Below are 55,275 nucleotides of genomic sequence, written 5' to 3'. Positions count from 1 at the left end.
GTCGACATGCTGCGCCGGGACGGTCTCGAGCCGGTGGTCTGGGTCTGCTACCACGCCGACGCGGCGTCGTCGCTTGCGCCTGAGGCGTCGGCGGCGCTGCAGGCCGGCGCCATCGGCTGGGTGATGCACTATTCGCCGCGCAGCGCCGCCCTGTTTCTGGAGCTGGCGGCGGCGGCCGGATTGCGCGCCGCGGCGCAGCAGGCCGGCCATGTCTGCATTTCCGAAGACACCGCGGTGGCGCTGGAGCGGGCCGGCGTGACCCGGGTGGTCACCGCCGAACGGCCGGATGACGACGCCATGATCGCCGCCGTGGCGGCGCTTGTCGCCGGCGCCGCGTGATCGCGGCGGATCGTCCGGGCTGGCTTGCCTGCCGGCGACCGGCGTGGGACCGTCAGCTGCGCGGGCGGGAGAAGCCGTCGCGGAACCCGCGCGGGGCGCCGCGCGGTTTTACTGGAGGGGGCGGCTGCGGGCGGACCGCGGCGTGAGGGACGAAGCGGGGGAACGATTGGCGATGAAAGACAGCTCTTCTACAGGCGCAGGCTCCCCGGAGGACAGGAACGACGCCGGCGCGCCGCACAGGGACGCGGCTGCGGCCGGCCAGCCCGCGGCGCCGCAGTCCGGCGGCTCGCCGCTGCGCCGCCCCGTGACCATCGATCTCACGCCCGAACCCGCCGGAACCGGCGCCGGGCCGGGCGGCGCGAAGGCGTCCGCGGCAGATGCGGCCAGATCCACGTCCGCGTCGCGGCCGGAGACGGAGAAGCCCGCCCGCGTGGGAGAAGAAAAGGCGGGGGAGGCCGCGGAGAAACGGTCCGCGGCTCCGTCGTCCTCCGGCTCCGCGCCGCCGTCCGGCGGGGGCGGCGGTTCTGGCCTTGTGGGCGGGCTGCTGGCGGCGGTGATTGGCGCGGCCGCAGGCGTGGCCGGCGCGTGGCTCGTGTTTGTCGTCAGCCCGCCAGGCATCGCCACCATCCAGGACGACGGCGCGCTGGAGCAGCGGTTCAGCGCCCTCGAGCAGCAACTCGCGGCCAATGTGAACGCGCTGGCGCCGCGGGCCGAGGTCGTCGCCCTTGGCGAGCGCGTCGCCGCCCTCGACAGGCGCCTCAACGCCGTCGCCGCCGAGGCGAAGCAGCTCGCCAGCCAGGCCGCGCCCGCGGCTGCGCCGCCGGCTCCGCCGGACGGGGCCGGCGCGCAGCAGGTCGCCGCGCGTCTCGCCGTCCTGGCGGATGAGCTCGCCGCTTTGCGCAAGGCGGAGCAGGAGACCGCCGCCGTCGCTGGCGACGCCCGCCAGAAAATTGACGCGCTCGCCGCGACGGTGCGCGACGTCGACCCGCAGCGGGCGGCGAGCGCGGAGCAGGCCGCCGCAAAGGCGGAGCAGGCGGCGGCCGGTCTCGCCCGCCGCGTGGACGATGTGGACGCCCGGCTTGCGGCTCTTGGCCAGCGCCTCGACGCCCGCGGCGGCGACGCGCTGATGCAGGATCTGGCCCGCGCCCTCGCCGCGGCCGAGGCGCGCGCGGCGATCGTGGCCGGCCGGCCGTTCAGCCCTGACGTCGCCCGTCTGGCGGCGGGCGGCGACGCGGCGCTGGCGGCGCCTCTGGAGCGGGGGGCGGCCGGCGTCGCCCCGCTTGCGCGCCTGCAGCGGGATTTCGCCGCCCTCGCCGGGCGCCTCTCTGTGCTGCAGCACCGGGACGAGAGCGTCCTTGACCGGCTCGGCGCCAGCGCCGCGCGCCTGGTGCGCGTCCGCCCGGTGGACGCGGACGGCGCGCCGGTGACGGCGCAGGAAGGCACGGTGGAGCGGGTCAGCGACCTGCTGGAGCGCGGCGATCTCGCCGGCGCGCTGCAGGCGTGGCGGGCGCTGCCGCAGCCGTTGCAGACGGAGTCGGAGGCCTTTGGCGCGGCCCTGGCGGCGCGGACCCAGGCGGAGGCCGCGGCCCGCGCCGCGCTCGACCAGGCGCTGGCGGCGATCGCCCGCCAGACCGCCCCGGCCGGGAGTGACACGCAGGGTCGCCGCCAATGACGAGAGTCCTGAGCTTTATCGTTCTCATCGCACTGCTCGCGGCCGGCGTCGCCTGGCTGGCGGACCGTCCCGGCGACGTGGCGGTGGTCTGGAGCGGCTATCGCATCGAAACCTCGGTCGGGGTCGCAGTGGCGGCGTTTTTCGCCGCCCTCGTGCTCGCGGTGATCGCCTGGACGGTCATCCGCCTCGCGCTGAGCCTGCCGGACATCGTCAGCGTGGCGACGCGCGGCCGCCGGCGCCAGCGCGGCATGGACGCGCTCTCGCGCGGACTGGTGGCTGTGGGGACGGGCGACCCCGCCCTGGCGCGGCGTTACGCGCTGGAGGCGGAGAAGCTGCTGGGCCGCGCGCCGCTCACGCTGCTGCTGCGCGCCCAGGCGGCGCAGCTCGCCGGCGACCGCAAGACGGCCGAGGCGGCGTTCCGCGCCATGCTGGAGCAGCCGGAAAGCCGCGTGCTCGGCCTTCGCGGCCTTTACGTGGAGGCGCGGCGCCGGGGCGACCTTGAGGAAGCCTGGGGCTACGCCGGCGAGGCGGCCCGGATCGATCCTGGCGTCGGCTGGGCCAATGAGGGCATGCTGGAGTTTTACGGCGCGTCGCGGCGCTGGCGCGACGCCCTCGCCATGCTGGAGCGGCGGCTATCCACCGGCCGCATGAACCGCGACGAAGCCCGCCGCCAGCGGGCGGTGCTGCTTACCGCCGACGCCATCGACCGGCAGGATTCCGATCCGGACGGCGCCGTCAGCGCCCTGCGCCAGGCGGTGAAACTGGCGCCGGATCTCGTGCCGGCGGTGGCGCTGCTGGGGCGGCTGCTGTCGCGGCAGGGGGCGTTGCGCAAGGCGGCGAAAGTGCTGGAGGCGGGCTGGCGGCTGCAGCCGCACCCGGACATCGCCGCCGCTTATGTAGACCTGCGTCCGGGCGATTCCGCCCTCGACAGGCTGGAGCGCGCCCGCGCCCTGCAGCGACTGGCGCCGGGCCACGAGGAATCGCGCCTGGTTGTGGCGCGCGCCGCCATCGACGCCCGTGAATATGACCGGGCCCGCGCGGCGCTGGAGCCGCTGCTGAAAGGGCGGCCGCAGGCGCGCGTATGCCTGCTGATGGCCGGGATCGCCGCCGCCAGCCCGGCGGGCGCAGGGGAGGCGCGCGAGTGGCTGGCCCGCGCCTCGCGCGCGCCGCGTGATCCGGCGTGGATCGCCGACGGCGTCGTTTCCGATCACTGGGAGCCGGTCTCCCCGGTCACCGGCAGGCTGGACGCCTTTGTCTGGACCACGCCGGCCGAACTGCTGACCCGCGAGGACAGCGACTGGTCCGGATCCGAGACCGCCGGCCCCGCCGGGGCCGGGTCCGCCGGGCCGCTGCCGTCGCCGGAGGCCGCCGCTGTGGCCCCTGTCCGTCCGGACGCGCCGGCGGCGACGTCGCAGGCGCAACAGGCGGACGCCGCGCCGGCGCCGTCTTCCGGCGCTCCGGAGGCGAAGCCTGCCCCACGCCGGCCGTCTCCGCCGGTCGAGGTGGTGTTCCCGGCGCCGCGCCCGCCGGATGATCCCGGGCCCGAGGGCGCCCATCACGACGGCGTGGAGCCGGCGCTGCGGCGCATCAACCTGTAACGGCCAGACGCCGTCGGGCGCAGGCTCCGCGGCGCAGGCGGGCGGGGGCGCTCACGATGCGGCGGCGGCCGTCCGCGCGCCCGGTCGCGCGCCTCCGGAAGGCAGATGCGCCGGGGCGAAACTGTCCGGGCGGGCCACGCGCCAGGTGTCGGCGTAGAAGGCGTGGGCGCTGTAGCCGCGCAGCAGCTCGCCGGGCTCAAGGAAGGGAAACAGCCGCGAGAACAGCCGGATCTCCGTGGAGCCCACGCGCCGGGCGATGTGATGCGGGGTGATCTCCGACGGATGCTGCAGCCCCGCCGCGGCCAGCAGCTCGGCGAGCGCGTGCAGGGTGTTGCGGTGGAAGTTGGCCACGCGCCGCGCCTTGTCCTCCACGACGATGGCGCGCTGGCGCAGCCGGTCCTGGGTGGCGACGCCGGTAGGGCAGCGGTTGGTGTGGCAGGCGCGCGCTTGGATGCACCCCACCGCGAACATGAAGCCGCGGGCGCTGTTCACCCAGTCGGCGCCGAGGGCGAAGGCGCAGGCCATGTCGAAGGCGGAGATGATCTTGCCGGCCGCCGCCACCCGGATCTGGTCGCGCAGCCCCGCGCCCACCAGCGTGTTGTGCACGAACAGCAGGGCTTCGCGCATGGGCGCGCCCATGTTGTCGGCGAACTCCACCGGCGCCGCGCCGGTGCCGCCTTCGGCCCCGTCCACCACGATGAAGTCCGGCCGCACGCCGCTCTCCAGCATCGCCTTGACGATGGCCATGAATTCCCACGGCTGGCCGATGGCGGTCTTGAAGCCCACCGGCTTGCCGCCGCAGAGCGCGCGCAGCTCGGTGATGAAGTCCATCAGCTCAAGCGGCGTCTGGAAGCGGCTGTGCGAAGGCGGCGACACGCAGTCATGCCCCATGGGAATGCCGCGGGTGGCGGCGATCTCCGGGGTGATCTTGCTGGCCGGCAGGATGCCGCCGTGGCCAGGCTTCGCCCCCTGGCTCAGCTTGATTTCGATCATGCGGATGCGCGGATCCCGGGCCCGTTCGGCGAATTTTTCCGGCGAGAAGGTCCCGTCGGGATTGCGGCAGCCGAAATAGCCGCTGGCGATCTGCCAGACGAGATCGCCGCCATGCTCCAGGTGATAGGGGCTGACGCCGCCTTCGCCGGTGTCCTGGCAGAACCCGCCCAGCCGCGCGCCCAGATTGAGCGCCTGGATGGCGTTGGCGCTGAGCGCGCCGAAGCTCATGGCGGAGATGTTGAGGACCGAGGCGGAATAGGGCTGGCGGCACTGGTCGCCCCCCACGCTGACGCGGAAAGTCGCCGGATCGGCCAGCGGCGCCGGGGTGAGCGAGTGGCCCATGAATTCGTAACGGTCGGCGTAAGCGTCCAGCGTGGTGCCGAACGGCCGCTGGTCCGGCTCCGCCTTGGCGCGCTGGTAGACAAGCGAGCGCTGCGCCCGCGAGAACGGGACGGTTTCCGTGTCCGTTTCCAGCAGATACTGCCGCACCTCCGGCCGCACCGCCTCGAACAGGAAGCGCAGGTGGCCGATCACCGGATAGTTGCGCGTGATGGCGTGCCGCTTCTGCAGCAGGTCATGGACGCCGAGCAGGGTGAGGCCGGCGAAAACCAGCGACATCACCCGGCCGAGATACAGCTGGTCGGCCAGCAGCCCGGTGACGATCATCATCGCCACGCAGATCGCCAGGGCGGCGTAACGTTGCATGAAACGGGCGGTTTGCAGCGCCTTCATGGCTGGTGGGCCTCCTGGAGCGATGGCCGGCCTGCGCCCGCCGCGCCGCCGGAAGACGTCGTGCGCGCGCGGCTGCGGTGGCGGCCGGCGGTTAGTGCGGCGGCGGGCGCCGCCGCGGGCGTCCGCGTGGCCTTGCGGCCCTCCGGGGCCGTCATGCCGGCGCCCCGGCGCGGATGATCACGTTCACCCCTGCCGGATCCGTCAGCGCCACGACGCCGTCTGCGCCGGGCGACGCGCCGGTGCGGGCGGCGATGGCGGCGACGCGCGCCGGCCCGTCCGCCAGCAGCTCGAAGGCGGCGAGGCCCGTGCAGGGACGCGCCGGCGCCGGTGCGCCGCGGCTGTTCCATACATTGGCGGCGACTTGGTGGTGGTAGCCGCCGGAGGCGAGGAAGACGGCGCCAGGATAACGGCAGGTCACGTCCAGCCCGGCGACGCCGGCGTAAAAGGCTTCCGCCGCCCGCAGGTCGCCGGTCTGCAGGTGGACGTGGCCGACGCGCGTTCCGGCCGGCGCGCCGCTCCAGTAGCCGGGCGCGCGCAACAGGGGGGCGAGGTCGAGCCGCAGCGTGTCCATCTGCACGAGGCCGTCGCGCCAGGTCCATTGCGCGGCCGGCTGGTCGGCGTAAACTTCGACGCCATTGCCCTCCGGATCCGCCAGGTAGATCGCCTCGCTCACCAGATGGTAGGCGGCGCCGCCGAGCGGCGCGCCCGCGCGCGCCGCCCACGCCAGCCAGCGGCCGAGATCTTCGCGTGAGGGCAGCAGGAAAGCGGTGTGGAACAGGCCGGGCTCCTCCGGGTCACGCCGGCGCGCCTGCGGGTCGTGGCGCAACGTCAGGAGCGGAACGCCGCCGGCGCCCAACGTCAGGGCGTCGCCAGCCTCCGCCAGGCGTTGCAGCCCGATGATGCGCTCATAGAACTGCGAGACCGTCGCCAGGTCATGCACGACCAGCTCCACCCTGCCGATGCGAAGCGGATATGTCGCGCTGGCGCCGGCGTGTTGCGTCATGGGCCTGTCCTCCAGCTGGCGCCCGGGCGGGCGATTCGGGCCGTTCTGGCGAACGTCCGGCGTGACTATAGCCGCATTTTCCCGGGGCGCGCCCATTCGCTGGCGCGCCGGACGTCGCGGCCTGTGACTTGCGGACGGAAGGGTCTTGCAATGCGCCCGGACTTGGGGCACAGAGGCTGCCGACGCCGCTTTAGCTCAGTTGGTAGAGCACATCATTCGTAATGATGGGGTCGCGTGTTCGAGTCACGCAAGCGGCACCACCTTCAGAAAACCGGTTCCAAACGCCAGCCTTTCGCCGCCGGGCAACCCGGTTGCGGTGCAAGGGCCATGGCGCTCATGGATTCCTGCCCAGGATGAACCGGCGCCGAACTGCGGGAGATTGGCGTTATTTACGCGCCTGCCGTCCGCGCAAGGAACCCCGCGAGGCTCGTCGGCAGAAGTCGCTCAATAATGGTCCACCCATGGCCGGCCAGTTCGTAACTGACCGCGGTTCATCCCGTTCCCCTCAGTCGGGAGCCCTGGATCACCTGCCGGCCGGAAAGCCGGTCATTTATGTGTGTGCGCCGTAATATCCCGTTGCCGTCGCGCTCCAGCCGGGAGGCGCGTCCGGAAACGGCGTCCCACAGGACGGATAGAGGCCGCCCCCCGTCCGCTTCCGGCCCCTGTCGCTACCTTCCAACTGTGCCGAGCCGAACCACGGGCGCGTGCGGATTGATCGAAAAGCAGACCATCACGCTGTCCTCGACCGCTGTCACCACCGTTCGACCCGGCTGGCGGATCAATCCCGTTTCGGCTTCGAGAAACGGCGCGCCATTCACCAGCACGTGACCCGTGAACACATAGAAGTAGCTGTCCCACCCGGGCGGGGGGGCGGTAACGCGGTCTCCGCTCCGCCGGACAGGCGGATGTCATGGAACTTCACGTCGTTGCGAACGAAGAACGGCGCGCCCGAGTTCTCGGGACCGAAAAGGTAGCGCCACTCATCCTGCCGCGACGGCGGCATTTCCCCGAACTGGACCAGGGGCTCAAGATCCGCGGCGCGCGGCCGCACGAAAATCTGCAGCATGCGCAGATACGGATCCGATGATAACACCCGTTCCTCATGCCAGAAGCCGGAACCGGCGTTCATGACCAACAGGCGCCTGTCATCGACGACGAGCTGACCGGCTGTCAGGTCGTTGTGCCGCATCACGCCGCCTGGCGTCCATGAGATGATCTCGTCATTGGCGTGCTTGTGAAGACGGATGTGCGCGCCAGGCTCCAGAGTGGATTCGACGATGAGCGCCAGCGGACCATGCCCGTGATCGGCGGGGGCCGGCAGGTTAAACCCGGGCGGATTGACATGCATCGTGAACTTTCCCTGGCGCCGTATGATCCGCGTCCTCGGCGCCTTGAAAATACCGTTGCTGGCGAGGTCTGTGGTCGACATGTGCGCCTCCGGGCGTACCTGCTTTGAGCCAAAGCCTTCCCCTGACGCAGGGCATTCCGCCAGTGCGCCGGTGCGTCCGGCCATTGGCCCAAGACTTTGCGCGGTTGATGCGAAGAACATATAAATTGAGCCGGTCACCGCGTAGCGACCTGTACCGGACCATCGCGTCCCATGGATGGAACGCGCAATGCAGGACCTGAACGACCTCTTCTACTTCGCCAAGGTGATCGAACACCGGGGCTTCGCCGCCGCGAGCCGGGCGCTTGGCGTGCCGAAATCTACTCTCAGCCGGAGGATCGCTGCGCTTGAGGAGCGGCTGGGCGTGAGGCTGCTGCAGAGAAATGCGACAAGGTTCTCGCTGACCCATATCGGCGACCAGTATTTCCGCCAGTGTCAGGCGATGATCGCCGAAGCCGAAGCTGCGCAGGAGGTGATCGACCGCACCACGGCGGAGCCGCGTGGGGTCATCTCCGTCACCTGCCCTGTGTCCCTGCTGCAGGCGCTTGTGTCGCCGATGGTGGCGCGGTTCCTGGCCGCCTATCCGCTGGTCACGGTCAATCTCGCGGCGACGAACCGGCGCGTCGATGTCATCGAGGAGGGCGTGGACGTCGCCTTCCGGGTTCGCTTTCCGCCGCTCGGAAACAGCAATCTGGTGATGAAAAATCTCGGCGACAGCGAACAGTTGCTGGTCGCGCACCCCGCCTTCCTGGATGAACATGGCCGTCCGGCCCATCCGCGTCAGGCGGCCGCCCTCCCGGCCATGGACCTCACGCGGATTACGCAGCGGCATGTTTGGGAGCTGACCGGCGAAAATGGCGACGTGATCTCCGTCCCCTTCCAGCCGCGCTATGTCACCGATGACATGGCGGCGCTACGCGACGCCGCCCTCAACAGGATAGGCATCGTTCAGCTGCCCGAGTACATGGTTCGCAACCATGTCAGCGCGGGAGAACTGGAGATCGTGCTTCCCCGGTGGAAGCCGAAGGCGGGCGTCATGCATCTCGTCTTCGCCTCACGCCGGGGCCTGGCTCCCGCCGTGAGACATTTCATCGATTTCATGGGAAAGGAATTCGCTCTGGCGTCTCGCGGCGCTCCAGCCGGGATCCCCTCCTGATATGGCCTGGCGAATTTGGGCCGGGACTCCGGGACTGATGATCACGTCATCGCCCCGGCGGCAGGTTCGCCCGCGGCGTCATCGTCCATTGGCCAGGGCGGCGTCCCTCCGGGCGCGCCCCGGGGGGCTGGAAGGCGAGCTTTCGTCGCCGGGCCTGCCATGGGCGGAAGGCGCGTGTCTGGCGGCCGCCAGGCGACGCTTATCTGGTTCCTTCCTTGAGACCCAGCAGCTGCCATTCCCAGCGAAGACCCTGGCCGAAGCCGCCGCCATGCTCCTCGAACAGCCTTGTGACGTCTCCAGCCGTCTCCTCGCGCGCCCAGTCCCGCTGCAACTCGCTGACATAGGACCAGGTGGTGGTCGGGATCGCACCGGCCTGGATCATGCGTTGCACGGCCATGTCGTGCGCCTCACGACTGGCTCCGCCGGAAGCATCCGTGATGAAATAGACGTCGTAACCGTCTCCCAGAGCGGACAGCACAGGCATCTGCAGGCAGACTTCCGTCCACAGGCCAGCCATGACCAGCTTCTTCTTCCCGCTCTTCCTGACCCAGTCAGTGACACGGGGGTCTTCCCAACTGTTAAGCGTGGTGCGGTCAACCGGCGCCTGTTCGGGGAACACGTCCTGGATTTCTTTCAGCAGCTCCTGTCGTTCAGCGAACGCTGTGGTCAGCAGCGTTGGCACGTTGAAAATCTTCGCCGCCTTGGCGACCGCCTGGGCATTGTTAATGACCTGAGACGCTTCATGCGAGCGAAGCGTCAGAAGTTGAAGATACTGATGGTCGATCAGAAGAAGCGCATGATTGTGAGGGGAAAGAAGCTCGGTCGACATTGTCTCTCTCCGTCGTCAGGGGTGAGTTTTTCTGGATGGGACGAAGGTAGGGCCGCTTCATTTTCCCGAGTAGGCGTCGATATCGGATCGTCGCGTCCCATGAGCGCAACGTATGGCGGATGCAGCCCCGTTAACGGACTGCGGCGGCGTCGCCTCTGGTGAGGTTGCGCTCATCGCGCCTGCGCCGTTCAGGCATGAGACGCGCATGTACGGTAACTGGCGCAGTCCGCAGCGTTCCTCACGGGAGATTTCCGGACGGGCCGTCTCGCGCCGGCCGCGCATCTGGGCCGGCGGTCATCAGGCGGGCGCTGGCTGTCGCCGGCGCAAGGCGCGCCCCCCGGCGTCGCCCAGGCGACCTTCCGTAATGGTCACGGTTCTCCCGGCTGAACTGACGCGCGCCTCAGCGAACGGGGCCCGGCAGGCGCAGGGGCGAAGCAGTCCAGCGCCAGCCCGCGCCGCCGATTGTTGAACCGTCGCCCCGCAGGGACGCCTGGCGCTGGTCGCCGACCCGCCGTCGCCGGATGTCATGCCTTCAGGCGCAAGAGCCTCTCCGTCCGCCGGAAGCTGATGTTCGCGCGCGTCAGTTTGGGATGACAGGCATCCGGAAGCAGGGCCAGCTGCTCCAGGCGGTCCCGGCGCTCGAGGACAAGGGGGGAGATACGCACGACCCGGGCGGAGCCTTTCGGGCGGATCAGTGCAGGAAACTTCAGGCGGGCTCATGCCCTGACCGAATCCGGACGCGCGCGGCAGGATCAGGCTCGAGGGCTTCCGGCAGGTCGTCTCCCGCCATCCGGTCAGCGAGCGGAAAGGACGGGGCGGCGGGAGGCATGCCGCAGCGGTCAGCCGCCCCTGATCCTGTCCGCCATGAAGTCGATGAACAGCCGCATGCGCGGCGGCAGGTGCGCGCGGGAGGAATAGACGACATAAAGGTTGATGTCGTCATGCTCATATGGCTCCAGCAGCCGGACCAGCCTGCCCGCCCTGATGTCTTCTTCGACATCCCAGAACGCCTTGTAGGCGACCGCGTGTCCGTCAACGGCCCATTGATGGATCAGCTCCGCGTTGTTTGACAGAAGCCGCCCGGTCACCCGTATTTCCGTCGGCCGGCCGTTCTCCCTGTACTTCCAGCGATCGAAAATGCGCCTGCCGCGGATCAGCCTCGCGCAGTCGTGACTGAGGAGATCTGCGGGACGCAGGACCGGCGGACGCTGCGCAAGATAGGAAGGCGACGCCACCGTCACGCGTCTGCTGCGCAGCAGGATGCGCCTGATCAGGCTTCCGTCTGCTGGTTCGTCCAGGAACAGGCCGATGTCGATCTCTTCCTCAAGGATGTCGACGTGGGCGTCGTTCAGGATGAGTTCGATGCTGATGTCTGGATAGCGGGCGGTGAACTCGGCGACCAGCGGCGCGATGCGCCTCCGGCCGATCTCGAGCGGTGCCCCGATCCGCATGTGACCGCGTGGCCGCCGCGAGCGCGCCATCACTTCAGCCTCGGCGGCGTCGATATCCCGGAGAATCGCCTCCGCGCGCTCAAGGAACGTGCTGCCCTCCTCCGTGAGGGTGAAGCGTCGGGAGCCTCGTTCGATCAGCCGTACGCCGAGTCTTTCCTCCAGCGCGGCGAGGCGCCTGCTGATGGCTGCAAGCGAGCCGTTGTTGCGGCGCGCAGCCTCCGAAAGGCTCCCCGCCGCCACGATCCGGACGAACAGGCGCAGGTCACTGATCTCGTGCGTCACGCGTCACCTTTCCACCTGGCGCAAGGATGCCTTCCGGTTCCGGCGCCTGCAAGCCATCGAGACCGCCGGCCACATAGCGACAGGCCAAGGGACTGAAAATGACTTGACCAGACATGACAGACACGGTTTCACGCCCCTCTCTCACGCCCGAGCAACGCTTCCGTCGAAGCGTGTTCACGTCGGCGGCGGCCGCGGCGCTCCTGCTGCTGTATGCGGTGATTGCGGACCGTTACATGCCGGTCACCCCGGAGGCGCGGGCGCTCTACGACACGGTGAGGGTGGCGCCGGAGGTGTCCGGCGCCGTCGTCAGGGTGAACGTCGCGAATAACCAGCCGGTTGAGGCCGGCCAGGTCCTGTTCGAGATCGATCCCTCCCGTTACGCGCTGGCGGTCAGGGCCGCCCAGCTTGCGATTGAACATGCTGGTCAGGCCAACCGGCAGCTGGACGCAGAGATTGCCGAGGCGGAGGCGGCTGTCGCCAGCGCCAGGGCGGCGGCGGCCGACCAGGTGCGCCAGGCCCGGCGCAAGACGGAGCTGAGCGAACGCATGGTCGTTCCGGTCAGTATGGCTGAAACGGCCGCCGCCAGGCGCGATGAAGCCCTGGCGGCCCTGCAGGCTGCGCAGGCGCGGCTCTCGTCAAGTCTCGTGCGGCGCGGCGACAGGGGGCCCGACAACCTTGCGATGCGAGAGGCCCGTAACAGGCTGGCCATTGCGCAACGTGAGCTGGCGTCGACCACCGTCGTCGCCGCTCAAGACGGCGTCGTAGCCAACATGTGGCTGCGTCCGGGCCACTATGTCGCCGCCGGCGCCCCCGTGCTGACGGTGGTCGGCCGGACGCCGACGATCGTCGCGGACTTCCGTGAGAAGGCCCTGACCCGGGTGCGCCCGGGCGATCGCGCGCTCGTCAGTTTCGACGCATTGCCGGGCCAGGTGTTCGCTGGCCGCGTCATCTCCATCGAAGCCGGCGTCGCCCAGGGTCAGGTCGACCCCGACGGTATGCTCGCCCGGACTGTAGAGACCGACCGCTGGATCCGCCGCGCCCAGCGCGTGCGCGTGAACGTGCGGCTGGACGCGCCGCCACGCCTCGTGAGCGGCGCCCGCGCCACGGTCCAGCTGGTTCCCCGTGGTTCTGCTGTTTTCCGTTTTCTGGCCAGGATCCAGATCGTCCTTTTCGCGCAGGCCCGCCATGTCTACTGACTTCGGTTCCCCCCTGGGCGCCAATGACTGGCGCCTCGCTTGCCGGATGACCTTCGGCGCCATCGCCGGCTGGGCGCTGGCCAGCCTTCTCTCCCTGCCGTACGCAGCCTTCCATGCAGTGTACCCGCTTGTGCTGATCGGTCTGTCGCCAGGGTTCGACCGGCATGTGGCGCTGCAGTTTCTGGCCGCTGCGCCCACCGGGATGATCGCCGCGGCGACCATGACCGGCGTGCTGTCGGTTCACCCGGTCCTCATGACGGCTTCATATCTGGGCTTCGCGCTCGCGTGCTTCCGCATGATGACCAGTCCGCGCAGGCTGTTCATGTTCGGCGCCATCTCGCTGAGCGTCTGCAGCGCGCTGGTCCACTACGGCAGCTATCCGCAGGTCCCGTGGGAGCAGCTTTACTGGTCCGCCGCCGGCGCCCTGGTTTTCAGCGTGGCGAGCTATTTCGTGGCGTTCGCCCTCTTCCCGGACGTGGAGCCGCGGACGCCAGCCGCGCCGCCGCCGCGCACGCCGGAGCAGCGCCGCCATCTCGTCGCGCTCTGCGCGCTCGCAGCCACCGGCTCGTTCGCATTCTTCCAGATGTTCGAGGCCAGTGACTCGCTCAGCGCCCAGATGGCGACGGTTCTGATCCTCCTTGGGCTGACCCATGACGGCATCTGGAACGCCGGCCGCACGCGCCTTTCCGGCTCCGTCATCGGGTCGGTCCACGCCACGCTGGCCCAGGTGGCGATCCAGAGCCACTCAGGATTCTGGCCTCTCACCGCGACCGTCTTCCTCGTCGGACTCCTGTGGTTCAGCGCCGGGCACGCCCGTAGCAGGACCGGGCCAGGCAAGGGATTCGCCGCAGTCACCGCCCTGGCGATACTGTTCGGCCAGCTCCAGCCTTCCGACGACCTGATCCAGAACGCGCTGTACCGCAGCGTTTCAGTCGTCGTCGCAATCCTGCTGATGCTGGTGTTTGTTTCGCTGCTGCACCGGATGCTGAACTGTCTGCGGGCGACGCGTTGGTCCGGCCAGACCCAGGGAAAGCTGGCGTAGTGGAGCCATGACCGCATGCGGCGGCGCCATTTCCCTGACATTTCCAGCATCTGAAGCGCAGGGGCGGCTGAGAGCGGAGGCGCTGCGCGCCCGCATGACGGCGCTTCGGCCATGGGCGGCGTCCGCCGGTGTCCGCGCGGCCAGGGAGCGTGGGGCGCAATGAAAAAGGCGGCGCGGATCGCCGCGCCGCCCCCGTTCCGGGCGTTGTGGGCCGCGTCCGCGGCCCGCGCTGTCGCCGTCTCAGGTCCGCGCCACGTAGATGGCCTGCGGCGCCATGTACTCCAGCAGGCCGTCCATGCCGTTCTCCACGCCGAAGCCGCTCTGCTTGTGGCCGGCGAACGGGGTGTCCGGACGCAGGTTGAGGTTCTGGTTGATCCACACGGTGCCGGTTTCGATGCGGCGGGCGATCTCCACCGCCTTATCCGTGTCCTTCGACCACACCGCGCCGGCGAGGCCATAGTCGCTGGCGTTGGCGCGCTCGATCACCTCGTCCACGTCGCGGAACCGCATCATCGGCAGGATCGGGCCGAACGCCTCCTCCTGCACCACCCGCGAGTCCTCCGGCGGATTGTCGACGATGGTCACCGGGATGAAGTAGCCGCCGTTGTCGGGCACGTCCGCGCCCTGCAGCAGGGTGAGGTTGTTCTTTTTCGCGTCCTCCAGCAGGTTGAGCACGCGCTCGTACTGGCGGCGGTTCTGGATCGGGCCGAGCATGGTGCCCTGCTCGGCGCCGTCGCCCACCTTCACCGCCCTGGCGATGCCATGCAGGCGGTCGCGCAGGCCCTCGTAAACGTCCTCATGGACATAGAGCCGCTTGGTGGCGACGCAGATCTGCGCCGTGTTGAAGAAGGCGCCGAAGAAGATCTTCTGCGCCACCTCGTCCAGGTCCACGTCCGGCAGCACGATGGCCGCGTCATTGCCGCCGAGCTCCAGGGTGACGCGCTTGAGATCCTTCGCCGCGTTGGCCAGCACGCTCTTGCCGGTGGCGGTGGAGCCGGTGAAGGAGATCTTGGCGAAGCCCGGATGCGCCGTCATCTGCGGCCCGAGCTGGTCGCCGCCCGAGACCACGTTGAGCACGCCCGGCGGGAACACGTCGCGGAACAGCTCGCCGATCTTCAGCGTGCACAGCGGCGTGAACGGCGAGGGCTTCAGCACCATGGTGTTGCCGGCGACCAGCGCCGGGCCGACCTTCCACATGGCCAGCGTCACGGGGAAATTCCACGGCGCGATGGCGCACACCACGCCCAGCGGCACGTAGCGGGTTTCGATGTACTGCGTCTCCGAATCCTCGGAGACATGCACCGGCGGCGTCATCTGCGAGACTGCCTGCAGCCACTGGGCCGCGCCATGGATCTCGAGCAGCGCCGCGTCCACCGGCCGGCCCTGTTCACGGGTGAACAGGCGGGCCAGCTCGTCGGCGTTGGCGGCCAGCGTCTCGCCGGCCTTGCGCACCAGCGCCTGCCGCTCCTCAATCGGCGTGTTCCGCCAGGTCCTGAACGCGGCGCGGGCGCTGGCCACGGCCTCGTCCAGCAGCTCCGGCGTGCAGTCCGGCGCCCTGGCGAAGGCCTGGCCGGTGGCGGGATTGATCACGTCGATGGTCGCGGCCGCGGAGACGCCCCGGCCGTTGATGGTCATGGTGTAATCGTCGTTGAAATTCATGGCGTATCTCCCCGTTTGGCCTGTCCGGGCGGGGCGTCCGGACAGGCGTCGTCGTTCAGGCGGCTTCTTCAGGCCGCTTCGCCAGTCAGCAGGACCACCTTGACGCACTCGCCCCGGTGCTGGGCTTCGATGGCCTCGTTGATCTGCTCCAGCGGCCAGGTCCGGATCATGCGGTCGAACGGCAGGTCGCCATTACGATAGTGCTGCAGCAGCTCGGGGAGAAACTCCTCCGGATTGCTGTCGCCCTCGATGATGCCCTTGATGGTGTGGCCGAAGGTCATCACCGTATTGACGTCGCTGGGCAGCTTCTGGCCCGGCGCGGCCACGCCCACGAGGCCCACCACGCCCTTGGGCGCCAGCGAGGCCATGATGGCCTCATGCACCTGCGGCAGGCCGGTGGTGTCGAAGGCGTAGTTCACGCCTTCCGGAACGATGGCGCGCACCGCCGCGGCCAGGTCGCTGGCGCTGGCCGGATCGATGACGTGGGTGGCGCCGAACTCCAGCGCCAGCTTGCGGCGCGCTTCGTGCGGCTCCACCAGGATGATGGTTCCGCACCTGCGGATTTTCGCGCCCATCACCGCGCTCAGGCCCACCGGACCGCCGCCGGTGACCAGCAGCGCCGAGCCTTCCTCGCAGGCCAGCGAGCGCATGACGCCGCCCGCGCCGGTCTGCACGCCGCAGCCCAGCGGGCCCATCAGCTCCAGCGGCAGGTCGTCGGGAATCTTCACCAGGTTGCGCTCATAGGTCAGCGCATGGGTGGCGAAGGACGACTGGCCGAAGAAATTGCTGCTCACCTCCGTGCCGTCGTCGGCGCGGAAGGCGCGGGTGCCGTCGGTGCGCATGCCCGCGTAATTGAGCATGGGCATGGTGAGGCAGTAGGCGGCGTCGCCGCAGTTGCAGCGCACGCAGGCGCCGCAGGAGCGGAAGGTGATGGCGACCCGGTCGCCCGGGGCGAATTTGGTGATCTTCGCGCCCACCTTCTCGACGATGCCCGAACCCTCATGGCCGAACACGGCCGGGGTCTGGATGGCGCCCGCTTCGCGGAACACCAGATCGGTATGGCACACGCCCACGCCGACGACGCGCACCAGCACCTCGTCGTCGCGTGGGTCATCAAGTTCAAGCGTCTGCAAGACAAAGGGTTGTCCGGCGCCAACGGCGACCGCGGCCTTTACTTTCATGGACAGGCTTCCGGCGTAAGGGAGAACTGCGCGCGGCCCCGCCGGACGGCAGGCGCAAATGGCCTGCGCCGGTCGGGGCGCGGGTCTGCTCCACGGCGAACGGGGCGGCGCGGCCTCGCCGCGCCGCGACGGCGCAGGTTACGCGGCTTCGGCGAGCGGCGGGGCCGAGTTGTCGCGCTCCCAGGCGATGGGCAGCGTCTTCGGCCCGATCACGAACACGCCCTCGGAGATTTTCATCTCGCCGTTGCGGCGCACGGAGGCGATGTGCGGCAGCAGCTCCTCGTAGAGGATGCGCATCTCGAGGCGCGCCAGATGCTGGCCGAGGCACACGTGGGCGCCGCCGCCGAAGGCGATCTGCCGGTTCGGGGTGCGGTCCAGCCGGAACTCGTAAGGGTTCTCGAACACCTCCTCGTCGCGGTTGGCGGACTCGTAGCAGAGCATGATCCAGTCGCCCCTGGCGATCTTGCGGCCGCGCAGCTCCGTGTCCTCGCTGGCCGAGCGCATGAAGGTCTTCACCGGCGTGGCCCAGCGGATCGCCTCGTCGATGAAGGCTCCGATCCTGGACGGATCCTGCTTCAGCTGCTGCAGGATGTCGGGGCGGTCCGCCAGCACCGACATGGCCCAGGCGGTGGTGGAGGAGGTGGTGTCGTGCCCTGCGGTGGCGACGATGGTGTAATAGCCGGCGGCTTCGCGCGGCGAGATCGGCTCGCCGTCGACCATCGCGTTGGCGATGACCGTGGCCAGGTCGTCCTTCGGCTCCTTGCGGCGCGCCTCGCTGATGGCGTTGAAGTAATTGGCGAAGTCATCAAGAACCATCTTGAGGATCATCGCCAGCTGGTCGGAGGTCATCTCGCCGAACACGCGGGCCTGTTCGGGGTCGCGCGCGCCGAACAGCTCCTGGGTGAGGCGCAGCATGCGCGGCTCGTCCTCCTCCGGCACGCCGAGAATGCTCATGATGACGTGCAGCGGATAGGCGAGCGCCACGTCCTTGACGAAGTCGCACTGGCCGTTGGTCTCAAGGAACTTGCGCACGTTCTTGCGCGCGATGTCGCGCACGAGATTCTCAAGCTTCTTGAGATTCTGCGGCATGAACCAGCTCTGGGTGAGGCCGCGGTATTTGGGATGGTCCGGCGCGTCCATCTGCACCAGCGTGCGCACCAGATGCGGCGAGCCGCCGGTGATCTCGCGGGCGCGCCTGTCGCCGGCCTTGTCGGTGAGGGTGGTCTGGCGCTCGCCGCTCAGGAACAGCTTGTTGTTGCGCGAGATGTAGGCCAGATCCTCGTGCTTGGTGACCACCCAGAACGGATCATAGCCCTCGACACTGGCGCGGCCGAGCGGATTGTTGGCCCGCAGCCAGCGGTGCGCCTCGGCGGTTTCGCCATTGGCGTAGCACTCGGGCCTCACCAGCTTGACGGCGATTTCCTGCGGAATGTCGATGGCCGGGTCATGCGCAGGCGCGCCATTGCCTGCAGCCGCCGCAGTCTGCTGCGTCATAAATCCCTCCCTTGGTCCCCGTCCCCGCGGGGCGTTATCGTGCGCCGGCGCGATCTGCGCGCGCCTGTGCGCGTGTCGCGTTCGTGCGTGCCGCCGGCCCAGCCGTGACGGCTGTTCCAGCATATATGGTACACATGTCTCACGCCACATCTATCATGCGATAGGCCAGATTATTTTTGTTCGCCCGAAGTTCAATAGCCGGCGCCGCCGGCCGGGCGGAGAATTTTTCACGGCGGCGACATGTTACGCCGCGCCGCGCCCGCCGCCGGAGCCCGTCGCGGCGTCTTTCCGCGGGCCGGCGCCGCGGCTTCCGCCAGCGCGGCGCCTTATTCGGCGGACATTTCCATCGCCACAGGGTGACGCCGCCGGCGCGACCCGGCACTATGGGGCGACGGGCGCGCGCCGGAGGGGCGGACTGACAGGGTTATCAAACGCATGGCGACACATTCAGTGGGGGCGGAGGTGGATCAGGAGCGTCTCGTGCGCCGTCGCGCCGCCACGCCGGAGCGGCGGCCGGTGCTCATCATCCTGCATCAGGAACGGTCGACGCCGGGACGCGTCGGCCGGCTTCTGGCCGAGCGCGGCCATCCCCTCGACATCCGCAGGCCGCGATTCGGCGACCCGCTGCCGGAAACCCTCGCCCTGCACGCGGGGGTGGTGATTTTCGGCGGGCCGATGAGCGCCAACGATTCCGACGACTGGCTGAAGGCCGAAACCGATTTCATCGGCCTGGCGCTGAAAGAGAACAGGCCGTTTCTGGGCCTGTGCCTCGGCGCGCAGATGCTGGCGCGCCATCTGGGCGGACGGGTGTTCGCCCATGCGGGCGGCCTGGCGGAGATCGGCTACTATCCCATCCGCCCGACGCCGGAGGGACTGGATTTCGCCCGCCGGCTGGGCGCGCCCTGGCCCACCCACGTCTATCACTGGCATCGCGAGGGCTTTGACACCCCGCCCGGCGCGGTGGCGCTGGCCGAGGGCGACGAGTTCCCGGTGCAGGCCATCCGTTACGGCGACACGGCCTTCGGCTTCCAGTTCCATCCGGAAGTCACCCACGCCATGGTCTACCGCTGGACGACGCTGGCGGCGTCGCGGCTCAACATTCCGGGCGCCCAGCCCGCGGCGGAGCATCATCGCGGCCGCTTCATGTACGATCCGGCCGTGCGGCTGTGGCTGGGCATGTTCCTGGACTACTGGCTGGAGAGCGGCGCAAGGCCGGCGCCGGCGCGCGAGCCGTCCTTCCCCGCCCGCCAGCCGCGTCACGCGCAGCCGGAGCTGGCCGGCGCCGGGGAGGGGCCGCATTTCGCCCCGCCGGAGCTGCCGCGGCCGGTGCGCCGCGGCGGCTGAGGCCCTGGCGGCCGACGCCCGGCGCGGCGTCGCCGGCGGTTCCGCCATGCGCTTCCGGCATGGGCGCGGCGGCAGGTCTGGCGCCCGTCACATGGCGCATTGCCGCGGCGGCGGAAGGGTTGTAACCTTGTCGCCAATCAAACGATTGTTCGGGAGTGCTGACGTATGGCAGGCGCACGTGCCGTAAGGATAGGCGGGGCCGGAGGATTTCTTGGCGATTCGCAGGTGGCCGCGCCCCAGCTGATCGCTGGCGGAAATCTGGACTATCTGGTGCTGGACTATCTGGCCGAGGCCACCATGTCGGTGCTCGGCCGCGTGCGCCGCAAGGCGCCGGCGGAAGGCTACGCCCGCGACTTCACCGACTGGGTGTGGAAGGACAATCTCGCCGCCATCCGTGAAAAGAAGGTGCGCATCGTCACCAACGCCGGCGGCGTCAATCCGCACGCCTGCCGCGAGCGCATGGAGAAGATCGCCGCCGAGGCGGGCTATTCCTTCAGGATCGCGGTGATCGAGGGCGACGACCTCATCGGCCGCGTCGGCGAGTTCGCCGGCGAGAAGGAGATGTTCAAGGGCGACGCTTTCCCGGCGCCGGAGACGGTGCTGAGCGCCAACGCCTATCTCGGCGCCTTCCCGATCGTCCGGGCCCTGGCGGAGGGCGCCGACGTGGTCATCACCGGCCGCGTGGTGGATTCGGCCCTTACCCTTGGCCCGCTGGCGCATGAGTTCGGCTGGAAGCCCACCGATTACGACCAGCTCGCCGCCGGCTCGCTCGCCGGCCACGTCATCGAGTGCGGCGCCCAGGCCACCGGCGGCCTGTTCACCGACTGGGAGGACGTGCCGGACTGGGCCCACATCGGCTATCCGGTCATCGAGTGCCACGCCGACGGCTCCTTCGTGGTCACCAAGCCGGAAGGCACCGGCGGCCTCGTCACCCCGGCGGTGGTGGCCGAGCAGATTCTCTATGAAGTGGGCGATCCGCAGGCTTACGCCCTTCCGGACGTGGTGTGCGACTTCTCCGCCGTCACCGTTAAGCAGGTGGGCGAGAACCGGGTGCTGGTGGAGAATGCGAAGGGCTATGCGCCCTCCGGCTGCTACAAGGTCTCCGTCACCTACACCGACGGCTGGCGCTGCATCGCCCCCATGCCGGTGGTGGGCCGCGACGCCGCCCGCAAGGCGCGGCGCCAGGCCGAGGCGGTGCTCACCCGTCTCGACGAGCTGCTGCGCCAGCGCAACCTCGGTCCGTTCCGCGCTACCCGCGTGGAGATCCTCGGGGCCGAGTCGAGCTACGGCGCCCAGGCGCGTGATCTCGGCGTGCGCGAGGTGGTGACCCGCATCGGCGTGGAGCACGACGACCGCCGCGCCATGGAGCTGTTCCTGCGCGAGTTCGACGCGCCCACCACCTCCATGTCGGTGGGCACCACCGGCTGGTTCTGCGGGCGTCCGGCCATTTCGCCGGTGGCGCGGGTGTTCTCCTTCCTGCTGCCGCGGGAAAAGGTGACGCCGGTGGTGGCGATCGGGGATCAGCGCATTCCGGTGCAGGAGGGCCCCTCGCCGCAGCCGTTCGATCCGGCGAAGCTGGTGCGGCCGCAGGTCGTCGATGGCGAGATTCCCGCTGGCGAGGAGGTGGAGGTTCCGCTGGTGGAGATCGCCTGGGCCCGCTCCGGCGACAAGGGCGACGCCTTCAACATCGGCGTCATAGCCCGCCATCCGGCGCTGCTGCCGGTGATCCGCCGGGCGCTGACCCCGGAGGCGCTGCTGACCTTCTTCGCCCATGAGTTCGAGGGCGCGGCGAAGCCCGAGGTGCGCGCCTACGAGCTGCCCGGCCTCAACGCCCTGAACTTCCACCTGCTGGACGCCCTGGGCGGCGGCCAGTTCGCCAGCCTGCGCATGGACCCGCTGGCCAAGGGCAAGGCGCAGCAGCTGCTCGACATGCCGGTGAAGGCGCCGGTGAGCCTGCTGAAGCTGGCGCAGAAGCCGCGTTCGGCCAGCGCCGCGGCCTGAGCCGCCGCGCGGTCCCGTTCCTGACGGCGGGAGGCTCCGGCCCCCCGCCGCGCCGGCCCGGGCGGGCCGCCAGCACCATACGGCGCCGGGGAGCGCCGCCGCAGCGGGGCGCCGGCGCGTTCCGCCGCAACAGGAAAGGGAGGGGCGCATGAGCGCAGCGGCCGACACTGCGGCCAACGCCGCGGGCAGGACCGTGAGCCGCCGGTCCGCCGGCGCGTGGATGGAGGAGGCGCGGCGTCGCGGGCTGTTTCGCGTCGGCCTGCCGGCCCCCTGGGGCGACGGGGGCGGCTACGCCGCCATCGCCGCCACGGCGCGGGCGCTGACGCTGGAGGCAGGCGACCCCACGGTGGGCATGGCGTTCGCCGTCCGCCAGCTCATCTGCCGTTCGTTCATCGCCGCGCACGGCTCGCCCGCCCAGAAGGAGCGCTGGCTGCCCGCGCTCGCTTCCGGCGACATCATCGCCGTTTCGCTCGCCGTGTCGGAGCCGGACGCCGGAGCGCGGCCGAAGCTGCTGAAAACCCGCGCCACGAAGGCGCAGGGCGGCTGGCGCGTCAGCGGCCGCAAGGCCTGGGTCACCAACGCCCCGGTGGCGGGGCTGATCGTGGTGATCGCCATCATCGGCGAGGAGGACGGCCGCAAGCGTTTCGGCGCCTTTCTCACGCCGGGCGACGCGCCCGGGCTCGACATTCAGGCCGGGGCGGACGCCGGCCAGCATGGCAGGCACTGTCCGGTGGTTCTTGACGACGTGTTCCTGCCGGACGACGCCCTGCTGCCGGTGGAGGGCGACGCCTTCGCCGCCCTCGCGCTGCCGTTCCGCACGCTGGAGGACTCCGTGGGGCTCAGCGTCCAGGCGGCGGCGTTTGAGCGGCTGTTGCGCCTGGTGGCCCGCGCCGCACCGGACGACGCCAATGGCGAGATCGGCGCGCTCGCCGGTTTCGCCGCGCTGATGCGTCAGGGCGCTGCGGTCGCGGCGCAGGCGCTCGACGTCGCGGCCGGTCGCGACGGTCATGACATTGCGACCGTTGTCGGCGTAAAGAACCTGCTGGAGCTCGCCCTGCCGCGGCTGGAGGCGCTGCCTGGCGGCGGCGCGGCCGGGGAGGAGGCGCAGGGGCTGCTGAAGTGGTTCGCCCTGTGGGCGGGCGTCGCCCGCCACGCCCGCGCCGCCTATCAGGAGCGGCTGGCCGCCGGCGTGCGCGCCGGAGACTGAGAGATTTCCGCCAGCCGGCCCGGTCCGCGCGATCCGCCGGCGGCCTGTTCACCAACGGCGCCGCGGCGCGGTTGACCCGACACGACCGGCATCGCGCTGATCCGGACAAAGAGGCCCGATCATTTCCATGACCACCGTTCTTCACCAGACCGCGACCGGCGCCGGCGCCCTGCGCGCCGTCAATGACGCTCCGCGCACCCCGGCCGAGAGCGTCGCCGACATTCACCGGCTCCTTGGCGAACAGGGCTACATCGCCTCCGACGCCATCGCCACGGCGCTGTTCATCGCGCAGCATCTCGGCAAGCCGATGCTGGTGGAGGGTCCGCCCGGCGTGGGCAAGACCGAGCTCGCCAAGGCGGTGAGCGCCATCACCGGCAAGCCGCTGATCCGCCTGCAGTGCTATGAGGGCCTGGACGAGGCCAAGGCGCTGTACGAGTGGAAATACTCCAAGCAGCTGCTCTACACCCAGGTGCTGAAGGACAAGCTGGCGGACCTGCTCTCCGGGGCGGAGGGGCTGAAGGCGTCGGTGGCGCGCCTGCACGAATTCGACGACACCTTCTTCTCCGAGGAGTTCCTGGAGCCGCGCCCGCTGCTGAAAGCGCTGCGCGAACCCGGCGGCGCCGTGCTGCTCATCGACGAGATCGACAAGGCGGACGACGAATTCGAGGCCTTGCTGCTGGAGCTGCTGTCGGACTACCAGATCTCCATTCCGGAGCTGGGACCGGTGCGGGCGCAGACGACGCCCATCGTTTTCCTCACCTCCAACAACACCCGCGACCTCAGCGACGCGCTCAAGCGCCGCTGCCTGCACCTGCACATCCCCTTCCCGGACGAGGCGCTGGAGCGGGCCATCATCCGCTCGCGCGTGCCCGAGGCGGAGGAGAAGCTGCGCGTCCAGCTGGTGTCCTTCGTGCAGTCCCTGCGCGAACTGGACCTGAAGAAGGTTCCGGCCATCAGCGAGACCATCGACTGGGCCCGCACCCTGGTGCTGCTGCACGCCCGCGAGCTGGACCGCGCCCTGGTGGAGAACACCCTCAACGTGTTGCTGAAATTCCAGGACGACATCGAGCGCGTCGGCGGCAAGCTCAACGAGCTGGTCGGCAAGGCCAGGTCCGGGCTGGGCTGAGGCCGGCGGGCGCAGGCGAAAGGCGCCGCGAAGGAATGTCATGACCCAGGTTCTCGGTGAATTCATCAGGGCGCTGCGCGAGGCCGACGTGCGCATCTCGCCGGCGGAGGTCATCGACGCCGAGGCGGTGCTCGCGCTCGTCGGCTACGAAAACCGCACGCTGCTGGCCCACGGCCTCTCCCAGGCCCTGGCCAAGTCAGACGCCGACAAGGCGGCCTTCTGGGACGTGTTCGACCGCTTCTTCGCCTTCGCCCCGTTCTCGGAGCGCCCCGCCGCGGAGCAGGCCGGTCCGGACGGGGGAGACGATCAGGAGCGACGTGAGGCGGACGGGGCCGCCGACGCGCCCCGGGACGAGGCGGCGGTCACCGGCATGGCCTCCGCCGGCGGCGAGGGCCAGGGCTCGGGCGCGGCCAGCGGCAAGGGCGACGGCGCGCTGAAGGGCAAGGGCGACGCCGGCGCCGGGGCCCCTGGCGAAGCCGCGGCCGCGCCGGTGACCGGCCCTCACGGCGAGACGCTGACCGCCGCCGAGGAGCTGGCGCGCCTGCTGGAGCGCGGCGATTCAGCCAGTCTCGCCCTGCGCGTCGCCGAGGCGGCGCAGCAGGCCGGGCTCAGCGACATCAGGTTTTTCACCCAGCGCGGCATGTACCAGTGGCGCATCCTGCAGCTGATGGGCAGCGAGGAGCTGGGCCGCTGGATCGACCAGGCGGAGCATGGCTCCAACGCCGCCGCCGCGGCCCGCGCCGCCCGCCTGCGCGGCCTGCGCGCCGCGCTGCACGACCAGGTGCGGGATTACGTGGAGACGCAGCTGCAGCTGTTCGCCGGCAATGAGGGGCGGCGGCTGCGCGAGGACATGCTGGCCAGCCAGCGCATCGGCCAGCTCGACCGGTCGGACATGCAGATCATGCAGGGGCTGGTGCGGAAAATGGCCAAACGCCTCATTTCCCTGCATTCGCGGCGGCGCAGGAAGGCGCGCCGCGGCGTGCTGGACGCGCGCCGCACCATCCGCGCCAACATGCAGTATGAGGGCGTGCCGTTTCACACCATCTGGCGGCGCACGAAGGTGGACCGGCCGAAGGTGATGCTGGTCTGCGACGTCTCCGGCTCGGTGGCGCAGGTGTCGCGCTTCCTGCTGCTGTTCATGCACTCGCTGCACGAGGTGTTGCCGGAGGTGCGCTCCTTCGCCTTCTCCAGCAATCTCGGCGAGGTGACGGAGCTGTTCGGGAATTACCCGCCGGACGTGGCCATGGGCCGCACGCTGCAGCGTTTCGGCGGCTCCACCGACTATGGCCACGCCCTCAGCGATTTCGCCCGCCTCGCCCTCGACGACGTGGACCGGCGCACCACGGTGATCATTCTCGGCGACGCCCGCAACAACAACGGAGACCCCAGGGCGCACATCCTGCAGGCCATCCAGCAGCGGGCGAAGCAGGTGCTGTTTCTCAACCCCGAGCATCGCAGCCGCTGGGGCACGGGCGACAGCGTCATGCCGGTCTACGCCGCCTATTGCAACCGCGTCATCAGCTGCGGCTCGCTGAAAGAGCTGGAGCGGGTGGTCTCCGACCTGCTGCGCACCGCCGCCTGACCGGCCGGTCTCCGGCGCCCCGGAGGCCGGGAGGCGGCGCGCGGATATCGGCTACCCCGGACCGCGCCGCCTTGTGCGCGGCCGGGTTAGCGGTTAAACCGGCATGAAATTTTCCCTGAAGGTGAGAGGCACATGCGCGCGATCCTCGACGTCGTGATGGTCGTTCTCGACATTTACACCTGGCTCATCATTGCGTCGGCGGTGTTGAGCTGGCTGATCGCCTTCAACGTCATCAACATGCGCAATGATCTTGCGCGCAGCGTCTGGAATTTTCTTGAGCGCGTCACCGAGCCGGCGCTGCGCCCCATCCGCAACGTCCTGCCGAATCTTGGCGGCGTCGACGTTTCGCCGGTGATCCTGCTGCTGATCATTTTCTTCGTGCAGCGGGTGATCGTGCTTTACGTCTATCCGGCGGTGATCTGAACGGCCATGGCGGACGTTCCGTGGCGCATTGAGGGCGGCGCGCTGAAGATCGCCGTGCGTCTCACGCCCCGGGGCGGCCGCGACGGACTGGACGGCGTGGAGGTGCGCGACGACGGCCGCCCGGTGCTGAAGGCGCGGGTGCGCGCCGCGCCCGAGGACGGCGCCGCCAACGCCGCCCTGGAGCGGCTGCTGGCGAAGACGCTCGGCGTCCCGGCCTCCCGGGTGGCGGTGACCGCCGGCCATACGGCGCGGGTGAAGACCGTGTGCGTGTCGGCGGACGCGGCGCGGCTGGAGGATCTGGCCGGCGCGCTCGCCCGTCTCGCCCACTGAAAGGCTGGCTTCACGAAGAATTGCCCCGTCGCGGAAAGTGACGCCCCGGCAGGCGCGCGGCCCCGCGAAAATGCTGGACAGCCCCGGGCGTTCGCGTCACTAACGCGGCGGCGGGACACCACGCGCCAGATGTCTGGATGTGCGTTGCGGCCGGCGGGGCTTCCCTGTCCGGTCCTTTTCGTTTTCCCGGGCGTCCGGCGCTGCTGCGCCGCGACCATTGAACACCGTCACCGAACCCCTGGAGTGGAGCCCATGAGCGCGACCATCATTGACGGCAAGAGCTTCGCGGAAGGCCTGCGCGGCCGCATCGCCGCGACGGTGGAGAAGATGAAGGCGCAGGGCGTGCATCCTGGCCTCGCCGTGGTGCTTGTCGGCAATGATCCCGCCAGCGAGGTCTATGTCAGCTCCAAGGCGCGCCAGACGGTGGAGGTCGGCATGCGCTCCTTCGAGCACCGCCTGCCGGCCGACGCTTCGCAGCAGGAGCTGGAGGCGCTGGTCGCACGCCTCAACGCTGATCCGGAGGTGGACGGCATCCTCGTGCAGCTGCCGCTGCCGGCCGGCCTGAACGCCGAGCCGGTGATCGCCGCCATCCATCCGGACAAGGACGTGGATGGCCTCACCCACATGAACGCCGGCCGCCTCGCCAACGGCGCCGTCGGGCTGGTTCCCTGCACGCCGCTGGGCTCGATGATGCTGATCCGCTCGGTCATGCCCGACATCGCCGGCAAGACAGCCGTGGTCGTCGGCCGCTCGAACCTGGTGGGCAAGCCTGTCGCCCAGCTGCTGCTCGCCGCCAACGCCACCGTCACCATCGCCCATTCCCGCACCCGGAACCTGCGCGAGGTCTGCCGCGGCGCCGACATCCTGGTGGCCGCCGTCGGCCGGCCGGAGATGATCCGCGGCGATTTCATCAAGCCCGGCGCGGTGGTCATCGACGTGGGCATCAACCGCATCCCCGCGCCGGAGCGCGGCGAGGGCAAGACGCGTCTCGTCGGCGACGTCGCCTTTGGCGAGGCGAAGGAGGTCGCGGGGGCCATCACCCCGGTTCCGGGCGGCGTCGGTCCCATGACCATCGCCTGCCTGCTGGCCAACACGCTCACCGCCGCCAGCTTGCGGCGCGGCCTCACGCCGCCCACATTCTGAGATCACCGGGGGCGCTGACGGCATCCGGCGCGCGCGCCCTGGGGCAGGCCCGGCTCTCCTCCGGCGCGCGCCGGCTGGGCGGGCGGCGGCGGTTGTGATACACCGCGGCGGACCGCCGGCCGCATCCGCGGCGCGAGCCGTCGCTGCCGGCGGGGCGGCGGCCCAGCGTTTCCGCCGCCCGCGTTGCGTTTGCAGGCGTCTTGCGGCGGCGCGCGCCGTCGCCGCACGGCGCGGACGGGCTCATGCGCCGCCGCGCCCTTTCGTATTCCCGCGATGGCGGCGGCGCCGGCCATCGCAGTTTCCGGCGTCAGGCCCCGTGCGGGCGCAGGCTCGCCGCACACAGTTTCGGACCGCCATGACCGTGCTGATCGACATGAAACCGACCGCTTCCTCCGGCGACGCCGCCGTCCAGGGCGCCTGCGCGCCTGCTCCGGCCGTCGCGTCCGCGCCGCGGCGGCCGTCGCTCGCCGGCCTGTCCCGGGCGGCGCTGCGGGAGGCCGTGGCGCGCGTCGGCGTTCCGGAGAAAGAGCAGCGCATGCGCGCGGCCCAGCTGTTCAACTGGATCTATGTCCGCGGCGCCGCCAGCTTCGGCGAGATGACCACCATCTCGAAGTCGCTGCGCGCCACCCTGGCCGAGCATTACACGCTGGACCGGCCCGAGGTGGTGTCCGAGCAGATCTCCGTGGACGGCACCCGCAAGTGGCTGCTGCGCATGCCGCCCGCAGGCCCGCATGACCGCGGCGCCGAGATCGAGTGCGTTTTCATCCCCGAGCCGGACCGCGGCACGCTGTGCGTCTCCAGCCAGGTGGGCTGCACGCTGAACTGCACCTTCTGCCACACCGGCACCCAGCGCCTGGTGCGCAACCTGACCGACCAGGAGATCGTCGGCCAGGTGCTGGTGGCCCGCGACCGGCTGGGCGACTGGAACGCCGCCGGCGCAAGACCGGCCCGGCGCGATGACGACGCCCCTCCGCCCGGCCGCCAGGTCACCAACATCGTGCTCATGGGCATGGGCGAGCCGCTGTACAATTTCGACAATGTGAAGACGGCGGTGGAGACCATCAGCGATGGCGACGGCATCGGCCTCGGCCGGCGCCGCATCACCCTCTCCACTGCGGGCGTCGCGCCGATGATCGCGCGCGCCGGCGCGGAGATCGGCGTCATGCTGGCGATTTCGCTGCACGCCCCCACCAACGAGATCCGCGACCAGCTGGTGCCGCTGAACAGGAAGTACCGGATCGAGGACGTGCTGGAGGCCTGCCGCAACTATCCCGGTCTCTCCAACGCGAAGCGCATCACCTTCGAATATGTGATGCTGAAGGGCGTCAACGACAGCCCCGCCCATGCGCGCGAGCTGGTGCGGCTGCTGCGGGGCATTCCCGCCAAGATCAATCTCATTCCGTTCAACCCCTGGCCGGGCACGAAATATGAGTGCTCGGACTGGGAGACCATCGAGGCGTTCTCTGACATCGTGTTCCGGGCCGGCTACGCCAGCCCGGTGCGCACGCCGCGCGGGCGCGACATTTTCGCCGCCTGCGGGCAGCTCAAGAGCGAAACCGAAAAACTGCGCGCCCGCGCCCGGCTGATGCTGGAGGAGGGCGGCGCGCCGGCCTGAGGGCGCGGCGACGCCAGGGAGAAGGCATGGGGGTTATCGGTCGGGCGTTTCTGGTGCTGTTCGCCCTGTGCTGCGCGTTCGCGGTCTGCGCGCTGATGCTTGGCGTCGTCGCGGTGGTCGAGCCTGGCGTCGGCGCCATGGCGGCGTTCGCCTTCCAGACGTTCATCGACCGCGCCTTCAGCCTGGCCCTGGATTATGACGATCCTCGCGCCGCCTTCGACCTGCTGGCGCGGCTGTGGGGGGTGATGGCCGTGCTGCTGGCCGGGCCGGTGACGCTGGTGGGGCTTACCGGCGAAATCGCCCGCATCCGCAGCTATGTCTGGTATTCGGGCGGTGCCGGCGCGGTCACGGCGCTGCTGCCGTGGCTGGCGCGCGCCGGCTATGGCGACGGCGCCGTCGCCGGCACGTGGGGCGAGGGCCGGGTGACGCTGGCCCTGTTCCTGTGCGGGGCCATGGCCGGCCTCGCCTACTGGACCGTCGCCGGTCGCAGCGCGGGGCGGCAGGCCGCGAGCGCCGCGCCGCCCGCGCCCCCGGTTGCGCCGCCGGCCGCTTCTTCCTCCGCGTCTTCTTCCCCTGCTTCTTCCATGACGCCTCCGGCCGGAGGCGCCTGAAGCCCGGCCTTACAGGCCCCGGCTCTGGGTGGCGAGAATGTGAAGGGCGAACAGCCCGAACACCCCGGCGAACACGTAGTCCAGCGCGCGCAGCAGGCGCGGGCGCGCCCGCACGCCCTTCACGATGCGTCCCGCCGCCAGCACCAGCAGCGTGGACATGGGCGTGGTGAGAATGACGAACCACACCCCCAGAAACGCCAGCTTGCCCATGGCGTGCGGATCGCTGGCGCTGACGAACTGCGGCAGGAAGGTCACGAAGAACAGCACGATCTTCGGATTGGTGAGGTTGACGCCGAGCCCGGCAAGATAGGACTGCAGCAGGGTGGGGGCGCGCCGGGCGGGGCGGGCGTCCTCGAGACTGAGCGCCGAGCCGTGACGGATGGCGCCGATGGCCAGCCACAGCAGATAGCCGGCGCCCACCGCCTTGAGGATGGTGAAGGCGGTGGCCGAGGCGGCCAGCAGCGCCGAGACGCCGAGGGCCGCAAGCAGCGTGTGGGTGAGGCAGCCCGTTTCGGCGCCGGCGACGGCGGCCAGGGCGGACCGGCGCCCCTCGGCGACGGTCTTCGCCAGGAACAGGCTCATGTCCGGCCCTGGCGTCACGAACAGCACAAGGCAGGCGAACGAGAAGGAAAGCAGGACCGGAAGGTCCGGAATGAAGGTCATGAGGACGGCCTTTCGCAACGGCGGCTGTTCCGGACGAAGAAGGTCGCCTCTGAAACCGTTCGCCGTTATCATGGCGTTATTATCGTCGCGCGCGCCGTTCGCCATTGCGGCGCGTTATCGCTGCGGCGCCGCCCGGAAGGGCCGCGCGCCGGCGCGGGGCGCTATCCCGCGCATGTCGCAACGTCCGGGCGCGCGGGCCGCAGACCCTCCGCCGCCCGCCAGACAGGAGGCGCAAGTGGCGCTCTTTTCCCGCATCCGTATGGCGCTGGCCGCGCTCGCCATCGCAGTTCCGCTCGCTGGCTGCGGCCAGATCAACGCCGTTCCGACCTTGGAGCAGCAGGCGAAGGCCAGGTGGGCTGAGGTGCAGAACCAGTACCAGCGCCGCGCTGATCTGATCCCCAACCTGGTGGAGACCGTCAAGGGCTACGCCCGGCACGAGCAGGACACGCTGACCGCCGTGGTCGAGGCGCGGGCGAAGGCGACCCAGGTGAAGGTGGACGCGGGCACGCTCACTGATCCGGAGAAGTTCCGGCAGTACGCCGAGGCGCAGTCCCAGCTCAGCGGCGCTCTCAGCCGTCTGCTGGTCACCGTCGAGCGCTATCCGGACCTGCAGGCCAACCAGAACTTCCTGGCGCTGCAGTCGCAGCTGGAGGGCACGGAGAACCGCATCGCCGTGGCGCGGCGCGACTACATCGAGGCGGTGCGCGCCTATAACACCGAGCTCACCACCATCCCCGGCGCGTGGATCGCGAAGATCCTCTATCCGTCCGCAAAACCCATGGAGACCTTCTCCGCTGCGGAAGGGGCGCAGACCGCGCCGTCGGTGAAGTTCTGATCTCCCGCGCCCGGCCCCTCGCCGGGCGGGCGCGCTGACCCGGGACGCAGCCGGCATGTTTCTCGCCCATGGTCTCAAACGTCTGACGGAGCTGGCGTCGCCGCGGCGGCTAGCGGCGATGCTGGCGCTCGCCCTTGCGCTGGTCATGGCGGCCCCGGCCCTGCCGGGAGCGGCTCCGGCCCTGGCCCAGGGGGCGCCGTCGCAGGGCGGGCGGCAGGGGGAGGCAGCGTCGCAGCCGCGCCCGCCGGCTCCGGAGGCGCCGCCGCGCCCGCAGGCCGCCGGTCCGGCCGCGGACAGTCCGCGGGAGCCGCGCTTTCCGGCCCTCACCGGCCGGGTGGTGGACGCCGCGGGCGTTCTCGACGCCGCGACGCGCGCCCGCCTCGCCGAAAAACTCGCCGCCTACGAGGCGCAGACCGGCGACCAGGTGGTGGTGGTCACGGCGCCTGGTCTCGACGGCCTCACAATTGAGGAATACGCCAACCGGCTGTTCCGCCGCTGGGGGCTCGGCGAGAAGGACCGCAACAACGGCGTGCTGCTGCTGGTGGCCCCGCGCGAGCGCAAGGTGCGCATTGAGGTGGGGTATGGCGTCGAGGGCGGGCTCACCGACGCCCTCGCCAGCGTCATCATCAACCAGGCCATCCTGCCGAAATTTCGCGCCGGCGATTTCTCCGGGGGCGTCGAGGCCGGCGCCGACGCCATCGTCGACGTGCTGAAGGGCGACGCGGAGACGTGGAGCCGCCGCGCCCGCCCCCGGGGAGGGGGCGACGGGCCGCCGTCGCTGGCGGCGGTGCTGTTTTACGTCGTGCTGCTGCTCATCTTCATCCGCATCATGTCGCGCATGGCGGGCGGGGGCGGCGGCCGCGGCATGCACCGGCGCCGTTCCGGCCGCTGGGGGCCGGTGGTTATCCCGCCCGTCGGCGGCGGCTGGGGCGGCGGTTTCGGCGGCGGCTTTGGCGGCGGGGGCGGTTTCAGCGGCGGCGGCGGCTCCTCCGGGGGCGGCGGCGCTTCGGGCAGCTGGTGAAGCGGACGACGGAAGGCCACGGAACATGCTGGACGAAGCCGGACGGCGCAGGGTCGCGGAGGCCATCAGGGCGGCGGAGGCGCGCACCACAGGCGAGATCGTGTGCATCGTCGCGCGCGAGGCCAGCTCCTATCGCAGCTGGGCGATTTTCCTGGCGGCGGCGGTGGGCTTCGCCGCGCCGGGGTTTCTGATTGTTTTCACCAGCTGGGGGCCGGCCCCGGTGTGGATGGCGCAGCTGGCCGCGGCTGCGCTGGCCGGCGGGGCGCTGTTATGGCGGCCGCTGCGGCTGGCGCTGACGCCGCAATTCCTGAAACGCGAGCGCGCCTGCGAGGCGGCGCGCCGGCAGTTCGCGGCGCGCGGGCTGCAGGCCACGGCCGGCCGCACCGGCGTGCTGGTTTTCGTGGCCGTGAGCGAGCGTCACGTGGAGGTGATCCCGGACGAGGGCGTGGCGGCGCTGGCCGGGGAAGCGGCGTGGCGCGCGGCGGTGGAGGATCTGGTGACGGCCATCCGCGCCGGGCGCGTGGCCGAAGGCATGGAGCAGGTGGTGACGCGCATCGGCGCCATTCTCGCCGAACATTTTCCGGCCGCGCCGGGCGAGACCCGCAACGAGCTGCCGGACCATGTCATCATGCTCTGAATGCTCTGGGGAGGGCCGCCTCCGGGACGCGGCGGGCGGGCCTTCGCCCGGCCGCAGGAGAGGCCAGGGAGAGGACCGGGAGAGCCCTTGAAACAGTTTCGCGCCCGCTGACCTGTGGTCAGGAGCGCGTCCTGCATCCGCCGCATGTTGCGGGATCCCTGGTGGAGCTGAGGGGAATCGAACCCCTGACCTCTGCAGTGCGATTGCAGCGCTCTCCCATCTGAGCTACAGCCCCCGACCGGGATGCGGGCTTTAAAGAGCAGTTCGCGCCGCCTGTCAATCGCCGCCGCCGGTGGAAATGCATTCTTCCATAGGCAAACGCCGCGCGCCTGGCGCGCAGGGCCGGTCCATGTGGAAAAGCGGCCGCCGCCGCGCTCACGCCGCCACCAGCATGCGGCCGTCATGGCCGGCGATCTCGACCTCGATGATCGAGCCATAGGCGGCGGGCCGCGCCAGCCGCACCGGCGTGAACGCCTCGGTGCGTCCCTGCTTGCGCTCCACCAGCACGCGGCGGCGCTGGCCCACCTCGCCGTCCAGATACTGGCGCAGGGCGTCGGCGCCGCGTTCGCGCAGCCGTCTGGCGCGGTCTTTCGCCACGGCAGGGTCCACCTGCGGCATGCGCGCCGCCGGCGTGCCGGGGCGCGGCGAAAACGGAAACACGTGCAGGTGCGTGAGCCCGCACTCGTCCACCAGATCGAGCGACCGCCGGAACATCTCTTCGGTTTCGGTGGGGAAGCCGGCGATGATGTCGGCGCCGAAGACCACGTCCGGCCGCAGCCGCCGCGCCTCGGCGCAGAAGGCGATGGCGTCGGCGCGGCTGTGCCGGCGCTTCATGCGCTTCAGGATCAGGTCGTCGCCCGCCTGCAGCGACAGGTGCAGGTGCGGCATCAGCCGCGGCTCCTCCGCCAGGGCGCGCAGCAGCTCCGGATCCGCCTCCACCGAGTCGATGGAGGAGATGCGCAGGCGCGGCAGTTCCGGCACGTGCTTCAGCACCTGGCGAACGAGCGTTCCGAGCCGGGGCCGTCCCGGCAGGTCGTCGCCATAGCTGGTAATGTCGACGCCGCTCAGCACCACCTCGGCCGCGCCGAGCGCCGTCGCCCTGCGCACCTCGTCGATCACCAGCCCCATGGGCGCCGAGCGCGAGGGGCCGCGTCCAAAGGGAATGATGCAGAAGGTGCAGCGGTGGTCGCAGCCGTTCTGCACCTGCACGAAGGCGCGCGCCTTCACCGCATGGCCGTCCGCCAGGTGCGGGGCGATCTCGCGCACGGTCATGATGTCGCCCACCAGCGTGCGGGGCGTGAAGCCGCCGTCCGGGGCCAGCAGGCTGCGCCAGGTCTCGCCGCGCATCTTCTCGGCGTTGCCCAGCACGTGGCTCACCTCCGGCATGGCGGCGAAGGCCTGCGGCTCCACCTGGGCCGCGCAGCCGGTGACGACGATGCGCGCGTCCGGATGCTCGCGGCGGAGGCGGCGGATGGCCTGGCGCGCCTGGCGGGCCGCCTCCTGGGTGACCGCGCAGGTGTTGACGATGAACACCGGCGCGCCGGCCTCGCCCGCCGCGGCGGCGTGGCGCTTCATCGCGTCTGATTCGGCCGCGTTCAGCCGGCAGCCGAAGGTGACGACCTCAACCGCCATCAGCCCGCGTCCGCCGGCGCGGCGGCCATGAAGTCCGCCGGCAGCCGGTCTTCCCATTCCAGCTCCACCGGGCCGGTCATCAGCACGTGACCGTCGCTCTCGCGCCATTCGACGCCGAGGCGGCCCCCTGGCAGGTCCACGGTCACGCGCCGGCCGGCGAGGCCGCGGCGGATGGCCGCCACGGCCGTGGCGCAGGCGGCGGTGCCGCAGGCGAGAGTGGGGCCGGCGCCGCGCTCCCACACCCGCAGCAGGATGTGGCCGCGGTCCAGAACCTGGGCGAAGGACACGTTGGTCCGCTGCGGAAACAGCGGATGACGTTCCAGCGCCGGCCCGTGGGTCGCCAGGTCGTAGGCCTGCTGGTCAGGCACGAAGCACACGAGATGGGGGTTGCCCATGCCGAGGGCCGAGGCCGTGCCGGGCGGCGTCCAGCCGGGCAGCGTCACGTCCACGCCGTCGTCGTCGTCAATGGCGTGGGCGAGGGGGATCTCGCGCCAGTCGAAGCGCGGCGGCCCCATGTCGACGGTGAAGCTGAATTCGCCGGCGCGCTCGGCGACGATGGGCCCGGCCGAGGTCTCCAGCGTCACGCGGTCCGGTCCGCCGTCGCGGCCCAGGGCCCAGGCGACGCAGCGCGTGCCGTTGCCGCAGGCGCCCGATTCCGAACCGTCATTGTTGTAAATGCGCATGAAGGCGTCGGCGCCGCCGGCGGAATCATGCAGCGCCATCAGCTGGTCGAAGCCGGAGCGGGGCAGGCCGGCGATGGCGCGCGCCTCATCCGCCGTGATCACGTGATCGCGGCCGCGCAGGTCCATCACCAGAATCTGGTTGCCGGCGCCGTTCATCTTGAGGAAGGGCGCGCCGGCGAGGGGGGATGCTGCGCTCATTGCTTCACCAGGGGGCACATTGTCTGAAAGGGGCCTGAGAGTGCGCCGGCATCGTGACGCTGGCGCGGCGTGCGCGACCCGTCCGGGCCGCCCGCCGTCGCGGGCGCCGGCGGCGCGGTCGCAAAAGGCCCCGCCGGCTGTCGAAAACCGTTGACAGCCTCATACATGATGCGCGCCGTGCAAAAAAGTAGCCCTGTCGCCCGGACGTCTCCTCGTACATACTGCGCGGGGCCGCGGCGATTTGCGGGCGTGGCGTCTGGCGGGGCCAGGCGGCGGGCTGGCGTCATTTCGCCCCGGATGGGGCGCAGGCTGGAGAAGGGGCGCGGGCTGGAGAAACGGCGGCGGTTCCGGCGCGGCTGCGGCGGAACACGGGGCGATGCGGAATGGTGATCGCGATGCGGCGCACAGGGCATGAGACAGCAGGCGGGCCGGGCGCGCGCCGGCGCGCCGGAGGCGGGCGCGGAACGTCGTCCGTCCTGATGGCGGCGCTGCTGGCGGGCGTGATGATGTTTCCGGGCCATGGCGCCTTCGCGCAGGCGGCCGCGGCTTCGCCCCCGGCCGGCGCGCAGGAGGGGGCGCCGCAGCCAGGGGCGGCGCCCGGAACCGGCGCGGAGGGCAGGGCCCCCGCGCGGGTGGGGACCGATGAGGCTGAAGGCGCCGACGAGGACGCCGCGACGCTGCCCGGCGATGAGGCGCCGCCGCGCCGCGGCGCCTCATCGCCGCCGCCCGCGCCGCGCGGCCCCTCGGCCTACGCGGGCCTGGAGACGGTGCTGCCGACGCCGGCGGAAGCCGGCCATATCGACGTGGTCGAGCTGCCGGCGCGGGACGCGGCCATTCTGTCGGGGCGCAGCAGCTGGGACGACGGCTTCCGCAGCCTGTTCGACAGTTTCGACGCCCTGGCGGCGGAGCTGGCCAGAATCGGCGTGAAGCCGGCGGGCCGGCCGCTGGCGGTGTTCGTCTCCACCGATGAGGCCGGGTTCAGCTATGAGGCCATGGCGCCCGTCGCGGCGCCGCCCGCCGATCCCGCAAAGGCGGGAGGCGGCGTGCGCTTCGGCAAGACGCCGTCGGGCAAGGCCATCCGCTTCACCCACAAGGCGCCCTATGACGAGATCGACGCCACCTATGAGGCGATCACCGCCTATCTCGACTCAAAGGGGATCGAGGCCGAGGACGCCTTTATCGAGGAATACGCCTCGGACCCGAAGGATCCGTCCGATCCGACGCTGCAGATCAACATCTATATCCGCCCCAAGGCGGGCGGCGGCCGGCCCGCCGGAGCGCCGGAGGAGGGCGGCCATGGCCACGATCACGATCATGGCGTGGCCCCCGGCCATGACCATGGTCCCGGGCCGGACGCCGGCGGGGACGCCGGAAAGACGCCCGCTCCGGATCAGGACCAGCCCCCGTCCAGGGGCCAGTCTCCGGGCGAGGGTCAGGCGCCAGGCCGGGATGGCGGCGGCGCGGATCCCCAGCGGCGATGAGACGGGGCGGACAGGCTGGCCGGTCCGCCGCCGCCCGGCGGCGCGTCTTCGGGGGAGTTTCTTGACTCGGCGGCCGTTCTGGCCCATCAAGCGCCAATTGCCCGAACGACCCGTTCGAGAGCCGCCGACCGGCAGGGGCCTGTGACAGGTTCTCCGGAGGTCAACGTCCGACAGCGCGTTGCGCCCTCGGGCGCCGCACGCGTTTGCGCGAACGGACTGGCCGGAAGCGGGGCGGCGGGGCTCCGGAGCAGGCGGGCGTCCCGCGCATGCGCGCAGGGCGGCCGGACGGAAAACAGCTGGGGCGCGGGGCGGTTCGCCGCCAGAAGGATACTGACCGTTGCGCAGGATCGCACACACTTCCGGAACGGGACGCGGCCGGCGCGGCGTGATGCTGCGTCATGGCTCCGCGCCGGCGGCGGCTGCGACCGCTTTGGCCGGCCGCGCCGCGCATCGCCACCGGAGCGCGCCGGCCTGGCGCCGCGCTGAAACAGCGGGGATTTCCGAATAATGTTCGAGAGCCTTTCCGAAAAACTGTCCGGCATTCTCGACCAGCTCACCCGCCGCGGCGCGCTGTCGGAAGCAGACGTCAACGCCGCGCTGCGGGAGGTGCGCCGGGCGCTGCTGGAGGCAGACGTCGCCCTTGAGGTGGTGCGCTCCTTCACGGACCGGGTGCGTAACCGCGCCGTGGGCGCCGAGGTGATCCGCTCGGTCACGCCGGGCCAGATGGTGGTCAAGATCGTCCATGACGAGCTGGTCGCCATGCTGGGCGCCGAGGGCGAGACGCTGGACCTCAACGCCGCCCCGCCGGTGGCGGTCCTGATGGTTGGTCTGCAGGGTTCGGGCAAGACCACCACCACCGCCAAGATCGCCCGCCGCCTGACGGAGCGGAACAGGCGCAAGGTGCTGATGGCCTCGCTGGACACCCGCCGTCCGGCCGCCATGGAGCAGCTGGCGGTGCTGGGCGAGCAGGTGGGCGTGGCGACGCTGCCGATCGTGCCGGGCCAGAACGCCGTGCAGATCGCGAAGCGCGCCCTGGAGGCGGCGCGCCTCGGCGGTTACGACGTGGTGATGCTGGACACCGCCGGCCGCGTCACCATCGACGAGGAGCTGATGGACGAGGTCGCCCAGGTGAAGGCGGCCACGAATCCGCATGAGGTGCTGCTCGTCGCCGACGCCCTCACCGGCCAGGACGCGGTGAACACCGCCCGCGCCTTCGACAGCAAGGTGGGCGTCACCGGCATCGTGCTCACCCGCATGGACGGCGACGGCCGCGGCGGCGCGGCGCTCTCCATGCGCGCCGTCACCGGCAAGCCGATCAAGCTGGTCGGCGCCGGAGAAAAGATCGACGCCCTCGAGGAATTCCATCCCCAGCGCGTGGCCAGCCGCATTCTCGGCATGGGCGACATCGTCTCGCTCGTGGAGAAGGCGGCCGAGACCATCGACGCCGAGAAGGCCCAGCGCATCGCCGACAAGATGCGCAAGGGCAAGTTCGATCTGGAGGACATGGCCGAGCAGCTCGCCCAGATGGAGAAGGTGGGCGGCATGAAGGGCGTGCTCGGCATGCTGCCCGGCATGGGCAAGATCCGCGCCCAGATCGAGCAGGCCAATATCGACGACAGCATTTTCCGCCGCCAGCGGGCCATCATCCTGTCGATGACCCCGCAGGAGCGGCGCAATCCGGAGATCCTCAAGGCTTCCCGCAAGAAGCGCGTCGCCGCCGGCGCCGGCGTGAAGGTGGAGGACGTGAACCGCCTGCTCAAGCAGCACCGGCAGATGGCCGAGGTGATGAAGTCCATGGGCAAGGGCGGTCGCGGCGGGCTGGGGGCCGCGCTCGGCAACCTGTTCGGCATTGGCGGCGGCGGCATGCCGGGCGGCATGCCGGGGCTGCCGCCGGGCGGCCCCACGCCGGAAATGCTGGCCGAGGCGCAGAAGGCGCTGGGCCAGATGGGCAAGGGCGGGAAGATGCCGGCGCTGCCGGCGGATCTGGGCAAGGCGCTCAAGGGCGGCCTGCCCGGCCTGCCCGGCGCCGGGCCGCTCGGCGGCCTCGGCAGGCTTCCGTTCGGAAAGAAGAAATGACGCGCGTCTGACGGCGCGCGTTCCAGGCCCGGCGCAGGTTGCTGCGGCGGGCGAACCCAACAGGACAAGAGCACTTTTTCAGGAGTAACCAATGGCTCTCAAGATCCGTCTCGCCCGCGGCGGCGCCAAGAAGCGTCCGTTCTACCGCATCGTGGTCGCCGACTCCCGCTCCCCGCGTGACGGCCGTTTCATCGATCGCCTCGGCTCCTATGACCCGCTGAAGGCCAAAGACGCCGCCGACCGCGTGGTGCTGGACGTGGAGAAGGCGAAGGCGTGGCTGGCCAGGGGCGCCCAGCCGACCGACCGCGTGCTGCGTTTCCTTGACGCCGCCGGCGTCCTGAAGCGCCCGGCCCGCAACAACCCGAAGAAGGGCGAGCCTGGCCAGAAGGCCCGGGAGCGCGCCGCCGCCGCCGCCGAGGCCGCCGCTGCGGCCGCCGGCGAAGAGGCCTCCGCGTAATCCGCCATGGCCAGACGGTTCCGTGCGCCGCCCGCCGGGCAGGCATCTGACAGCCCCGCTCCTGCCTCCGGAAATGGCGCCGGGGCGCGCGCCGCCCCGCAGGGCGGGCGCACGGAAGCGCGCGGACCTGCCGCCCGCACGCCGGAAGGACATGTGGTGGTGGCCGAATTCGGCCGCGCCCATGGCGTGCGGGGCGAGCTGCGGCTCAAGTCGTGGACGGCGGATCCCGCCGCCGTCGCCGGTTATTCGCCGCTCGTCCTCGCGGACGGGCGGGAGATCGTGATCACCGGCATGCGGCCGGCGCCAGGCGGCGAACATGACATGTTCGTCGTCTCGGTGCAGGGCGTTGCGGACCGCGCCGCGGCCGAAGCGCTGGCGCGCCAGCGGCTGTTCATGCCGCGCGGGCGCCTGCCGCAGCTTGAGGACGAAGACGAATTCTACCTTGCCGATCTCGTCGGCCTCGCCGTCGAAACCGCGGCTGGCGAGCGGCTCGGCGAGGTGGTCGCGGTGCATGATTTTGGCGCCGGCGACGTGGTGGAGATCCGCCCGCCGGCCAGCCCCGGCAATCCGCGCCGGTCCACGGCGATGGTGGCGTTCACCCGCGATTTCGTGCCGGTGGTCGACATCGCCGGCGGCCGGCTGGTGGTGTCCGTCAATCCCTTTGCGAAAGACGGCGACTCCCGGCCGGAGCCGGATGACGCGGAGGACTGAGCGGCGCGCGGCGTCGCCAGCAGGGGGCGAACGGTTGGACGGCATGGTTTCCGGAACTGATGACGAAACGCGGGCGGCGCCCGCGCGCACGCCGTGGCGGGCCACGGTGCTGACCCTGTATCCGGAAATGTTTCCGGGACCGGTGGGCGTCTCCCTCGCAGGGGACGCGCTGTCGCGCGGCCTGTGGAGTCTCGAGACCCGCAACATCCGCGATCATGGCCTCGGCCGTCATCGCGCCGTGGACGACACGCCCTTCGGCGGCGGCCCCGGCATGGTGCTGCGCGCCGACGTGCTGGCGGCGGCGATCGACGCCGCCACGCCGGCGGGCGATTGCCGCCCGCGCCTGCTGATGTCGCCTCGAGGCCGCCCCCTCACCCAGAAGCGTGTGCGCGAGCTGGCGGCGGGCCCTGGCGTCATCATGGTCTGCGGCCGGTTCGAGGGCGTGGACGAACGCGTCGTCGAGGGCCGCAATCTCGAGGAAGTGTCGATCGGCGACTACATCCTCTCCGGGGGCGAAATGGCGGCGCTGGTGATTCTCGACGCCTGCGTGCGGCTGATCCCCGGCGTCATGGGCGCCTTCACCTCCGCCGGCGAGGAGAGCTTCGAGAACGGCCTGCTGGAGTATCCCCACTACACGCGGCCCCGCTCCTGGGAGGGGCGCGACGTGCCTGAAGTGCTGATGTCCGGCGATCACGGGCGCATCGAGCGCTGGCGCCGGCAGCAGTCGCTGGCCATCACCCGCGAGCGCCGGCCGGACCTGCTGGCGGCCTCCGGCCCGGCCTGATCCGTTTCCGGAGCATTCCATGCGCGTGAGCAGCATCCCCGGCCGGCGTTCGCTGGCGACCTATCCGTTCCGGATCCGCATCCGGGCCGCCTACGGCGATCTCGACGCCAACCATCACATCAACAATGTGGCGCTGTCGCGCTTCGTGGAGGAAGCCTGCGCCAGCCTGAACATGCAGGTGTTCGGCGAGGACGTGGTGGTGCGCCCGTCCGGCGGCGTGCAGCTGCTTACCGCCTCGGTGAGCATCGATTTCGTCGCCCAGGGACATTATCCGGGCGAGGTGGTGGCCGCCGCCGGCGTCGCCGCCATCGGCCGCTCCTCCTTCATTTACGCCACCGCCCTGTTCCAGCCGGAGCGCTGCATCGCCGTGGCCCAGACCACCCTCGTTTACGCGCGGGACGGCGCGGGCGTCCCCGTTCCGCAGACGGTGCGCGCCGCCATGGAGCCCTGGCTGTTGCGGGCGGCGGCCTGATCATGTCCGGCCTTTCCGCCATTTACTTCCTGGTCACGTTCTTGCCGTAAATCGGGGCGACACGGCGTGTCGCCGCGCGCACCGTCGCAAACCGGCAACCGGGGTCCCATGGCTGTGAACACCCTCTGCTACATGCTGATCGCCTTTGTGACGCTCGCGCTTGTTCTGGTCCCGCGACTGTTGCCGGCGATCGGCTGACCGGCGGGCCCTTCTTCCTTTCCGCATCCGCATGAATCCGCCTGCCGCCGCGGCGTCACGCGCCGGCAGCCGCCGGCGCGCGCCTCTGCGGCTTGCGGCGCTGGTCCGGCGCATTGCGCCGGACGCAGGAGTTGCAGGCTTGGACCATGTCATATTTGCATGACATAGTCGATTGTTGCGTCAGATTTCAGTCTGACATGCCGTGACCGCATGTACGTTTTGCGGTCTTCGCATGTCTGCGGCGCGAGAAGCCGGTGCGTGGCCGGGCGGGGCGTGATATAGGGAGCGCGCCATGTCCAGACCTGCACTGATTATCGACAAGAAGCGCGAAGACCTGCCTCCGCTGCGGGTGCGCCACGAGCCGCCGACCATTGAGGAGGCGCTGGCCGCGGTCGCCGACCTGTCGCAGGATCCGGAGGAGCGCATCGCTCTTGCGGCCAGCCTCATGGGCGTCAGCGTCGATGACGTGCGCCCCGTGGCCGCCGCGCTGGCGCGCGTGAAGCCCAAACGCGTGCTCACGGTCACCACCCGCTCCAGCGCTGCCCGCCAGGTGGTGGTGGAGCGCCGCAAGCCGCGCGTCAGTCTCGCCAGCCTGCGCTGACCGCGCCGGCCGCCGGATCGCGGCCCGCCGCGCCGTCATCCGCCGTTTTTGCCTGCGCCGCCGCCGGGCGTGCGGTCGCCCCGGCGACCACGCTTCCCCAGACGTCGTCCGGCGGCGGCGTCCCTTCAATGATTCTGGCGATCCGGTCCAGATTGCGCGTCCGGTCGAACAGGCGCGCAAGCCGCCGGCGCGCGGCCGCGCGCTCCTGGTCTCCGGCCTGCGCCAGGGCCTCCTTCACGGCCGCGGCCACGGCGTCCGGCTCCGGGGGCAGAGCGTGGCGGCGGCGCCGAGAAAACGGCCGGCGAACGAATCCGCCGTCGCCGTCGCCACCACCGGCCGGCCGCTGGCCAGCATGGCCCCGAGCCGTGACGGCAGCGCCAGATCGTCAAACGCCGGGTCCAGCGGCAGCACGTGCGCGTCGGCGAAATGCATCAGCGTCGGCAACAGCGGCTCGGGCTGCGGCGGCATCCACCTGAACGCCGGAACCTCCCGCGCCGCCCGCCGCGCCTCCTCCGCCAGGGGGCCTTCTCCCGCCAGCACGATCACGGCGCCGTCGTCATCGCGCAGCCTGCGCGCCGCTTCGATGAGCAGCCCGGGGGTGTGCTTGCGGTTGATGGCGCCGGCGCACAGGACGACCCGCTGCTCCGGCCGCAGGCCGAGCCGGCTCCGCCAGCGGGCCGCCGTCGCCGGGTCGCCTCCGGCGGCGATGGCGTCGATGTCGGCCCAGTTGGGGCAGATGTGGACGCGATCCGGCGCCACGCCGCCTGCCGCCAGCCGCGCCGCCATGGCTTGCGACAGGGTGATGATGGCGTCCGCCCGCCGGCGCGCCCGCTGCAGGATCCGGACGGGCAAGGGCGCGCGCCGCCAGCCGGCTGCGAACGCTTCCGGCTCCAGGTCATGGACATGCAGCGCCAGCCGCGCGCCCGCCAGCCGCGCCGCCGCCAGCGCCGGAAACAGGGCCAACAGCGTCGGTTCGGCGCATAGCGTCAGATGCGGGCGCCGCCGCGCCCCGAGCCACAGGATCACCGGCGCGGCGGCGAGGGCGAAGCCGAGCGGCGGCGCCAGCCTCCGCCAGCCGGCGACCCGCCGGGGCAGCGGCAGGGGGCATCGGATAACGCGCACCCCGTCCCGGGTTTCCGTCGCGTACCGGTTGCGGTAGCCGTCGGCGCGCCACGGGCCCGTGCGCCAGCAGGGGTAGTGCGGCGGCGCCGTCACCACGGTCACGGCGTGGCCGCGCGCGGCGAGCGCGGCGGCGGTCTCGGCGGCGTAGCGGCCGACGCCGACGGTTTCCGGCGCGTAATTCATGGCGATGACCAGCACCCGCAGCTTCTTCCGGCCGGCCGAGCCAGGATCGCCGCCCGTGCCCGCCGGCGGGGCGTCCCGCTGCGTCGCGGGCCGCTCCTGCGCTGGCGCGCCGGCGCGCCGGCCAGGCAGGCCGCAGTGTCCGTCCGCGTCAGTCATGGAAATAGCCGTGCAGCGCGCCCGCGCCATGGCTGGCGAAGGGGCCGGAGCCCGGCAGGCGGCTGAAATCGACCTGCGTCAGCATGACGGCGCAGGGCTTGCCCGCCCTTCTTATGCGCGCCGCCGCATCCACCGCCGCCAGGCGCGGCGTACGCGCCCAGCGCACGGCGAGCACGGCTACGTCCGCCGACTGCAGCACCGCGGCGGCGTCTTCGGTCACGTCCAGCGGCGGCGCGTCGACGATCACCTCATCGAACACGCCTGTTAGCCGGCGCAGTAATGGTCCGACCGCAAGGTCGGCGAGGGAAAGCGCGCAGGTCCCGTCGCCGACGCCGGCCGGCGTCACCGTCAGGCCCGCGCGCCGGACGCTGGCTTCGGCGAAAATCGCCGTTTGCTGGAGCATGTCGAGCAGGCCGCAATGGGCCTGCAGGCCGAAATAGTCGCTGAGCCCGGCGCGGCGCGGGTCGGCGTCCACCAGCAGCGTCCGCCGCCCGGCGGCGAGCATGGTCAGGCCGAGGCCGATGGCGGTGGTGGTCTTGCCCTCGCCTGGTCCGGCGGAGGTGACCAGCACGATGCGGCCGCGCCGGCGCGGCCCGTGTCCCAGGCCGCCGGAGCACGGCGCCATCCGCGGACCGGGCCGCGCCGCGACCGCGGGGCAGGAGTCCACCAGCTGGCGCAGCGCGCGGAACCCTTCGGCGAAACGTGACTGCGGCCGCACCGCCACGACCGTGGCCGGGTGCATGACATGGCCCCGCGCCGTTCGCGCTTCGGGACGCAACAGCGGCGCCGCGGCGATCCGCTCCACCTCAAGATCGTGGGCGAGGAGCCGGGCCGACAGACAGGGATCACGCATGCGCATGTGCAGGGCGGCGCCCAGCAGGGCGAGCGCGCCGCCGGCCGCCACGCCCAGCGACAGGGCGACGGCCGGCCGGGGCAGCGCCGGGGCGTCCTCCGCCGTCGCCGGCGACATGACGCGCGCGGCGGGGGCGTCGGTCGCGCCGGCGAGCTGCGCCGCGTGCAGCTGCGTCAGCGCCTGGTCATAGGCGGCGCGGCTGGCGGCGGCCTGGCGCTCCAGCTCGCGCAGGCGCGCCACGGCGCCGGACGCCTCCTGCCCCCCGCGCGCGTTCAGGGCCTCGCGCAGCTCCTGCTCCCGCCGCTCCGCTTCGGCGACCTGCATGCGCAGCGCCCTCGCGAACCGCTCCCGCTCGGCCCGGATCGCCCGGCTGACCGCGCCGATCTGCGCCCGGATCGCCCTGCGCTCCGGACTTTGCGCCGTGTAGCGGCCGGCGAGCGCCGCCTCCTCCCGCGCCAGCGCCGTCATCTGGTGCTGCAGGGAGCGCATCTCCGGCGTCGCCACGCCGCCGTCGGCATGGAGTTCCTCTGTGGGGCGCAACTGCTCCAGGCGTGCTTTCGCCTTCAGCGTGGCGGCGCGCGCCTGCGCGAGCCGCTCGTTAAGCAGCGCGAGCTGGCGGTCGCCAAGGCTGGCGCCGGCCTCCCCCTCCGGCGCGAGGCCATGCTGGCGGCGCCACTGTGCTGCGGCCGCCTCCGTTTCGCGAACACGCTCCGCCAGTTCCGGCAATCTTGCATTTAGCTGGCTTACAAGCCTGTTCGCCATCTCCCTGCGCGACGCCAGCCGCTCCGCCGTCCATGCTCCGGCGACGGCGTCGGCGATCCGCAGCGCGAGGGCAGGGGACCTGGCCTTCGCCGTGATGCGCCACACCAGGGTGCGCGGCAGGCGCCGCACGCTCACGCAGCCGCGCAGCTGCAGGACCGTCAGCTCATCCCCCGTCTCCGCCAGCATCGCTGCGGCGCGGGCGAGAACGGGTTGCGACGTGGCCATGACTCCCTGGTTTTCGATGATCCCCTCGGAGACGGCGGCCGACGGGCTGGCGCCGGCGCTCCCGGGGGGCGTTCCGGTGAGTTCGACGTCGGTCGAGGCGCGCCAGACGGGCGGGAACGCCAGCAGGAAAAGGCACGCGGCGATCATGCCCGCGGCCGCCCCCGCCAGAACCGTCCGGTGATGCAGCAGCAGATGCGTCCACAGCGGCGGCGCGACGGCGTGCTCCGGCGCGCTTTGGCGGGCGGCGTCGGCGGGGGCGGGTGTTGCGGAGAGCGGGAGCATGACGGTCATGGGGCCGCCTCCGTGCCCGCGGCGCGGTCCGCGCCGCGCGCCAGCGCCGCAAGCGCCATGGCGGCGAGACTGACCGCCACGCTGATCCACAGGAATTTGAGCGCCGTGCGCACCGGATAGCTCGCCATCAGGTAGAGCCGCGGCGGCGAGCAGCATTTCGGCGCCGGCCTGCGCAAGCGGGACGGTCTTTCCGGCCCGGGCGGCGAGCCCCATGGCGACGGCGAGAATGAACAGGAACGCCGCCGCCGGCGGCGGGCCGAACCACAACAGCTCCACATAGCCCGGCATCGGCGCGTATTCATGCAGGCGCACCTGCGCGCCAAGCGCCTCGCTGAAACCGTCCAGCGCCGAGGGAAGCGGCGACAGGCTCAGCCACACATAGTCGTCGGGGAAGAAGCGGACGCCCGGGGCGGCGTTGCGCCATTCGCCAAGACCGGCGGCCACGGCGAACACGCCCTCCGCCAGATTGGTCGCCGCCCGCGGCCCCCAGCCGGCGACGCCGGCGAGCAGCGCCGGCAGCTCCGGCAGGCTGGCGAGCCCGTGCGCGCCCAGTCCGCGGCCGGCGAGGGCGCCGCCCAGCGCCGCCGCGCCCAGCGCGCCGCAGAGCGCGAGCCTGAACCACGCCCGCGGCGCCGTGAGCAGCGTGACCAGCATGAATGCGAGCGGCGCCAGCGCGGCGGCGCGGGAGTGCGCCGCAAGCAGCCACAGCGTGGTGACGGCCGCCTGCGCGCCGGTCGCCGCGGCGGCGACCGGATCCGGCCGGGGCGGAGCCAGCGCCAGCGCCGCTGCGGCCGCCGCCAGCGCGCCGCAGTAGGGCAGCAGGGTGAAGGCGAGGCCGGACAGCGCGCCGCGGGTCATCAGCTCCGGGTCGGTCAGCTCCAGATAGCCGCTCGTGAACCACAGCCGTTGCAGGTCCAGCGTCGCCGCCGCGCCGGCGAAGGCGACGCTCCACGCCGCCGCGACCGCCCAGAGCGCGCGTCTGCGCCAGCGCAGGAAGGCGCGCGGACGGACAGGCCGGGGCGGGCGCGGCGCTCCTCCCGCCCGGGCCGGCGCCACCGCCGCCTGCAGCGCCCACACCAGGGCGAACAGGCCGCCCGCGCACCAGATGGCGCGCGCGAGGTCCGCCTCCGGATCGGCGCCGCCATAGACCTCCGTCATGTCATGGCTGAGGACGCCGTGCAGCGCCAGCCAGGCGATGAGCTGCGCCCCAACCGTCCAGCAGCCGGTCAGCGTCGCCGCGCCCGTCAGGCCGTAACGCCGGCGCGCCCGCACGAGCGCGGCGGTTTCGGCGGCCAGCAGCAACAGTATGGCGGAATCGCGGAGCGGCTCCGTCATGGCCGTGCTCCCTCCGCCGCCAGCCGCTCCGTCCGCGACGCCTGGCGCGCCGTCCTGTCGCCGCGACGGCAGGCGACGGCGCCCAGCGGCGTCGTCGCCTCCAGCTCCAGCACCGCGCGCGCCGCGGCGAGCGCCGCCGCGCGCTCCGCCATGAAGCGGGCGCGCGCCTTCGCCTGCATGTCGCGCAGCCAGCCGGGCTCGCGCCGCGCGCGCCCGATCGCCGCCATCGCGCCGCGCACAAAGTCGTCCCCCGGCCGGATGACCAGCGCCGCGTCGCCGACGAGATCGCGCACATAGCCCACGTCGGCGGTGACGATGGCGCAGCCGTGCGCCATGGCCTCCAGCAGCACGAAGGGCTCGGCTTCATGCACGTGGCGGCTTGGAAACACCAGCAGGTCCACCTTGAGGTAGAACAGCGACGACCGGTTGCGCTCGTTCACCGGGCCAAGCCAGTGAATCACGCCCTGCGCCGCCCGCCGCCATACCGCCCCAAGGTCACGCGCGCGCACGACCGGCCCGGCGAGGAGAAAGCGCGCGTCGGGCGCCTGCGCGGCGTCCGGACCCCGGCAGGCGTCGGCGAGCGCCAGAAACGCGTCCAGGCCTTTTTCAGCGCACAGGTTGCCCAGCATGCCCACGGTGAGCGGCCGTTCCCGCTCCCCGCGACGCCACAGCAGCGACGGCGCAGGCGGGCGAACGAACGCCGCGTTGGAGAGCACCTGGACCTGGAGACGCGGGCCATGGCGCGCCTGCAGCGCCACGGCCATCGGCTGGCGCAGGGCCACGTGCAGCGCGTCGCGCCCGGCGAGGCGCGCAAGCAGCCACAACGGCAGGCTGCGCCGGTGCATGCGGGCCTGGCTGTGATGATGGAGACGCAGGCTGCAACCTGCGGCGCGCGCGGCGAGCACGACCAGCATGACCAGTACAATGCCCGCCCCGCCGTCGACGCCAATGTGGACGCGGGCGCGCCGGCCCGTCACGCGCCCTTCCCGCGCCAGCCGGGCGGCGGCCGCCGCCGCGCGCCACAGGCGCAGGGCGACATAGCCGAAACCGCGGCGCCGCACGGCGAGATCGAGCGCCTCCGGTTCGGCGCCCGCGGCGCGCAGCAGGCGTACGAGCCCCTGCATGGCGACGGCGTAGCCATGCGCCGGCGGCGGCAGCGGACCTATGACGATGCGGCGGAGGGCCGGCGCGGTCGCCGGCGTGGCGGCGGTCATGGCCGCCCCCGTCCGTGGGGGCCGGCGTCGCCGGCTGCGCCCGTCCGCGGCGGCGGCCGCAGCCTCCGCGGCCGCGCCGGCGCGCCCGTGGCCACCACGCCCGGGGGGATGTCGTGAAATACCGAAGCACGCGCTCCCACCACGGCGCCGGCGCCGATGGACACGCCCGGCGCCACCCACACGTCCATGCAGATCCATGCCTGCGGCCCGACGTGAATGGGCGCGGTCACATAGGCGAAATCCTGCCGGTCGAGCGCGTGGCCGGCGGCGCACAGACAGCTGCGCTGGGAGATGACGGCGTGGGCGCCGATGCGGACAGGAGCGAGATTGTAGATGACGGCGTCCGCGCCCACCCAGGCGTGATCGCCAATCTCCAGCTTCCACGGATAGGCCACGCGCGCCGACGGCAGGATGCGCACGCCGCGGCCGATCCGGGCGCCGAACAGCCGCAGCAGCGCCCGCCGCCAGCCATGCAGCGGCGGCGGCGACCAGGCGAACAGGCTGCCCTGCGCCAGCCGCCAGCAGGCGACGGCGGCAAGGCTCCGCCCCCGGAAGCCGGCGGGAGTGCGAAACAGGCGCAGGTCCTGCCGCGTCATGTGATCGCCGGCCGCCGGCGCGACCGTTGCGGGTTGGTCCATGACGGGATGCTCCGTGACCGGCTGGGTCATGACGGTTCGGTCCGTGACAGGACTGTTCATGAAAAGGCTGTCGGTGACTGGGCGTTCGGCAGGCGCGCCCATGGTCAGATCTCCCGCATCAGGCTGAGGGCGCCGGTGAAGCGCCGGTCCCGGCGCCGTCCGCTCCCGGAAAGGCGCGCGCCCGCCACATCCAGCTCGGCGCGCCAGCCGGGCGCGAACGTCCAGAAGACGCGTGCGGCGGCGCCCAGGGCGTCGTCCCTGCGCCGCGCGCCCGTTTCGCCTGGCCGCCATACGGCGCGGGCCAGCTCCACGCCGACATCGAGCCCCAGCGCATCCGAGGGACGCCAGCGCGCCGACGCGGCGAGGCGCTGCATCCGCCCCGAAACGCACAGGCCGGTTTCCCCGGAGAAACAGGCGAGACTGGCGCTGGCCGATCCCGTTTCGGCGCGCACGCCCACGGTCAGCGTCCGGCGCGGGCTCCACCACAGCTCCGCCCCGGTCGCCGGCGCCGCCGGCCCGTGCGAGGGCGCGTCGGCGCCGGCGAACAGGGCGGCGTGAAACAGGCCCAGCTCCGGCAGACGCGCGCCTGCGACCAGCCGCCGCCGCGAAGCCTCCGCCCTGCCGTCGCCGCGCCACAGCGTCCCGGCCTCCACGAACGGCTCAAGCCGGTGGGACAGTTGCGCCAGCGCCTGCACGCGGGCGTAGCCGGCGCGGTCGCGGCGACGGTCAGGAGGCTCCGGCCCGGCCGCGCGGCCGGCGAGGCCGCCGCCCGCCGCCGTCAGCGCCAGGTCGCCGCGCCGGACGACGACGCGCCCGCCGGCCCCGGCGACGTCGCAGGCTTCGGCGTCAACCGTAAAGGTCGCGCAGGCCGGCGCCGGGACAGGGAGAGCCGCATCCTCCGGCCACAGCCCGAAGCCGGCGTCGCTCCGGAACCGGCGCATGCCGGCGGCGCGGCGCGCCGCCGCGCCGGCCTCCACCTCCAGGCTGTCGTCCGGACGGTAGAGCCAGTGCGCGGCCACGCCGCCGCCGGAGGCGTCAGGAGCCGTGACGCTGAGCTGCGCCTCGGCCGCCAGGGCCAGACGCTTCGTCCGCCACTGGCGGACCAGCGCCGCCCGGGGCGTTGCGAATGCGCCGCCGCGGCTGGCGCCGGCGTCCCGCCCGATGGCGCCGGTGAGGCTGACGCTGGCGTAAACATCCCATCCTGAGGCGGACAGGGCGGGCCGCGGGGCCGGAGCGCCCCTCCCGTGGCTGCGTCCGCCCTGGTCGCGCCAGCCGCCTTCCGGCGCCCGCGGCGCGGCGCGCGGGTCGTGAACCGGCGGCGTCTGCGGGCCCGTGCGGCCGGCGAAGGCGCCGTCATGGCGAAAGGAGCCGGCGGCCCACGCCTCCGGCGCGGCCCCGAAACCGCTTCCGGAGAGCGACGCCGGCGCCATGTCCGGCGCGGACATCACCGGCGCCCACAGCACGTCGGCACGCGCCTGCGCGCCCGGCTGCTGGGCGGCGCACAGCGGGGTCAGCGCCAGCCCCACGCGACGCAGCAGTCGCGCCGGGCGGCCGCGCCCTGGGCGCGCGCCCGCTTGCGGCGGCAGGAAGTTGCGCTGGGGGCCGGCCATGTCTCTCCCTGTCATCCTGTCTGCGGCCTATGACGAGAATAAGTAAAATTAAAGTATTGTTCAATTCATGAATTTGGACGTATCTGAAATTTTCTTGATGTCGCTTGCAACATGTTGTTGCGCGCTGCGCGGTTTTCGGGAAAAATGTTCTGGCGCCGCGCGAGGCGGGTCGCGCCGGCTGGCGCGCCGCCGGCGCCGCGCCCCGGGGCGCGGCCGCACGACAGGGCCGGGCGATCAACAGGAGCCGTTTGTCGAATCTCATGCCGACGCTGAGGATTTTTCCGTGGAGCCGCTGGCGGCGCGTGCGCGCGGCCGTGCGGCTGCTCACGCCGGTTCTGGCGGCGGCGTGCGTCGGCACCTGCGTGACGGACGCGCAGCCGGGCGGGCGAAGCGCTGCGCCGGCGCCAGCGCCAGCGCCGCCGCAGGCCCTGACCGCGCCGCTTCTCGGTCCTGGCGACCAGCTGCGCGTCATCGTCTATGGCGAGGACCGGCTCAGCGGGCCGGTGATGATCGGGCAGGACGGCCGCATCGACCTGCCTGTCGCCGGCGCGGTGGAGGTCGCCGGCCTGACCACGCAGGAAGCGGCGGCGCGCATTGCGGCGCGGCTGAAGGGGCGCATGCTGCTGGAGCCGCGCGTCACCGTCACGGTGGCGGCGTGGCGGCCGGTTTACGTGACCGGGGAGGTGGAGCGGGCGGGCGAGTATCCCTGGCGGCCGGGGCTCAACCTGATGAGCGCCGTGGCCATGGCCGGCGGCGCCACCCGTCGCGCCAGCCACGCGGACATTCTCGTGCAGCGCCAGGGGGTGGGGCCGCTCGTCGCCATGCCGCTGTCTCCGGAAACGCCGGTGCTGCCAGGCGATCTGCTGAAACTGCCCGAACGGCTGTTCTGACGCAGCCCGTTCTGAACGCCTGGACGTGAGCGCCTGCCCCGTGCGTCCCGGCCAGGGCGTCCGGGTCAGGCCGCGAGGGCAAGACGCCTGCGCCTGCAGAAACCGGCCTGGTTCCCGAAACCGGGAACGTGGCCCTGACCGGCCCCGGCAGGCGCCGGGCTGCGCCGGCGAGACCCGGACGCCTGCGTCGCCAGGGAACAGTCGCCAGGGAGCAGTCTGTGGCTCCGGCGCGTGCCCCGCCGCGCTGGCCGCGCGGGCCCTGGCGTCCGGGAGCGGTTCAGGCGGTTTCGTCCAGCGCCACGAATTCTTCCGTGATGAACAGCGGCGAGCGGGCGAGGTCGATGAATTTTTTCTCGTCCTCCAGCAGGGCGGCGCCGGCGGCGGCGGCCTCCGGCGAGCGGTGGGTGAAATCCGCCATGCTGTCCCACCACAGCTCGGCCACGCCGTCGAAGCCTTCGGGCGCGCCGCGGGTTTTCGCCAGCCATGGCGCCGCGTCCTCCGGCAGGGCGTGGCTTTGCACGTAACGCCGCAGGCGCAGCGCCTTCGCGTGAGAACGCACCAGCGGGGCGTGGTGCTCGCGCCAGTAGCGCTGGAACTCCGCGCGGTCCAGATGCGGCAGCCGCACCAGACAGAAGGTGAGCTTGATCATGGCGTTTCCCCTGCTTGTTGACGTCCTGCGTGCGAAGGGGCAGGCAAACCGGGCCGCCGTCAAGCGCCGCGCCGGTCGCCGCCTTCACATTCCGGCGGCGGGCCGATTATTGTCGTCGCCACTGTCCGTGCGCCGCTGGGGGGAGGGGGGCGTGTGATCATCAGGCTTCTTGGAGATTTTCTGGTCTGTCTCGTCACGCTGGCGTTTCTGGCGCTCGGCTCCATGGCGCTGGCCTACCAGCTGCCCGCGCCCATGGCCGTGGCCGCCGTCGCCGTGCTGGCGGCGGCCACGGCGGGCGCGCTGTGGCTGTGGTTCCGGCGCCGCAGGCTGGCGGCGTCCGTGGCCTGGCTGGTGGTTTTCGCGGTGATGGCCACGTGGTGGGAGTCAATCGAGCCGTCGCTGGATCGCGACTGGGCTCCGGACGTGGCCCGCGGCGTGGTCGCCGACATCGACGGCGATGACATCACCCTGATGAACGTACGCAATTTCAGATGGCGCGACGGGCATGAGGGCGCGGCGCGCTGGGAGAAACACCATTACCGCTTCTCTGATCTCGCCAGCCTTGATGTCTTCACCTCCGTCTGGGACAGCCCCGCCATCGCCCACACGCTGGTGAGCTTTGGCTTTCGCGACGGGCGCCATCTGGTGTTTTCGGCCGAGATCCGGCGCGAGGTGGGCGAAGAGTTTTCGTCTGTCGGCGGCTTCTTCAAGCAGTTCGAGATGGTGCTTGTCGCCGCCACCGAGGAAGACATCATCCGGCTGCGCACCAACTTCCGGAAGGAGGACGTGTCCCTGTTTCCGGTGGACGCCAACGACCGCTTCCGCCGCGAGCTGCTGCGCTCCTATCTCGAATACGCCAACCGTCTGGCCGCCACGCCCGTGTGGTACCAGACCATCCGCACCAACTGCACCACGGTGGCCTATCGCCTCGCCGCCGCCCTTGTTCCCGGCGCCGCGCTCGACTGGCGCATCCTGTTTTCGGGCTATCTGCCCGACTACCTGTATGATCACGGCTACATCACCACCCGCCTGCCGCTGGAGGAGGTGAAGAAGCGCGCCCGCATCACCGCCATCGCCCAGGGCGTGCCGGAAGGCGCGGATTTCTCCGCCGCCATCCGCTCCGGTCCGGTGGCGACGCTGCAGCCGAAGGCGTCCGCGCCGCCGTCGCCTGGGCCGGCCCAGGCCAGAAACGGCGGCGCCGGCGGCGAGGCCGGCGACGGCCGGTGACCGCCGCCGTTTCCGGGCCCCGGCCCGGCGCGCCGGGGGCGGCGCCGGCGGACGTCCTAGGCCGGATCAACCCCGCCAAGCAGCACGTATTTGATCTCCAGATACCCGTCGATGCCGTAACGTGAGCCTTCGCGGCCAAGGCCGCTCTGCTTGACGCCGCCGAAGGGGGCCATCTCATTGGCGAGGGAGGGGGCGTTGACGCCCACCATGCCGGTTTGCAGCGCCTCGGCCACCCGCCAGATGCGGGCCATGTCGCGGGAGTAGAAATAGGCGGCGAGGCCGAATTCGGTGTCATTGGCCATGGCGATCACCTCCGCCTCGTCGCGGAAGGAAATCACTGGCGCCAGCGGCCCGAACGTCTCCTCCTTCGTCACCCGCATCTCCTGGGTGACCCCGGTGATGACCGTGGGCTCGAAATAGGTCCCGCCAAGGCTGGCGCGCCGGCCGCCAGTGAGCAGCTTCGCGCCTTTGGCGAGGGCGTCGGCGAGATGCTCCTCAACCTTGCGCACCGCCGCCTCACTGATCAGCGGCCCCTGCTGGGTGTCCGGATCAAGGCCGTCGCCAAGGCGCAGCTGCGCGGCCTTCTCCGCCAGCTTCTGCGCGAAGGCCCCGGCGACGCCCTCCTGCACATAGATGCGGTTGGCGCACACGCAGGTCTGGCCGCTGTTGCGGAACTTCGAGGCGATGGCCCCGGCCACGGCGGCGTCGAGGTCGGCGTCGTCGAAGACGATGAACGGCGCGTTGCCGCCCAGCTCCAGCGACAGCCTCTTGACGCCGCCGCTGGCCTCGCGCAGCAGCCAGCGCCCCACGCGGGTGGAGCCGGTGAAGCTGATCTTGGCCACGCGCGGATTGTGGCAGAACTCAAGCCCCAGCGGCTCGGCGTCGCCGGTGATCACCGAGAACAGCGGCGCCGGCACGCCGGCCCTGCCGGCCAGAATGGCGAGCGCGAAGGCCGAGAGCGGCGTTTGCGGGGCCGGCTTCAGCACCATGGCGCAGCCGGCGGCGAGGGCGGGGCCGACCTTGCGGGTGATCATGCCGTTCGGGAAGTTCCACGGGGTGATGGCGGCGCACACGCCCACCGGCTGCTTCAGCACGAGGATGCGCTGGTCGGGGGCGGCGGCGGGCGTCACGTCGCCATAGACGCGCTTGGCCTCTTCGCCGAACCATTCCAGATAGGCCGCGTTGGAGAGGATCTCGGCGCGCGCCTCCGCCAGCGGCTTGCCCTGCTCCCGGGTCAGGATCAGCGCCAGGTCGTCGACGTTCTCCACCACCAGGTCGTACCACCTGCGCAGGATGCGGGCGCGATCGCGGGCCGGGCGCCGGGCCCATTCCTGTTGCGCCGCATGGGCGGCGTCGATGGCGCGCCGCGCAGCCTCCGGGCCAAGGTTGGGCACGCGGGCGATCAGCTGGCCGCTGGCCGGATTGATCACAGGCAGGCCGCCGTCGCCCTGCGGCGCTATCCATTCGCCGGCGACAGGGGCGTGATCGGTGAGCAGGGAGGGGTCGCGCAGCACGATGCCCGCCCGGCGGGCGATCTCCTCGCCGGCGGCGCGCATCGCCGCCCCGGTTTCCGTCTGTGTGTGTGGCGCGGTGTTCATCCCGAATTCTCCAGTGGCCGCCTGAGATTCACGTCGGCTCCGCAGCCTGCGGGCGCCGGCGCGGCGCGCCGGCATGTTAGCCCATTCCGTGCGGAATGGTTCGCCTGTTCGCGCGTCGCCATGAACGTGAACCGTGCGGAGAGGCCGCTCCTCCCTGCGGCTTTGCCGTCCTGGTCGCGGCCCGGGGGAGGAGCGTCGTCCCGGCCGCCGTCTCCGGCGTGCGGGAGTCAGAAGGCGTCGTCCGGGAGCGCTTCCTCCGGGATTTCCAGTCGCGGCGCGTCGCCTTCCAGCCAGGCGGCCACCGCCTGCGCCACTTCCTGCGGCGGCAGGCGGCCGCGTCCGCGCAGGGCGCATTCCCAGATTTCGGCCACCCGCCAGCCGCTGGCGGCGAGGCTGGCGACGGCCCGGGCGTCGTTTTCCTGGTTGCGGGTGATTTTCTCCCGCCAGAAGTCGGCGCGGCTCGCGGGCCAGCGGAACATGTGGCAGCCGTGGCCATGCCAGAAACAGCCGTGGATGAACGCTACCGCGCGGTAACGGGGAAATAGGAGATCTGGCGCCCCCGGCAGGCTGCGGTCATGCAGGCGGTAGCGGATTCCCATGGCGTGCAGGGCGCGCCGCACCGCGAGCTCCGGCCGGGTGTCCTTGCCGCGGATGCCGCGCATCATGCGGCTGCGGGT

At 71.5% G+C, this 55,275-nt stretch carries 48 protein-coding genes and 2 tRNA genes (2 of these 50 cut by a window edge); 29 read left to right on the top strand and 21 right to left on the bottom strand.

Annotated elements, in window-relative coordinates; genetic code table 11:
• The 3 genes from ACFFJB_RS12160 to ACFFJB_RS12150 form a co-directional block, all read left to right on the top strand.
• Window positions 1–339 carry the final stretch of a uroporphyrinogen-III synthase gene (locus ACFFJB_RS12160; protein ID WP_376831603.1) on the top strand. It extends 372 nt beyond the left edge of the window, so the window shows 339 of its 711 coding nt (coding positions 373–711); its start codon lies off the left edge, out of view; it ends in the stop codon at window positions 337–339.
• A gap of 172 nt (window positions 340–511) precedes the next feature.
• Entirely contained in the window at window positions 512–2,011 is a 1,500-nt protein-coding gene (locus tag ACFFJB_RS12155) for a hypothetical protein (protein WP_376831602.1), read from the top strand.
• Complete coding sequence (locus tag ACFFJB_RS12150; RefSeq protein ID WP_376831601.1) at window positions 2,008–3,609, top strand: heme biosynthesis protein HemY; 1,602 nt, start codon at window positions 2,008–2,010, stop codon at window positions 3,607–3,609. Before ACFFJB_RS12155 ends, ACFFJB_RS12150 begins: the two co-directional genes overlap by 4 nt.
• Before the next feature lie 51 nt (window positions 3,610–3,660).
• Here ACFFJB_RS12150 and ACFFJB_RS12145 read toward each other — a convergent pair whose 3' ends face one another.
• Both ACFFJB_RS12145 and ACFFJB_RS12140 read right to left on the bottom strand, forming a co-directional pair.
• Entirely contained in the window at window positions 3,661–5,334 is a 1,674-nt protein-coding gene (locus ACFFJB_RS12145) for an FMN-binding glutamate synthase family protein (protein ID WP_376831600.1), read from the bottom strand.
• Window positions 5,335–5,485: 151 nt separating this feature from the next.
• A complete protein-coding gene (locus ACFFJB_RS12140; RefSeq protein WP_376831599.1) occupies window positions 5,486–6,337 on the bottom strand; it encodes a VOC family protein in 852 nt (283 codons plus the stop codon).
• A 184-nt stretch (window positions 6,338–6,521) separates the two neighbouring features.
• On the opposite strand from ACFFJB_RS12140, the gene ACFFJB_RS12135 reads away from it, so the two are divergent.
• Window positions 6,522–6,597: transfer RNA gene (locus ACFFJB_RS12135), tRNA-Thr, on the top strand.
• Window positions 6,598–7,151: 554 nt separating this feature from the next.
• Here the strand turns inward: ACFFJB_RS12135 and ACFFJB_RS12130 are convergent.
• A complete protein-coding gene (locus ACFFJB_RS12130; RefSeq protein WP_376831598.1) occupies window positions 7,152–7,766 on the bottom strand; it encodes a pirin family protein in 615 nt (204 codons plus the stop codon).
• Between the two features lie 187 nt (window positions 7,767–7,953).
• Here ACFFJB_RS12130 and ACFFJB_RS12125 point away from each other — a divergent pair, with 187 nt between their 5' ends.
• Window positions 7,954–8,880, top strand: a complete 927-nt coding sequence (locus tag ACFFJB_RS12125) for a LysR substrate-binding domain-containing protein (RefSeq protein ID WP_376831597.1) — start codon at window positions 7,954–7,956, stop codon at window positions 8,878–8,880.
• Between the two features lie 199 nt (window positions 8,881–9,079).
• Here the strand turns inward: ACFFJB_RS12125 and ACFFJB_RS12120 are convergent, their stop codons facing one another.
• Together ACFFJB_RS12120 and ACFFJB_RS12115 are read right to left on the bottom strand one after the other, a co-directional pair.
• Entirely contained in the window at window positions 9,080–9,709 is a 630-nt protein-coding gene (locus ACFFJB_RS12120) for a hydrolase (RefSeq protein WP_376831596.1), read from the bottom strand.
• Between the two features lie 839 nt (window positions 9,710–10,548).
• Complete coding sequence (locus tag ACFFJB_RS12115) at window positions 10,549–11,442, bottom strand: LysR family transcriptional regulator (RefSeq protein WP_376831595.1); 894 nt, start codon at window positions 11,440–11,442, stop codon at window positions 10,549–10,551.
• A 113-nt stretch (window positions 11,443–11,555) separates the two neighbouring features.
• Between ACFFJB_RS12115 and ACFFJB_RS12110 the strand changes: the two genes are divergently transcribed.
• Window positions 11,556–12,638 carry an HlyD family secretion protein gene (locus ACFFJB_RS12110; RefSeq protein WP_376831594.1) on the top strand — a complete coding sequence of 361 codons (1,083 nt, stop codon included), beginning with the start codon at window positions 11,556–11,558 and terminating at the stop codon, window positions 12,636–12,638.
• A complete protein-coding gene (locus tag ACFFJB_RS12105) occupies window positions 12,628–13,680 on the top strand; it encodes a DUF2955 domain-containing protein (protein ID WP_376831593.1) in 1,053 nt (350 codons plus the stop codon). Before ACFFJB_RS12110 ends, ACFFJB_RS12105 begins: the two co-directional genes overlap by 11 nt.
• A 240-nt stretch (window positions 13,681–13,920) precedes the next feature.
• On the opposite strand, the gene ACFFJB_RS12100 is transcribed toward ACFFJB_RS12105, so the two are convergent.
• The 3 genes from ACFFJB_RS12100 to ACFFJB_RS12090 form a co-directional block, all read right to left on the bottom strand.
• Complete coding sequence (locus ACFFJB_RS12100) at window positions 13,921–15,339, bottom strand: aldehyde dehydrogenase family protein (RefSeq protein ID WP_376831592.1); 1,419 nt, start codon at window positions 15,337–15,339, stop codon at window positions 13,921–13,923.
• Between the two features lie 68 nt (window positions 15,340–15,407).
• On the bottom strand, window positions 15,408–16,472 hold the full coding sequence (locus ACFFJB_RS12095) for an NAD(P)-dependent alcohol dehydrogenase (protein ID WP_376831591.1): 1,065 nt from the start codon (window positions 16,470–16,472) through the stop codon (window positions 15,408–15,410).
• A gap of 186 nt (window positions 16,473–16,658) precedes the next feature.
• Window positions 16,659–18,014: a cytochrome P450 gene (locus tag ACFFJB_RS12090; RefSeq protein ID WP_376831590.1), complete on the bottom strand. Its 1,356-nt coding sequence runs from the start codon at window positions 18,012–18,014 to the stop codon at window positions 16,659–16,661.
• A gap of 435 nt (window positions 18,015–18,449) precedes the next feature.
• Between ACFFJB_RS12090 and ACFFJB_RS12085 the strand changes: the two genes are divergently transcribed.
• The 10 genes from ACFFJB_RS12085 (at window position 18,450) to ACFFJB_RS12040 (ending at window position 29,396) form a co-directional block, all read left to right on the top strand.
• Window positions 18,450–19,358 (top strand): glutamine amidotransferase, encoded by a 909-nt coding sequence (locus tag ACFFJB_RS12085; protein ID WP_376831589.1) that lies wholly within the window; start codon window positions 18,450–18,452, stop codon window positions 19,356–19,358.
• 165 nt (window positions 19,359–19,523) lie between these two features.
• Complete coding sequence (locus ACFFJB_RS12080) at window positions 19,524–21,359, top strand: acyclic terpene utilization AtuA family protein (protein WP_376831588.1); 1,836 nt, start codon at window positions 19,524–19,526, stop codon at window positions 21,357–21,359.
• 148 nt (window positions 21,360–21,507) lie between these two features.
• The gene (locus ACFFJB_RS12075) at window positions 21,508–22,566 is read left to right on the top strand and encodes an acyl-CoA dehydrogenase family protein (protein WP_376831587.1); all 1,059 of its coding nucleotides are present in this window, start codon (window positions 21,508–21,510) and stop codon (window positions 22,564–22,566) included.
• A gap of 127 nt (window positions 22,567–22,693) precedes the next feature.
• Window positions 22,694–23,692 carry an AAA family ATPase gene (locus ACFFJB_RS12070; protein ID WP_376831586.1) on the top strand — a complete coding sequence of 333 codons (999 nt, stop codon included), beginning with the start codon at window positions 22,694–22,696 and terminating at the stop codon, window positions 23,690–23,692.
• A 40-nt stretch (window positions 23,693–23,732) separates the two neighbouring features.
• Window positions 23,733–25,274, top strand: a complete 1,542-nt coding sequence (locus tag ACFFJB_RS12065; protein ID WP_376831585.1) for a VWA domain-containing protein — start codon at window positions 23,733–23,735, stop codon at window positions 25,272–25,274.
• Between the two features lie 132 nt (window positions 25,275–25,406).
• Complete coding sequence (locus ACFFJB_RS12060) at window positions 25,407–25,697, top strand: YggT family protein (protein ID WP_376831584.1); 291 nt, start codon at window positions 25,407–25,409, stop codon at window positions 25,695–25,697.
• A 6-nt stretch (window positions 25,698–25,703) separates the two neighbouring features.
• Window positions 25,704–26,027 (top strand): DUF167 family protein, encoded by a 324-nt coding sequence (locus ACFFJB_RS12055; RefSeq protein ID WP_376831583.1) that lies wholly within the window; start codon window positions 25,704–25,706, stop codon window positions 26,025–26,027.
• 252 nt (window positions 26,028–26,279) lie between these two features.
• Window positions 26,280–27,170 carry a bifunctional methylenetetrahydrofolate dehydrogenase/methenyltetrahydrofolate cyclohydrolase FolD gene (gene folD, locus ACFFJB_RS12050; RefSeq protein ID WP_376831582.1) on the top strand — a complete coding sequence of 297 codons (891 nt, stop codon included), beginning with the start codon at window positions 26,280–26,282 and terminating at the stop codon, window positions 27,168–27,170.
• 355 nt (window positions 27,171–27,525) lie between these two features.
• The gene (gene rlmN, locus ACFFJB_RS12045; protein ID WP_376831581.1) at window positions 27,526–28,785 is read left to right on the top strand and encodes a dual-specificity RNA methyltransferase RlmN; all 1,260 of its coding nucleotides are present in this window, start codon (window positions 27,526–27,528) and stop codon (window positions 28,783–28,785) included.
• A 26-nt stretch (window positions 28,786–28,811) separates the two neighbouring features.
• Entirely contained in the window at window positions 28,812–29,396 is a 585-nt protein-coding gene (locus tag ACFFJB_RS12040; RefSeq protein ID WP_376831580.1) for a hypothetical protein, read from the top strand.
• Window positions 29,397–29,405: 9 nt separating this feature from the next.
• Here the strand turns inward: ACFFJB_RS12040 and ACFFJB_RS12035 are convergent, their stop codons facing one another.
• Complete coding sequence (locus ACFFJB_RS12035; RefSeq protein ID WP_376832682.1) at window positions 29,406–30,059, bottom strand: LysE family translocator; 654 nt, start codon at window positions 30,057–30,059, stop codon at window positions 29,406–29,408.
• Between the two features lie 259 nt (window positions 30,060–30,318).
• Here ACFFJB_RS12035 and ACFFJB_RS12030 point away from each other — a divergent pair, with 259 nt between their 5' ends.
• Genes ACFFJB_RS12030 through ACFFJB_RS12020 form a run of 3 tightly spaced genes read left to right on the top strand, consistent with a single transcriptional unit; the run spans window position 30,319 to window position 32,552 of the window.
• On the top strand, window positions 30,319–30,894 hold the full coding sequence (locus tag ACFFJB_RS12030) for a LemA family protein (protein WP_376832680.1): 576 nt from the start codon (window positions 30,319–30,321) through the stop codon (window positions 30,892–30,894).
• A 55-nt stretch (window positions 30,895–30,949) separates the two neighbouring features.
• On the top strand, window positions 30,950–31,915 hold the full coding sequence (locus ACFFJB_RS12025; protein WP_376831579.1) for a TPM domain-containing protein: 966 nt from the start codon (window positions 30,950–30,952) through the stop codon (window positions 31,913–31,915).
• 25 nt (window positions 31,916–31,940) lie between these two features.
• Entirely contained in the window at window positions 31,941–32,552 is a 612-nt protein-coding gene (locus ACFFJB_RS12020; protein ID WP_376831578.1) for a TPM domain-containing protein, read from the top strand.
• Between the two features lie 159 nt (window positions 32,553–32,711).
• Here the strand turns inward: ACFFJB_RS12020 and ACFFJB_RS12015 are convergent.
• From ACFFJB_RS12015 to dapF, 3 genes are all read right to left on the bottom strand, one after another.
• Window positions 32,712–32,787, bottom strand: a tRNA-Ala gene (locus ACFFJB_RS12015).
• Between the two features lie 140 nt (window positions 32,788–32,927).
• A complete protein-coding gene (mtaB, locus tag ACFFJB_RS12010) occupies window positions 32,928–34,184 on the bottom strand; it encodes a tRNA (N(6)-L-threonylcarbamoyladenosine(37)-C(2))-methylthiotransferase MtaB (protein ID WP_376831577.1) in 1,257 nt (418 codons plus the stop codon).
• The gene (dapF, locus tag ACFFJB_RS12005) at window positions 34,184–35,065 is read right to left on the bottom strand and encodes a diaminopimelate epimerase (RefSeq protein ID WP_376831576.1); all 882 of its coding nucleotides are present in this window, start codon (window positions 35,063–35,065) and stop codon (window positions 34,184–34,186) included. Before dapF ends, mtaB begins: the two co-directional genes overlap by 1 nt.
• A 479-nt stretch (window positions 35,066–35,544) precedes the next feature.
• Here dapF and ACFFJB_RS12000 point away from each other — a divergent pair, with 479 nt between their 5' ends.
• The 7 genes from ACFFJB_RS12000 (at window position 35,545) to ACFFJB_RS11970 (ending at window position 41,845) form a co-directional block, all read left to right on the top strand.
• Window positions 35,545–36,546: a GyrI-like domain-containing protein gene (locus ACFFJB_RS12000; protein WP_376831575.1), complete on the top strand. Its 1,002-nt coding sequence runs from the start codon at window positions 35,545–35,547 to the stop codon at window positions 36,544–36,546.
• A 507-nt stretch (window positions 36,547–37,053) separates the two neighbouring features.
• Window positions 37,054–38,622: a signal recognition particle protein gene (gene ffh, locus ACFFJB_RS11995; RefSeq protein WP_376831574.1), complete on the top strand. Its 1,569-nt coding sequence runs from the start codon at window positions 37,054–37,056 to the stop codon at window positions 38,620–38,622.
• A gap of 91 nt (window positions 38,623–38,713) precedes the next feature.
• A complete protein-coding gene (gene rpsP / locus ACFFJB_RS11990; protein ID WP_376831573.1) occupies window positions 38,714–39,079 on the top strand; it encodes a 30S ribosomal protein S16 in 366 nt (121 codons plus the stop codon).
• A gap of 153 nt (window positions 39,080–39,232) precedes the next feature.
• Window positions 39,233–39,790 carry a ribosome maturation factor RimM gene (rimM, locus tag ACFFJB_RS11985; protein WP_376831572.1) on the top strand — a complete coding sequence of 186 codons (558 nt, stop codon included), beginning with the start codon at window positions 39,233–39,235 and terminating at the stop codon, window positions 39,788–39,790.
• 43 nt (window positions 39,791–39,833) lie between these two features.
• Complete coding sequence (gene trmD, locus ACFFJB_RS11980; RefSeq protein WP_376831571.1) at window positions 39,834–40,574, top strand: tRNA (guanosine(37)-N1)-methyltransferase TrmD; 741 nt, start codon at window positions 39,834–39,836, stop codon at window positions 40,572–40,574.
• 19 nt (window positions 40,575–40,593) lie between these two features.
• A complete protein-coding gene (locus ACFFJB_RS11975) occupies window positions 40,594–41,046 on the top strand; it encodes an acyl-CoA thioesterase (RefSeq protein WP_376831570.1) in 453 nt (150 codons plus the stop codon).
• A 490-nt stretch (window positions 41,047–41,536) separates the two neighbouring features.
• A complete protein-coding gene (locus ACFFJB_RS11970; RefSeq protein ID WP_376831569.1) occupies window positions 41,537–41,845 on the top strand; it encodes a hypothetical protein in 309 nt (102 codons plus the stop codon).
• Here the strand turns inward: ACFFJB_RS11970 and ACFFJB_RS11965 are convergent.
• The 6 genes from ACFFJB_RS11965 to ACFFJB_RS11940 form a co-directional block, all read right to left on the bottom strand.
• A complete protein-coding gene (locus ACFFJB_RS11965; protein ID WP_376831568.1) occupies window positions 41,823–42,095 on the bottom strand; it encodes a hypothetical protein in 273 nt (90 codons plus the stop codon). The two genes, ACFFJB_RS11970 and ACFFJB_RS11965, sit on opposite strands and share 23 nt — an antisense overlap.
• Window positions 42,080–43,306, bottom strand: coding sequence for a glycosyltransferase (locus ACFFJB_RS11960; RefSeq protein ID WP_376831567.1), 1,227 nt, complete (start codon window positions 43,304–43,306; stop codon window positions 42,080–42,082). Before ACFFJB_RS11960 ends, ACFFJB_RS11965 begins: the two co-directional genes overlap by 16 nt.
• Complete coding sequence (locus tag ACFFJB_RS11955) at window positions 43,299–46,772, bottom strand: GumC family protein (protein WP_376831566.1); 3,474 nt, start codon at window positions 46,770–46,772, stop codon at window positions 43,299–43,301. Before ACFFJB_RS11955 ends, ACFFJB_RS11960 begins: the two co-directional genes overlap by 8 nt.
• On the bottom strand, window positions 46,769–47,986 hold the full coding sequence (locus ACFFJB_RS11950) for a glycosyltransferase family 4 protein (protein ID WP_376831565.1): 1,218 nt from the start codon (window positions 47,984–47,986) through the stop codon (window positions 46,769–46,771). Before ACFFJB_RS11950 ends, ACFFJB_RS11955 begins: the two co-directional genes overlap by 4 nt.
• The gene (locus ACFFJB_RS11945; protein ID WP_376831564.1) at window positions 47,983–48,624 is read right to left on the bottom strand and encodes a WcaF family extracellular polysaccharide biosynthesis acetyltransferase; all 642 of its coding nucleotides are present in this window, start codon (window positions 48,622–48,624) and stop codon (window positions 47,983–47,985) included. The genes ACFFJB_RS11950 and ACFFJB_RS11945 overlap by 4 nt, the downstream gene beginning before the upstream one ends.
• Before the next feature lie 104 nt (window positions 48,625–48,728).
• On the bottom strand, window positions 48,729–50,234 hold the full coding sequence (locus ACFFJB_RS11940; protein WP_376831563.1) for a hypothetical protein: 1,506 nt from the start codon (window positions 50,232–50,234) through the stop codon (window positions 48,729–48,731).
• A gap of 248 nt (window positions 50,235–50,482) precedes the next feature.
• On the opposite strand from ACFFJB_RS11940, the gene ACFFJB_RS11935 reads away from it, so the two are divergent.
• Window positions 50,483–51,124 carry a polysaccharide biosynthesis/export family protein gene (locus ACFFJB_RS11935; protein WP_376831562.1) on the top strand — a complete coding sequence of 214 codons (642 nt, stop codon included), beginning with the start codon at window positions 50,483–50,485 and terminating at the stop codon, window positions 51,122–51,124.
• A gap of 277 nt (window positions 51,125–51,401) precedes the next feature.
• Here the strand turns inward: ACFFJB_RS11935 and ACFFJB_RS11930 are convergent, their stop codons facing one another.
• Window positions 51,402–51,773, bottom strand: coding sequence for an EthD domain-containing protein (locus ACFFJB_RS11930; protein WP_376831561.1), 372 nt, complete (start codon window positions 51,771–51,773; stop codon window positions 51,402–51,404).
• Window positions 51,774–51,926: 153 nt separating this feature from the next.
• On the opposite strand from ACFFJB_RS11930, the gene ACFFJB_RS11925 reads away from it, so the two are divergent.
• Window positions 51,927–53,000: an Lnb N-terminal periplasmic domain-containing protein gene (locus ACFFJB_RS11925; RefSeq protein ID WP_376831560.1), complete on the top strand. Its 1,074-nt coding sequence runs from the start codon at window positions 51,927–51,929 to the stop codon at window positions 52,998–53,000.
• Between the two features lie 56 nt (window positions 53,001–53,056).
• Here the strand turns inward: ACFFJB_RS11925 and ACFFJB_RS11920 are convergent, their stop codons facing one another.
• On the bottom strand, window positions 53,057–54,556 hold the full coding sequence (locus tag ACFFJB_RS11920; protein WP_376832678.1) for an NAD-dependent succinate-semialdehyde dehydrogenase: 1,500 nt from the start codon (window positions 54,554–54,556) through the stop codon (window positions 53,057–53,059).
• Window positions 54,557–54,825: 269 nt separating this feature from the next.
• Window positions 54,826–55,275, bottom strand: partial view of a very short patch repair endonuclease gene (locus ACFFJB_RS11915; RefSeq protein WP_376831559.1) — the 3' portion only. It continues 24 nt past the right edge of the window; 450 of the gene's 474 nt are visible here — the last part of the coding sequence; its start codon lies off the right edge, out of view — the gene reads right to left on this strand; its stop codon occupies window positions 54,826–54,828.

The sequence above is a fragment of the Camelimonas abortus genome (assembly GCF_042432745.1).
GTDB classification, from domain to species: domain Bacteria; phylum Pseudomonadota; class Alphaproteobacteria; order Rhizobiales; family Beijerinckiaceae; genus Camelimonas; species Camelimonas abortus.
The sequence above is the reverse complement of the archived record's forward strand: the minus strand, read 5'-3'. Positions and strand labels throughout refer to the sequence as shown.

What these genes read in the sequence shown, in the direction of transcription:
- ACFFJB_RS12155 (WP_376831602.1), top strand. Translation starts at nt 512, where the DNA reads ATGAAAGACAGCTCTTCTACAGGCGCAGGCTCCCCGGAGGACAGGAAC.
- ACFFJB_RS12150 (WP_376831601.1), top strand. Translation starts at nt 2,008, where the DNA reads ATGACGAGAGTCCTGAGCTTTATCGTTCTCATCGCACTGCTCGCGGCC.
- ACFFJB_RS12145 (WP_376831600.1), bottom strand. Translation starts at nt 5,334, where the DNA reads ATGAAGGCGCTGCAAACCGCCCGTTTCATGCAACGTTACGCCGCCCTG.
- ACFFJB_RS12140 (WP_376831599.1), bottom strand. Translation starts at nt 6,337, where the DNA reads ATGACGCAACACGCCGGCGCCAGCGCGACATATCCGCTTCGCATCGGC.
- ACFFJB_RS12130 (WP_376831598.1), bottom strand. Translation starts at nt 7,766, where the DNA reads ATGTCGACCACAGACCTCGCCAGCAACGGTATTTTCAAGGCGCCGAGG.
- ACFFJB_RS12125 (WP_376831597.1), top strand. Translation starts at nt 7,954, where the DNA reads ATGCAGGACCTGAACGACCTCTTCTACTTCGCCAAGGTGATCGAACAC.
- ACFFJB_RS12120 (WP_376831596.1), bottom strand. Translation starts at nt 9,709, where the DNA reads ATGTCGACCGAGCTTCTTTCCCCTCACAATCATGCGCTTCTTCTGATC.
- ACFFJB_RS12110 (WP_376831594.1), top strand. Translation starts at nt 11,556, where the DNA reads ATGACAGACACGGTTTCACGCCCCTCTCTCACGCCCGAGCAACGCTTC.
- ACFFJB_RS12105 (WP_376831593.1), top strand. Translation starts at nt 12,628, where the DNA reads ATGTCTACTGACTTCGGTTCCCCCCTGGGCGCCAATGACTGGCGCCTC.
- ACFFJB_RS12100 (WP_376831592.1), bottom strand. Translation starts at nt 15,339, where the DNA reads ATGAATTTCAACGACGATTACACCATGACCATCAACGGCCGGGGCGTC.
- ACFFJB_RS12090 (WP_376831590.1), bottom strand. Translation starts at nt 18,014, where the DNA reads ATGACGCAGCAGACTGCGGCGGCTGCAGGCAATGGCGCGCCTGCGCAT.
- ACFFJB_RS12085 (WP_376831589.1), top strand. Translation starts at nt 18,450, where the DNA reads ATGGCGACACATTCAGTGGGGGCGGAGGTGGATCAGGAGCGTCTCGTG.
- ACFFJB_RS12080 (WP_376831588.1), top strand. Translation starts at nt 19,524, where the DNA reads ATGGCAGGCGCACGTGCCGTAAGGATAGGCGGGGCCGGAGGATTTCTT.
- ACFFJB_RS12075 (WP_376831587.1), top strand. Translation starts at nt 21,508, where the DNA reads ATGAGCGCAGCGGCCGACACTGCGGCCAACGCCGCGGGCAGGACCGTG.
- ACFFJB_RS12070 (WP_376831586.1), top strand. Translation starts at nt 22,694, where the DNA reads ATGACCACCGTTCTTCACCAGACCGCGACCGGCGCCGGCGCCCTGCGC.
- ACFFJB_RS12065 (WP_376831585.1), top strand. Translation starts at nt 23,733, where the DNA reads ATGACCCAGGTTCTCGGTGAATTCATCAGGGCGCTGCGCGAGGCCGAC.
- ACFFJB_RS12060 (WP_376831584.1), top strand. Translation starts at nt 25,407, where the DNA reads ATGCGCGCGATCCTCGACGTCGTGATGGTCGTTCTCGACATTTACACC.
- ACFFJB_RS12055 (WP_376831583.1), top strand. Translation starts at nt 25,704, where the DNA reads ATGGCGGACGTTCCGTGGCGCATTGAGGGCGGCGCGCTGAAGATCGCC.
- folD (WP_376831582.1), top strand. Translation starts at nt 26,280, where the DNA reads ATGAGCGCGACCATCATTGACGGCAAGAGCTTCGCGGAAGGCCTGCGC.
- rlmN (WP_376831581.1), top strand. Translation starts at nt 27,526, where the DNA reads ATGACCGTGCTGATCGACATGAAACCGACCGCTTCCTCCGGCGACGCC.
- ACFFJB_RS12040 (WP_376831580.1), top strand. Translation starts at nt 28,812, where the DNA reads ATGGGGGTTATCGGTCGGGCGTTTCTGGTGCTGTTCGCCCTGTGCTGC.
- ACFFJB_RS12035 (WP_376832682.1), bottom strand. Translation starts at nt 30,059, where the DNA reads ATGACCTTCATTCCGGACCTTCCGGTCCTGCTTTCCTTCTCGTTCGCC.
- ACFFJB_RS12030 (WP_376832680.1), top strand. Translation starts at nt 30,319, where the DNA reads ATGGCGCTGGCCGCGCTCGCCATCGCAGTTCCGCTCGCTGGCTGCGGC.
- ACFFJB_RS12025 (WP_376831579.1), top strand. Translation starts at nt 30,950, where the DNA reads ATGTTTCTCGCCCATGGTCTCAAACGTCTGACGGAGCTGGCGTCGCCG.
- ACFFJB_RS12020 (WP_376831578.1), top strand. Translation starts at nt 31,941, where the DNA reads ATGCTGGACGAAGCCGGACGGCGCAGGGTCGCGGAGGCCATCAGGGCG.
- mtaB (WP_376831577.1), bottom strand. Translation starts at nt 34,184, where the DNA reads ATGGCGGTTGAGGTCGTCACCTTCGGCTGCCGGCTGAACGCGGCCGAA.
- dapF (WP_376831576.1), bottom strand. Translation starts at nt 35,065, where the DNA reads ATGAGCGCAGCATCCCCCCTCGCCGGCGCGCCCTTCCTCAAGATGAAC.
- ACFFJB_RS12000 (WP_376831575.1), top strand. Translation starts at nt 35,545, where the DNA reads ATGGCGGCGCTGCTGGCGGGCGTGATGATGTTTCCGGGCCATGGCGCC.
- ffh (WP_376831574.1), top strand. Translation starts at nt 37,054, where the DNA reads ATGTTCGAGAGCCTTTCCGAAAAACTGTCCGGCATTCTCGACCAGCTC.
- rpsP (WP_376831573.1), top strand. Translation starts at nt 38,714, where the DNA reads ATGGCTCTCAAGATCCGTCTCGCCCGCGGCGGCGCCAAGAAGCGTCCG.
- trmD (WP_376831571.1), top strand. Translation starts at nt 39,834, where the DNA reads ATGGTTTCCGGAACTGATGACGAAACGCGGGCGGCGCCCGCGCGCACG.
- ACFFJB_RS11975 (WP_376831570.1), top strand. Translation starts at nt 40,594, where the DNA reads ATGCGCGTGAGCAGCATCCCCGGCCGGCGTTCGCTGGCGACCTATCCG.
- ACFFJB_RS11970 (WP_376831569.1), top strand. Translation starts at nt 41,537, where the DNA reads ATGTCCAGACCTGCACTGATTATCGACAAGAAGCGCGAAGACCTGCCT.
- ACFFJB_RS11960 (WP_376831567.1), bottom strand. Translation starts at nt 43,306, where the DNA reads ATGACTGACGCGGACGGACACTGCGGCCTGCCTGGCCGGCGCGCCGGC.
- ACFFJB_RS11955 (WP_376831566.1), bottom strand. Translation starts at nt 46,772, where the DNA reads ATGACGGAGCCGCTCCGCGATTCCGCCATACTGTTGCTGCTGGCCGCC.
- ACFFJB_RS11950 (WP_376831565.1), bottom strand. Translation starts at nt 47,986, where the DNA reads ATGACCGCCGCCACGCCGGCGACCGCGCCGGCCCTCCGCCGCATCGTC.
- ACFFJB_RS11945 (WP_376831564.1), bottom strand. Translation starts at nt 48,624, where the DNA reads ATGGACCAACCCGCAACGGTCGCGCCGGCGGCCGGCGATCACATGACG.
- ACFFJB_RS11940 (WP_376831563.1), bottom strand. Translation starts at nt 50,234, where the DNA reads ATGGCCGGCCCCCAGCGCAACTTCCTGCCGCCGCAAGCGGGCGCGCGC.
- ACFFJB_RS11930 (WP_376831561.1), bottom strand. Translation starts at nt 51,773, where the DNA reads ATGATCAAGCTCACCTTCTGTCTGGTGCGGCTGCCGCATCTGGACCGC.
- ACFFJB_RS11920 (WP_376832678.1), bottom strand. Translation starts at nt 54,556, where the DNA reads ATGCGCGCCGCCGGCGAGGAGATCGCCCGCCGGGCGGGCATCGTGCTG.